This is a genomic window from Arenicella xantha, from assembly GCF_003315245.1.
In the GTDB taxonomy this organism is placed as follows: domain Bacteria; phylum Pseudomonadota; class Gammaproteobacteria; order Arenicellales; family Arenicellaceae; genus Arenicella; species Arenicella xantha.
This window is the reverse complement of record NZ_QNRT01000004.1, coordinates 288,357-346,027: the sequence shown is the minus strand read 5'-3', so window position 1 is coordinate 346,027 and position 57,671 is coordinate 288,357. Positions and strand designations below refer to the sequence as shown.

Annotated in this window: 51 protein-coding genes and 1 pseudogene (2 of these 52 cut by a window edge); 18 read left to right on the top strand and 34 right to left on the bottom strand. The window is 47.2% G+C overall.

Features of this window, described 5'->3' with window-relative positions; all coding sequences use genetic code 11:
• Nucleotides 1-461: the 3' portion of a nitroreductase gene (locus tag DFR28_RS15230; RefSeq protein WP_113955233.1), read on the top strand. The gene continues 205 nt to the left of window position 1, outside the view; only the last 461 of its 666 coding nucleotides appear in the window; its start codon lies beyond the left edge, outside the window; the stop codon is at nucleotides 459-461.
• 92 nt (nucleotides 462-553) lie between these two features.
• On the opposite strand, the gene DFR28_RS15225 is transcribed toward DFR28_RS15230, so the two are convergent.
• From DFR28_RS15225 to DFR28_RS15210, 4 genes are read right to left on the bottom strand one after another with little or no spacing between them, the layout of a single operon-like run.
• On the bottom strand, nucleotides 554-1,543 hold the full coding sequence (locus DFR28_RS15225; protein WP_113955232.1) for an alpha/beta hydrolase: 990 nt from the start codon (nucleotides 1,541-1,543) through the stop codon (nucleotides 554-556).
• 14 nt (nucleotides 1,544-1,557) lie between these two features.
• Entirely contained in the window at nucleotides 1,558-2,340 is a 783-nt protein-coding gene (locus DFR28_RS15220) for an enoyl-CoA hydratase/isomerase family protein (RefSeq protein ID WP_170132124.1), read from the bottom strand.
• A gap of 32 nt (nucleotides 2,341-2,372) precedes the next feature.
• Nucleotides 2,373-4,520, bottom strand: a complete 2,148-nt coding sequence (locus DFR28_RS15215) for a 3-hydroxyacyl-CoA dehydrogenase NAD-binding domain-containing protein (protein WP_113955230.1) — start codon at nucleotides 4,518-4,520, stop codon at nucleotides 2,373-2,375.
• Nucleotides 4,521-4,538: 18 nt separating this feature from the next.
• Nucleotides 4,539-5,747: an acetyl-CoA C-acetyltransferase gene (locus tag DFR28_RS15210; RefSeq protein ID WP_113955229.1), complete on the bottom strand. Its 1,209-nt coding sequence runs from the start codon at nucleotides 5,745-5,747 to the stop codon at nucleotides 4,539-4,541.
• Between the two features lie 135 nt (nucleotides 5,748-5,882).
• On the opposite strand from DFR28_RS15210, the gene DFR28_RS15205 reads away from it, so the two are divergent.
• Nucleotides 5,883-6,896, top strand: a complete 1,014-nt coding sequence (locus DFR28_RS15205; protein ID WP_211317009.1) for an AraC family transcriptional regulator — start codon at nucleotides 5,883-5,885, stop codon at nucleotides 6,894-6,896.
• A gap of 85 nt (nucleotides 6,897-6,981) precedes the next feature.
• Nucleotides 6,982-8,052 carry an alpha/beta hydrolase gene (locus tag DFR28_RS15200; protein ID WP_113955227.1) on the top strand — a complete coding sequence of 357 codons (1,071 nt, stop codon included), beginning with the start codon at nucleotides 6,982-6,984 and terminating at the stop codon, nucleotides 8,050-8,052.
• 87 nt (nucleotides 8,053-8,139) lie between these two features.
• Here DFR28_RS15200 and DFR28_RS15195 read toward each other — a convergent pair whose 3' ends face one another.
• Nucleotides 8,140-8,979 (bottom strand): crotonase/enoyl-CoA hydratase family protein, encoded by an 840-nt coding sequence (locus DFR28_RS15195; protein WP_211317008.1) that lies wholly within the window; start codon nucleotides 8,977-8,979, stop codon nucleotides 8,140-8,142.
• Nucleotides 8,980-9,238: 259 nt separating this feature from the next.
• On the opposite strand from DFR28_RS15195, the gene folE reads away from it, so the two are divergent.
• The gene (gene folE / locus DFR28_RS15190; RefSeq protein WP_113955226.1) at nucleotides 9,239-9,781 is read left to right on the top strand and encodes a GTP cyclohydrolase I FolE; all 543 of its coding nucleotides are present in this window, start codon (nucleotides 9,239-9,241) and stop codon (nucleotides 9,779-9,781) included.
• Nucleotides 9,782-10,163: 382 nt separating this feature from the next.
• On the opposite strand, the gene DFR28_RS15185 is transcribed toward folE, so the two are convergent.
• Nucleotides 10,164-11,837, bottom strand: coding sequence for an esterase/lipase family protein (locus DFR28_RS15185; protein WP_113955225.1), 1,674 nt, complete (start codon nucleotides 11,835-11,837; stop codon nucleotides 10,164-10,166).
• An 80-nt stretch (nucleotides 11,838-11,917) separates the two neighbouring features.
• Between DFR28_RS15185 and DFR28_RS15180 the strand changes: the two genes are divergently transcribed.
• From DFR28_RS15180 to DFR28_RS15160, 5 genes are all read left to right on the top strand, one after another.
• Nucleotides 11,918-12,178 carry a LysR family transcriptional regulator gene (locus DFR28_RS15180; RefSeq protein WP_113955224.1) on the top strand — a complete coding sequence of 87 codons (261 nt, stop codon included), beginning with the start codon at nucleotides 11,918-11,920 and terminating at the stop codon, nucleotides 12,176-12,178.
• A 576-nt stretch (nucleotides 12,179-12,754) separates the two neighbouring features.
• Nucleotides 12,755-14,221 (top strand): zinc-dependent metalloprotease family protein, encoded by a 1,467-nt coding sequence (locus tag DFR28_RS15175; protein ID WP_113955223.1) that lies wholly within the window; start codon nucleotides 12,755-12,757, stop codon nucleotides 14,219-14,221.
• Nucleotides 14,222-14,428: 207 nt separating this feature from the next.
• Nucleotides 14,429-15,781 carry a serine hydrolase domain-containing protein gene (locus DFR28_RS15170; RefSeq protein ID WP_113955222.1) on the top strand — a complete coding sequence of 451 codons (1,353 nt, stop codon included), beginning with the start codon at nucleotides 14,429-14,431 and terminating at the stop codon, nucleotides 15,779-15,781.
• Nucleotides 15,782-16,140: 359 nt separating this feature from the next.
• On the top strand, nucleotides 16,141-16,581 hold the full coding sequence (locus DFR28_RS15165; RefSeq protein WP_113955221.1) for an SRPBCC family protein: 441 nt from the start codon (nucleotides 16,141-16,143) through the stop codon (nucleotides 16,579-16,581).
• Nucleotides 16,582-16,902 (top strand): ArsR/SmtB family transcription factor, encoded by a 321-nt coding sequence (locus DFR28_RS15160; RefSeq protein WP_113955220.1) that lies wholly within the window; start codon nucleotides 16,582-16,584, stop codon nucleotides 16,900-16,902. It begins immediately after the preceding gene.
• Between the two features lie 72 nt (nucleotides 16,903-16,974).
• Here DFR28_RS15160 and DFR28_RS15155 read toward each other — a convergent pair whose 3' ends face one another.
• From DFR28_RS15155 to tsaE, 25 genes and pseudogenes are all read right to left on the bottom strand, one after another.
• Nucleotides 16,975-17,775, bottom strand: a complete 801-nt coding sequence (locus DFR28_RS15155; RefSeq protein WP_113955219.1) for a DUF4349 domain-containing protein — start codon at nucleotides 17,773-17,775, stop codon at nucleotides 16,975-16,977.
• An 88-nt stretch (nucleotides 17,776-17,863) separates the two neighbouring features.
• Nucleotides 17,864-18,520, bottom strand: a complete 657-nt coding sequence (locus DFR28_RS15150; RefSeq protein ID WP_113955218.1) for a suppressor of fused domain protein — start codon at nucleotides 18,518-18,520, stop codon at nucleotides 17,864-17,866.
• Nucleotides 18,521-18,599: 79 nt separating this feature from the next.
• On the bottom strand, nucleotides 18,600-19,013 hold the full coding sequence (locus DFR28_RS15145) for a hypothetical protein (protein WP_113955217.1): 414 nt from the start codon (nucleotides 19,011-19,013) through the stop codon (nucleotides 18,600-18,602).
• Nucleotides 19,014-19,405: 392 nt separating this feature from the next.
• The gene (locus DFR28_RS15140) at nucleotides 19,406-20,425 is read right to left on the bottom strand and encodes a hypothetical protein (protein ID WP_113955216.1); all 1,020 of its coding nucleotides are present in this window, start codon (nucleotides 20,423-20,425) and stop codon (nucleotides 19,406-19,408) included.
• Nucleotides 20,426-20,492: 67 nt separating this feature from the next.
• Nucleotides 20,493-21,239 carry a hypothetical protein gene (locus DFR28_RS15135; protein WP_113955215.1) on the bottom strand — a complete coding sequence of 249 codons (747 nt, stop codon included), beginning with the start codon at nucleotides 21,237-21,239 and terminating at the stop codon, nucleotides 20,493-20,495.
• A gap of 60 nt (nucleotides 21,240-21,299) precedes the next feature.
• The gene (locus DFR28_RS15130; protein WP_113955214.1) at nucleotides 21,300-21,602 is read right to left on the bottom strand and encodes a helix-turn-helix domain-containing protein; all 303 of its coding nucleotides are present in this window, start codon (nucleotides 21,600-21,602) and stop codon (nucleotides 21,300-21,302) included.
• Between the two features lie 5 nt (nucleotides 21,603-21,607).
• Nucleotides 21,608-21,951 (bottom strand): annotated as a pseudogene (locus tag DFR28_RS20095) (type II toxin-antitoxin system RelE/ParE family toxin).
• A 130-nt stretch (nucleotides 21,952-22,081) separates the two neighbouring features.
• Nucleotides 22,082-22,549, bottom strand: a complete 468-nt coding sequence (locus tag DFR28_RS15120; protein ID WP_113955213.1) for a hypothetical protein — start codon at nucleotides 22,547-22,549, stop codon at nucleotides 22,082-22,084.
• 154 nt (nucleotides 22,550-22,703) lie between these two features.
• The gene (locus DFR28_RS15115; protein ID WP_113955212.1) at nucleotides 22,704-23,156 is read right to left on the bottom strand and encodes a hypothetical protein; all 453 of its coding nucleotides are present in this window, start codon (nucleotides 23,154-23,156) and stop codon (nucleotides 22,704-22,706) included.
• Between the two features lie 258 nt (nucleotides 23,157-23,414).
• A complete protein-coding gene (locus tag DFR28_RS15105; protein WP_113955210.1) occupies nucleotides 23,415-23,948 on the bottom strand; it encodes a hypothetical protein in 534 nt (177 codons plus the stop codon).
• 88 nt (nucleotides 23,949-24,036) lie between these two features.
• Nucleotides 24,037-24,972 (bottom strand): hypothetical protein, encoded by a 936-nt coding sequence (locus DFR28_RS15100; RefSeq protein WP_113955209.1) that lies wholly within the window; start codon nucleotides 24,970-24,972, stop codon nucleotides 24,037-24,039.
• Between the two features lie 88 nt (nucleotides 24,973-25,060).
• Entirely contained in the window at nucleotides 25,061-25,507 is a 447-nt protein-coding gene (locus tag DFR28_RS15095) for a hypothetical protein (RefSeq protein WP_113955208.1), read from the bottom strand.
• Between the two features lie 351 nt (nucleotides 25,508-25,858).
• Nucleotides 25,859-26,317: a hypothetical protein gene (locus DFR28_RS15090; RefSeq protein WP_113955207.1), complete on the bottom strand. Its 459-nt coding sequence runs from the start codon at nucleotides 26,315-26,317 to the stop codon at nucleotides 25,859-25,861.
• A 91-nt stretch (nucleotides 26,318-26,408) separates the two neighbouring features.
• Nucleotides 26,409-27,176: a 23S rRNA (guanosine(2251)-2'-O)-methyltransferase RlmB gene (gene rlmB / locus DFR28_RS15085; protein WP_113955206.1), complete on the bottom strand. Its 768-nt coding sequence runs from the start codon at nucleotides 27,174-27,176 to the stop codon at nucleotides 26,409-26,411.
• Nucleotides 27,177-27,191: 15 nt separating this feature from the next.
• Nucleotides 27,192-29,384: a ribonuclease R gene (gene rnr / locus DFR28_RS15080; protein ID WP_170132123.1), complete on the bottom strand. Its 2,193-nt coding sequence runs from the start codon at nucleotides 29,382-29,384 to the stop codon at nucleotides 27,192-27,194.
• A gap of 100 nt (nucleotides 29,385-29,484) precedes the next feature.
• The gene (locus tag DFR28_RS15075) at nucleotides 29,485-30,777 is read right to left on the bottom strand and encodes an adenylosuccinate synthase (protein WP_113955204.1); all 1,293 of its coding nucleotides are present in this window, start codon (nucleotides 30,775-30,777) and stop codon (nucleotides 29,485-29,487) included.
• 149 nt (nucleotides 30,778-30,926) lie between these two features.
• Complete coding sequence (locus DFR28_RS15070; RefSeq protein WP_113955203.1) at nucleotides 30,927-31,892, bottom strand: ATP phosphoribosyltransferase regulatory subunit; 966 nt, start codon at nucleotides 31,890-31,892, stop codon at nucleotides 30,927-30,929.
• 177 nt (nucleotides 31,893-32,069) lie between these two features.
• Nucleotides 32,070-32,939, bottom strand: coding sequence for a protease modulator HflC (hflC, locus tag DFR28_RS15065; protein ID WP_113955202.1), 870 nt, complete (start codon nucleotides 32,937-32,939; stop codon nucleotides 32,070-32,072).
• Entirely contained in the window at nucleotides 32,940-34,160 is a 1,221-nt protein-coding gene (gene hflK / locus DFR28_RS15060; protein WP_113955201.1) for an FtsH protease activity modulator HflK, read from the bottom strand.
• A gap of 65 nt (nucleotides 34,161-34,225) precedes the next feature.
• Nucleotides 34,226-35,509 (bottom strand): ribosome rescue GTPase HflX, encoded by a 1,284-nt coding sequence (hflX, locus tag DFR28_RS15055; protein WP_211317007.1) that lies wholly within the window; start codon nucleotides 35,507-35,509, stop codon nucleotides 34,226-34,228.
• Nucleotides 35,510-35,716: 207 nt separating this feature from the next.
• Nucleotides 35,717-35,953 carry an RNA chaperone Hfq gene (hfq, locus tag DFR28_RS15050; RefSeq protein WP_113955200.1) on the bottom strand — a complete coding sequence of 79 codons (237 nt, stop codon included), beginning with the start codon at nucleotides 35,951-35,953 and terminating at the stop codon, nucleotides 35,717-35,719.
• A gap of 309 nt (nucleotides 35,954-36,262) precedes the next feature.
• Entirely contained in the window at nucleotides 36,263-37,249 is a 987-nt protein-coding gene (gene miaA / locus DFR28_RS15045; protein WP_113955199.1) for a tRNA (adenosine(37)-N6)-dimethylallyltransferase MiaA, read from the bottom strand.
• On the bottom strand, nucleotides 37,224-39,146 hold the full coding sequence (gene mutL, locus DFR28_RS15040; protein WP_113955198.1) for a DNA mismatch repair endonuclease MutL: 1,923 nt from the start codon (nucleotides 39,144-39,146) through the stop codon (nucleotides 37,224-37,226). The genes miaA and mutL overlap by 26 nt, the downstream gene beginning before the upstream one ends.
• Nucleotides 39,147-39,183: 37 nt before the next feature.
• Nucleotides 39,184-41,046, bottom strand: coding sequence for an N-acetylmuramoyl-L-alanine amidase (locus tag DFR28_RS15035; protein WP_113955197.1), 1,863 nt, complete (start codon nucleotides 41,044-41,046; stop codon nucleotides 39,184-39,186).
• Nucleotides 41,047-41,576: 530 nt separating this feature from the next.
• Nucleotides 41,577-42,059, bottom strand: a complete 483-nt coding sequence (tsaE, locus tag DFR28_RS15025; protein ID WP_113955195.1) for a tRNA (adenosine(37)-N6)-threonylcarbamoyltransferase complex ATPase subunit type 1 TsaE — start codon at nucleotides 42,057-42,059, stop codon at nucleotides 41,577-41,579.
• Between the two features lie 58 nt (nucleotides 42,060-42,117).
• On the opposite strand from tsaE, the gene queG reads away from it, so the two are divergent.
• Nucleotides 42,118-43,248 (top strand): tRNA epoxyqueuosine(34) reductase QueG, encoded by a 1,131-nt coding sequence (gene queG, locus DFR28_RS15020; RefSeq protein ID WP_113955194.1) that lies wholly within the window; start codon nucleotides 42,118-42,120, stop codon nucleotides 43,246-43,248.
• Between the two features lie 115 nt (nucleotides 43,249-43,363).
• On the opposite strand, the gene rpmG is transcribed toward queG, so the two are convergent.
• The 3 genes from rpmG to radC all read right to left on the bottom strand — a co-directional run bounded on the left by rpmG (nucleotide 43,364) and on the right by radC (nucleotide 44,729).
• A complete protein-coding gene (rpmG, locus tag DFR28_RS15015; RefSeq protein WP_113955193.1) occupies nucleotides 43,364-43,519 on the bottom strand; it encodes a 50S ribosomal protein L33 in 156 nt (51 codons plus the stop codon).
• Nucleotides 43,520-43,564: 45 nt separating this feature from the next.
• Nucleotides 43,565-43,801 carry a 50S ribosomal protein L28 gene (gene rpmB / locus DFR28_RS15010; RefSeq protein ID WP_113955192.1) on the bottom strand — a complete coding sequence of 79 codons (237 nt, stop codon included), beginning with the start codon at nucleotides 43,799-43,801 and terminating at the stop codon, nucleotides 43,565-43,567.
• A 250-nt stretch (nucleotides 43,802-44,051) separates the two neighbouring features.
• Nucleotides 44,052-44,729 carry a RadC family protein gene (radC, locus tag DFR28_RS15005; RefSeq protein WP_113955262.1) on the bottom strand — a complete coding sequence of 226 codons (678 nt, stop codon included), beginning with the start codon at nucleotides 44,727-44,729 and terminating at the stop codon, nucleotides 44,052-44,054.
• A 525-nt stretch (nucleotides 44,730-45,254) separates the two neighbouring features.
• Between radC and coaBC the strand changes: the two genes are divergently transcribed.
• From coaBC to DFR28_RS14965, 8 genes are all read left to right on the top strand, one after another.
• Entirely contained in the window at nucleotides 45,255-46,529 is a 1,275-nt protein-coding gene (gene coaBC / locus DFR28_RS15000; RefSeq protein WP_113955191.1) for a bifunctional phosphopantothenoylcysteine decarboxylase/phosphopantothenate--cysteine ligase CoaBC, read from the top strand.
• The gene (gene dut / locus DFR28_RS14995) at nucleotides 46,526-46,984 is read left to right on the top strand and encodes a dUTP diphosphatase (protein ID WP_113955190.1); all 459 of its coding nucleotides are present in this window, start codon (nucleotides 46,526-46,528) and stop codon (nucleotides 46,982-46,984) included. Before coaBC ends, dut begins: the two co-directional genes overlap by 4 nt.
• A 278-nt stretch (nucleotides 46,985-47,262) precedes the next feature.
• Nucleotides 47,263-48,546 (top strand): citrate synthase, encoded by a 1,284-nt coding sequence (locus DFR28_RS14990; protein ID WP_113955189.1) that lies wholly within the window; start codon nucleotides 47,263-47,265, stop codon nucleotides 48,544-48,546.
• A gap of 468 nt (nucleotides 48,547-49,014) precedes the next feature.
• A complete protein-coding gene (locus DFR28_RS14985) occupies nucleotides 49,015-51,810 on the top strand; it encodes a 2-oxoglutarate dehydrogenase E1 component (protein WP_113955188.1) in 2,796 nt (931 codons plus the stop codon).
• An 84-nt stretch (nucleotides 51,811-51,894) separates the two neighbouring features.
• Nucleotides 51,895-53,139: a 2-oxoglutarate dehydrogenase complex dihydrolipoyllysine-residue succinyltransferase gene (gene odhB, locus DFR28_RS14980; RefSeq protein WP_113955187.1), complete on the top strand. Its 1,245-nt coding sequence runs from the start codon at nucleotides 51,895-51,897 to the stop codon at nucleotides 53,137-53,139.
• 115 nt (nucleotides 53,140-53,254) lie between these two features.
• On the top strand, nucleotides 53,255-54,679 hold the full coding sequence (gene lpdA / locus DFR28_RS14975) for a dihydrolipoyl dehydrogenase (RefSeq protein ID WP_113955186.1): 1,425 nt from the start codon (nucleotides 53,255-53,257) through the stop codon (nucleotides 54,677-54,679).
• Between the two features lie 252 nt (nucleotides 54,680-54,931).
• Nucleotides 54,932-56,305, top strand: a complete 1,374-nt coding sequence (locus DFR28_RS14970) for a phosphomannomutase/phosphoglucomutase (protein ID WP_113955185.1) — start codon at nucleotides 54,932-54,934, stop codon at nucleotides 56,303-56,305.
• Between the two features lie 51 nt (nucleotides 56,306-56,356).
• Nucleotides 56,357-57,671, top strand: the 5' portion of a protein-coding gene (locus tag DFR28_RS14965) for a chloride channel protein (protein ID WP_113955184.1). 485 nt of this gene lie beyond the right edge of the window; 1,315 of the gene's 1,800 nt are visible here — the first part of the coding sequence; it begins with the start codon at nucleotides 56,357-56,359; its stop codon lies beyond the right edge, outside the window.

Below are 57,671 nucleotides of genomic sequence, written 5' to 3'. Positions count from 1 at the left end.
GCAAGACTCCAACGCCACACTTCACGCCTGGCGATCAGAACCTGAAAGATGAGTACCGTAAACGCCAAATTGCTTGTGCGATTTCCTTGTACGATGCAATGGATATCAAGTACGAAGAAAAAGACAAACGCCAGCAACTTATGCTGCGAAACTGGCAGTTCTTTGGTGCTCCGCATGCGGCTTTTTTCTCAATGCCAAAAACCATGAGCGAGATCAACGCGGTGGATATGGGTATTTACCTGCAAACCGTTATGCTCTTAATGACCGCCAACGGCTTAGGCAGTTGCCCACAAGGCGCTTTAGCCATGTACACAGATAAGGTTCACGAGCTAGCGAACATCCCTGACAATCACGCCATTATGTTTGGCCTGTCATTTGGATACCCAGATGAGTCAGCGCCGATCAACCAATTTGATGTAGGTCGTGCGGAACTAGGTGATTCAGTCGAGTTTTTAACCTAGCTTTTAAACTGGGCTATTAATGTAGACTCAAGCTAATAATTGCCTTACTCAACGAAGCGACGACGAGTGATTTGAACTCGCTTCGTTGACAATTACTTGGCAACAATAAAGCGAGCGATCTCTTGCATCGCTCGCCGTGCATCTTTTAACACCGGCGAGAGCGCCTGAAAGACATGGAACTGTCCGGCAAAATTGCTCAGCGTAACGTCCGCACCAGCTTGTTCGGCTTGCTCAGCAAAGGCTTGTATCTGATCAAAAAATAACTCCCCGTCGCCACACTGAATTAAGGTTGGCGGAAGATGCGTTAAATCAGCATCAAGCACACGAACTCGGGGGCTAATAGTGGTGTCAGACTGCATTAATGCGCCATAACTTTTAGCTAAAAATGGGCCAATCAAAAAATCATTGTCGGCATTAGACTGAATCGTTCCTTCACTGGCCAGCGGATCTACCCATGGCGACAGCAACACTAAGCGATCCGCTCCCTTAACACCAGAACCTCCTGCTCGCGCACTCTGCTCCAACTCAAGGGCCCCCAACTCAAGCGCTGCCATGATAGCCAACGCACCACCAGCGGAATCGCCGGCTAGAATCAGCTGACTCTGCGGATACGCTTTAGCAACCGCTTTGGTCACTGCCAAGCAATCATCTTGCGGCGCTGGAAATGGATGCTCGGGAGCCAAACGATAATCCGGCGCAATCACTAAACAATTAGAGTCCACTGCGAGTTGCGCAATCACTCCATGATGACTTTTGGGCGATCCGAAGACATAGCCACCACCATGAAAATAAATAATGACGCGTTGTTCGCTAGCCGTGGTCAGTGCGCTCGATTTAGGACTGACCATTGCCACATCAACTCCGCCAACATTACGCATCACAGCGTTAACTTTAAACAACGCGGGGCTGGGCACAACGGAGCCATCTATCTGGGCGCGTAGCCAGTGCAGGTCTCGTTGATTGCCTTGCTGCAATAAGCGCCGCAGCATTCGCGCATAAAACTCTGTACCCCAACTTCGAGTCGCCAACCTTTTGGGGGAAACCAACATTGAGCCGAATGAGGAAAAGAGTCGCTTGATCATAATTCTACCGGCGATTAACGCCCTTTAAATTGCGGTTTCTGTTTAGCAAAGAATGCTTTAATAGCTTGAGCGGAGTCTTCACTCACCAATAACTTGCTTTGTTCGCGAGCTTCTTCATCGACCACTTCGGCATAAGTCATGCTCGAGGCTGAGCGCATGATTTTCTTGAGTGCTGTCTGCGCCAATGGTGCGCCAGCTGCCAACTGCTCAGCCCATGCTTGCGTTTGTTCCCGCAATTGCTCGGCAGGCACAATTTTATTGGCAATACCTAGTTCAAGACATTGTTGCGCGGTTAAACGACCCGCGTCAACTGCCATTTCCATGGCTCGCTGATAACCCATTTTTTGCAGTAACAACCAGCTAGCACCGCCATCTGGAATGAGTCCAATCGCTGAAAAGGCTTGATACAAAAACGCATTGTCGGCCATGACAATCAGATCACAGTTCATAACCGCTGCGCTACCGACACCAGCCGCTGCACCATTAACCGCAGCGATATATAACTTGCTGGAATTATGAATAGCCATTAGCCAAGGAGTGTATTCAGCTGCGCACTGATCAACAAAATTATCGTGACCAGGCATGCCCTCGGTGAGGTCGGCACCGGCGCAAAAGCCCTCGCCTTCACCGGTCAAGACGACGACGCGAACCTCGTCGTCTTGCTCGATGCGTTGCACTAACTCAATCAGTTCCAAACGCAGTTTTTGATGCAATGCGTTTAGTGACTTCGGCGTATTGAGTGCGATGGTCGCCACCCGATTGCTTATCGTGTAATTGATATACTGATATTCAGACATAGGGGCGACCATTTGGTTAGTGATAATAAGCCTTAGGCGAACTGCTTACCTTCTTTGGCATGCTGCTTGACGATTTCAGGACACGCAAATCGCTCACCGAAAGCTTGTTCCAGCTCGGCGCAGCGCGTAATGAAATTATCCAAACCATAGGTATTAACAAACTGGATAAATCCGCCGGTATGCGCTGGCGCACCTATTCCGAAGATTGACCCAATATTGCCATCGGCAACAGAACGTAATACGCCGGTTTCCAAGCACTTTAAGGTTTCGATAACCTGACGGAACATTAGGCGGTCTTTGATATCGTCATCGCTGATTTGGTAATCCGCGTTGTAATACAGATCGTACAATGGCGGCCAGATATTCTTAGAACCGTCTTCGTGATATTCATAATATCCACCACCGTGGTAGCGGCCACCGCGACCGTTATCGGTAATCAAGTCTTTGATCACGCGACGGATCACGTCACCATTGCCCCATTTATCGGTTACGCCCATCTCAGCCCAGGTTTCTTGGGCTTTACGACTCAGCTCGAGACTGGTTTCATCTTGAATTTGTAGCGGTCCAACCGGCATGCCGATTGCTTTACCAAGATTGTCGATGCGCTTTGGATGCGTGCCTTCAGTTAGTAAATGTGCGGCTTCGTCTAAGTAAGTACCAAAAGTACGTGACGTGAAAAAGCCCAGTGAATCATTAACCACGATCGGCGTTTTGCGAATCTGCATTGTGTAGTCAAAGGCTTTAGCCAATGCTTCGTCGCTGGTCTTTTCACCGCAAATAATCTCAACCAATGGCATTTTATCAACTGGCGAGAAGAAGTGAATTCCAATAAAGTTCTCAGGCTTAGCACTGGCTTCTGCGAGTTGCGTGATTGGCAACGTCGACGTATTCGAACCCCAAAACCCGTCTTCAGACAAGCATGGCTCGATCTCTTTGGTAATTTTGTGTTTCAAACCAATGTTCTCGAACACCGCTTCAATGATTAAGTCGCAACCGTTTAAGTCTTCGTTCTTGTCGGTTGGCAAAATCAAATCCATTACCGATTGCGCTTTTTCCTCAGTCATTTGGCCGCGAGTCACACGCTTGTCCAACAATTTCTGTGAGTAAGCCTTACCTTTTTCGGCAGCTTCCAAGGAAATGTCTTTAAGCACAACTTCAATACCAGCCATGGCAGACACATAGGCAACGCCTTGCCCCATCATGCCCGCGCCTAAAATACCAACTTTGCGAGTAACTTGTTTCTCGATATTTTTAGGTCGGCTAGCGCCACCGTTGATTTGGTTCAGCTGAAAGAAGAACGTAGAAATCATGTTCTTGGCAACTGGCCCAGTCGCCACTCTGGCAAACTCACGCCCTTCGATTCGCAACGCGGTATCCACATCAAGCATCGACGACTGAAAAGCGACATCCATCGCGGCAGTCATCTGTGGCATTAAGCCACGCGTTTTCTGATGCAACATGGTCGGCGCCATAACCGCTAACTGTGCATTACGCGGCGAGTTAATCGCCCCACCTGGAATTCGATAAGCTTTGCGATCCCACGGCTGTACTGCCGCTTCATCATCACCTTTGCTGGCTAAGATGAATGCCTTGGCGGCCGGAATAAGTTCATCTAATGAATCGACAGTAGCGTCAATCAAGCCAGCAGCCAATGCTTTCTCTGGCTCTAAACGCTTGCTTTCTAGGATATACGGTAAGGCTTTTTCAACCCCAATTAGCTTGGTCAACCGAACCACACCACCACCACCTGGATACAAACCGAGCGAACATTCTGGCAAACCGATTTGCACCGATTTATGGTTGAATGCAATTCGATGATTACACGCCAAGCAAATCTCATAACCACCGCCCAATGCAGCACCATTGATGGCGGCAACAACAGGAACCGCTAGTTTTTCGAGACGGCGTAAATCACCTTTCATTGCTTCACCAGCATTGAAAAACTCTTCCGCGTCTTCGCGCTTAGCCGCCAATAGGTCGTTCAAATCGCCACCGGCGAAGAATACCTTTTTAGCCGATGCAATAACCACACCAGTCAAACCTTGCTCGGCTTCTAGTTTAGCCATAGTTTCGTTCATCGCGGTATGGTACTCGGCATTCATCGCATTAACCGGGCCACTCATATCCATCGTTACTAACACGATGCCGTCTTGATCTTTTTCGTACTTAAATACACTCATTGCTCTGATCCTGTCCGTTTAAACACGTTCGATGATGGTTGAAATACCCATGCCGCCACCGACACAGAGAGATAACATGCCACGACGTAAGTCGCGACGCTCTAGTTCGTCAAGCATGGAGCTCAGAATACAACCGCCGGTTGCGCCCAACGGATGTCCCATCGCAATCGAACCACCGACCACATTGGTAATAGAGTGATCGATACCTAAATCACGCATATAGCGCAACGCCACCGAGGCAAACGCTTCATTGATTTCCCAAAGGTCGATATCCGCAACGGTCAACCCAGCTGTTTTCAACGCTTTGTGTGCCGACGGGCCTGGGCCGGTCAACATGATGATTGGATCCGTTGAGATAATCGAGGTAGCGACTACCTTGCCGCGTGCAGTTAGACCTAAGTCTTTGCCAGCTTGCTGACTACCGATTAGAACAGCACTCGCACCATCCACAATACCCGACGAGTTGCCTGGTGTGTGTACGTGATTCACGCGCTCTAACTCGTTGTACTTCTTGATAATAATATCGTCAAAGCCGTACTTACCCATCTCGGCAAACGACGCACGTAAACCGCCCAAACCCTGCATAGTCGAATCTGGTTTGATAAAGTCATCGCGCTGCAAAATAGTCACGCCGTTTTTATCTTTAACTGGAATAACCGAGCCATCGAACCAACCGCTATCGCGCGCATGTGCTGCACGCTTTTGCGATTCCAAAGCGTAGGCATCAACGTCTTCGCGTGAGTAGCCATCAATGGTTGCAATGGTGTCAGCACCTATACCTTGCGGCACGAAACTTTCTTGAACAGCAAACGCTGCGTCCATTCCCATTGCGCCACCATCGGAACCCATTGGCACGCGTGACATACACTCAATACCACCGGCTACCACTAACTGTTCCCAGCCCGCCGCGACCTTGGCCGCGGCCATATTAATTGCCTCTAAGCCAGAAGCGCAAAAACGATTAAGTTGAACACCGGAAACTGACTCATCCCAGCCCGCATTTTGCACAATCATTTTGGCAATATCACTGCCCTGCTCGCCAACCGGAGACACACACCCCATAACCACATCGTCCACCTGAGAGGTATCTAAGTCGTTGCGTGACTGTAACTCTCTCAGCAGGCCTGCGCCCAAATCGATAGGTTTAACTTCATGCAAACTGCCATCCTTTTTGCCTTTACTGCGCGGTGTCCGCACGGCATCGTAAATGTATGCTGTGTTACTCATTGGTGTCCTCGAGGATTGGGTTAAAACATCTTAAAAATATTCTACGTGGTGAGCGTCAAGGCACAATGACAGAAGCTATCGAATAAATGGGCAGTTTTTATTAAACAGTCGCTATAAATGTGCTTTAATTGTCAAATGAAGGACGTGACGATTGATGCTTGTTTTGTTGCCATGTTGCTAGAGGGCGCTCAGCAGCAGGGGCTTGAGTGCGACCCCATCTTGCTGCGCAACGGAATCTCTCGCCTCGCTTTGTCGAAGCGCGGCACGCGCGTGCCACTGAAATCGTTCGCCGCTTTTGCTATCGAAATCATGAAAACTCTGGACGACGAATGCCTCGGCTTAACGCACCGCAAGCAACGCTTGGGTAGCTTTAATATGATGTGCCGCAGCTGCATTAGTGCGCGCAACATTCGCCGTTCGCTCAAACGTGCCGCGAAATTTTGGAACTTATTCCAGAACGGCTACCAGCACGATGTGCTTATCGACGGTGAACAAATTAGCTACACGCTGTCACCAATTGATGGCCAGCGCCCACTCAATAACTATTTAGCGGAAGCCATATTGTCGTCGATCCACCGCTTCCATTGCTGGCTTGGCGGGCAGTTTATTCCGTTAGACCACGTGGCCTTTGAACACGCCGAACCAGAATACGCTGACCAATACCGCCCGTTGTTTTACGGCGCGCCGATTAGCTACGACGACGAAGTCTGCAGCATGACCTTCCCATTGCGCTTTTTGGATCTCGAAATCGTGCAAACACCCGAAACGCTTGACCAATACCTACGTGGCACAAACTTATCATTACTGTATCAACCGAAAAATTATCGCGTAATCGGTGACCAAGTCAGGCAGTGGTTAGAACGCAATATTAAGCAAGGCAACTACAAGGCGACTTTAAGAGAAGCCGCCACACACTTTCAAATGAGCCAGCAAGTGTTGCACCGCAGATTACAAGCCGAGGAGTTGAGTTTCAAAGAAATCAAAATGCAAACTCGACGCGACTTAGCGGTGAACTTATTGTTCCAAAATAAATACAAGATCGAGGAAATCGCCACGCTAGTCGGGTTTTCTGAACCCAGCGCCTTCATCCGAGCCTTCAAAGCATGGACCGGCTCTACCCCACTAGCCTATCGACAGACACGTCGATAACATACTGACACAGCATCAAGTTGGTTATAATCAAAGGTCGACAATGGTTTGGATGCTCAAGCCACATCAATAGACGGAAAACATTATGAGTTGGTTATTATTTTTTGCAGTTATCGCGATCATTTGTCTGGTCGCGCTGTATATCCTTTCAGGACAAGATTTACGACAGTTTGACAGCCAGATCGACGATATCTTCGACGCTCACCCAGATGACAGCGCCGCCTTAAAGCGCTTAATTCCAATTCTGCAAACCGTGCGCAAAGACGCCAGTAGAACCAAGTCGCTGAAAAAAGGCTTGGCCGTGGTGCGTGACTTTGCCGACAACATCTCAGCCGATCTCGAAACTGACAGCGAGTTCCGCCCAGTAATCGCAAACGGCGTGAAAGCTGAATGGGCTATTGCCAAGGGCGCAGATCCGCAGCGTCGTATTCTGTTCATGCACGGTGGCGCATTTATTTTTGGTAGCCCGAAAGGTCATCGTAAAATGGCCGACCAACTGTCTAAATTAGCAAACGCCGCGGTGCTATCAGTCGACTACCGAATGTTGCCTGAACACGGTCGACGCGCCAGCATTTTAGATACCCAAGCCGCGTATCACTATATTTTGGTCAACGGCCCAGACGGTGCTTGCCCGTTATCATATCTATTGGTGTCTGGTGACTCGGCTGGCGGTAATCTCTGCCTAATGATTTCGAGCTGGAGCAAAAAGCATGCGGCCCGACGACCCGATGCCGTGGTTGCGTTCTCACCGTCTACCGACATGACAATGACCTCACCAACCGTCAAAGCCAACATTAAAACTGACTTAATGCTGGGCGAAGGTTTAGGTCTGCTTACACGGTTTCCTAATATTCTGCGTGCTTGGATCGGCTTTGCCAGTTTGAGAATGAATCCGGCTAACGAACTGGCCTCACCGCTATTCGGCGACTTAGCTGAGTTACCGCCAACATTGATTCATGCCAGTAGCAACGAGATGCTGCTCGGCGAGTCGATTCGCTACGTTAACCGCGCGAAATCGATGGGATCAAACGTAACCTTGCAAGTATGGAAAGACCAAATCCACGATTGGCATCTGTTCAATATGGGTCACGGATCAGCCAACGTTGCGTGGCAAGAAATCAAGAAGTTTATTGATCAGCACGATCCGGCAAAATAGCAATCCACCGGCCTACGGTGCTCAATCAGCAAAACGCTGAGCACCGTAGGTATTTTTAGACAGACTAAGCCCTGTTAGTCCTTAAAGTTAGTCCTTAAAGTTAGGCTCACGACCCTGTAGCGTCGCCATAACCGCTTCAATTTGATTTGGCTGCCCCATAATCTGGTCTTGCTCCTCTGACTCCATCAGCAAGCCTTGAGCTTGATCAAGATAATAACTCTGATCGATAATTCGCTTGGCTGACCGAATTGCGTGCGGATTCTTAGCCACAATATCAGCGGCGGTTTGCATGGCGTGTGCCAGCGGGTCTGCCACTATGTCAGTAATAAATCCCCACTCCTTAGCTTGTTCAGCGGTGAATATCTTGGCCGTATAAGTCAACTCTCGAATAACATCGTCGCGCACCAAATGACGCATTATTTGCGTGCTACTCATGTCCGGCACGATGCCCCACTTCAATTCCAAAATCGAGTAACGACTGTCAGCCGAGCCATAACGAAAATCCGCACCAAGCGCTATCTGTAAGCCGCCACCGAGCGCCACACCTTGCACCGCCGCAATCACCGGCATTGGCAGTTCACGCCACATCCAAGCGGCATACTGCGGCGCATTGGCGATACCATGTGTTCGTTTGGCTAAGTTGGTTACCAGATTGTCGCTGTCGGAACTCTCAGGCTCTGAGCTTTTAGATGAACCCGCTTTTTCTAAAATCGAGGTGAAGTTTGATTTATCTAATCCAGCACAAAAATTGCCACCATCACCCGACAGCACCACTACACGCACGCTGCGATCAGACTTCAATTGCTCGCCAACCATGGTAATAGCCTCAAACATTTTAACGTCCAGTGCGTTCATTTTTTCTGGGCGAGCTAAGCGCACATGCGCAATATGGTTGTCTACGGTCAGTTCAATTCGGTCGTTTATCATGATCAAGTAAGCAGCAGCAATTATTTAAAGTCGTCAGTGTAGGGTCGCGCTGCAACAACATCAAGATCAAGCAAATAAAAGTTGTGCGATACCGGCTATCACCGAACCCGATGGCCTTACCAGCTACAAACTGCAAACTAATTTGATATTCGCCCCTAACATTTACTTCACCGCAACGCCTTTTACGGCATAATTCAAACCATTAAAGTTAAGCCACTCCGATCAAACTAGACCGAGAGAAACACAAGCGAGAGAGACAATGGAAGAAGCCTACCGAAAGATTATCGAAGAATGCGGGGAAGATTTAACTCGACCTGGATTAGTAGATACGCCCAAACGGGCGGCCAGTGCAATGAAGTTTTTAACCCGAGGCTATGATCAAAAGCTAGACGACGTTATCAACAACGCACTATTCCCATCTGATTCTCGAGAAATGGTGATTGTTAAAGACATCGAACTCTACTCAATGTGTGAGCATCATTTGCTGCCCTTTATTGGTCGTGCGCACGTGGCCTACATACCCAACGGCAAAGTGTTAGGTCTGTCAAAGATTGCCCGCATTGTCGATATGTATGCACGCCGTATGCAAATTCAGGAACAACTCACCACCGAGATCGCTGAAACAATTCGCGAAGTCACTGGCGCAGAAGGCGTTGGTGTAATCATTGAAGCCAAGCATATGTGCATGATGATGCGCGGCGTCGAAAAACAAAACTCGTCAATGAAAACATCGTCGATGCTGGGTATTTTTCGCAGCAACCAGTCGACTCGTTCCGAGTTCTTGTCACTGGTTAGTAACTAGCATTATTCAACGCACCGCGCACCGAAAGCCAAAAATGAGTAAATCTCACCCGTCAGGGTGACGTTTACTCAGCTTGAGTCGATTATTCTACACACCAGTAGAGCACACCTGGACGTGGCCCGAAACGAGTAGTCAACTAAGGCTTTCAAGGAGATCAGCTCTATTGCGATCGCTACCAACGTAATAAATGCATTATGACGGTAGCGATTTTTATTAGGGGAAAGATCAGGGGTTCTGCGGTAGATGTATAAGAGTTTACACGGCCCAAAATATCTTCGTTAAACTATTCAAGTACCACTCAAAATTTATATAAAAGTGAAGCCGCGGCTAATGTGAAACTCACAAAGCACGGTGTCTATAGCCGCACTGAAACATCCTTCAATCAATCCAGAGTGCGTGGCTCAATGGGGTTAGAGGTAGCATGCGACTGTAATACTTGATCGACAATCTCTGGGTATTCCGCTAGAAAGCGAATGAATTCTCGTTGCACATGAGTAGTGGGCGTCACTTTGCCCTGCACCGCTTGGATAAAGTCCTGCTGTTGCAATAGCGGTGCAATACGATCATGTACCAGTAACACTAAATATTTGCCTGCATAGCCAATCAAATGCTGCGTGTCTGGACTGTAGGTGTCCGCGAGTGGCACATCTAAACCACCGTCTGCCAGAACTGCCATGCTTTCAGCCGAAAAAAGGCCGTCCACTTTATCCATCTCATCGAATAAACGGCTGATCATCCGCTCGTCAGATAAGATATCAACGTGGCCATTATCAAACCCAAACATTTGACTTGCTTGTTGTTGCGCCTCCGGACGAAGTTGGCTGGATAACGGCACCACACCGTCGCTGTTTTCCCCATATTTTAGGGTTTCAGAGTTCCGATAAGCATAGAAGAGCTGATGGTTCACAAAACTCGGCAACGGCTTGCGATACAGCTCCCGTATAAATTGACTGTTTGGGTTCAGGTCACGCCACGCCGGCAACACCAACGCGCCGCCACCGTCGCCGCTGGGCGCCGAGGGATGCCCCCCTAACGGGCTGGCGATACTGACAAATAGCTCGACTCGATTTTCACCACGTTTGTCTTGGTAGGAATTTAGCGCTTCACGCACAACGATCCCCCCCATACTGTGCGCCACCACAATCATCGGCATATCATCTAAGGGTATAACTTCGCCAGACAGAAACAGGCTATAAAAAAAGCCCGCCAACTGATGCAAATCACCACCAGAGGGATAGTAGAAAAACCATGGCCGATAACGGTCTCGATCTAAGCGATCCACAATTGGCTTAAACGATCGCGCACTGCCGCCGATGCCGTGCACAAATACCACTGGGATTTTATGCACTTCATCTTCCTCAAGCGCGTAGAACATAGTTGGTGCGTGCTCAAAAAACGATGCTGGATCATACATCCCGAGTGTTGACATATTCGAATCAAACACAGGGTCAGCGAGTTGGCGAATCGTGCCCGAAGGAAAGTACAGTGACTGCTGCGACTTCTCGCTCTCCAAGATAGGTAAACGATCCATTCTGTTCGAGGTCCTTGGTTCGCCAACGTCAATCTCGACCTGACCTACGACCAAATCTGGATACCGTGCCAGACTCAATTCAATCACGGTTTCTCCAACCACCTCCGCACTGTCAAACGTGGCGTCCCCATTGACATCAGCATACACTTGTAACACGAACTGGCCGGCTGGCAGATTGAGGCCGAAGTGGCGGCCGGTGCCGTGCGCGAACATCGTGTCCACACGCTCGTTCGGAGTAAATCGATCCGAGAACGCCGCAACAGCCGTTGCAACATTTGCGTAAGCGCCGTCGGCATCAACCGTCTGTCCGATCACAAAAAACGTATCGCGATCCAACATGTGCTTAAGGTTTTTTTGACTCGGGTCAGTGCTCTGAATTCGCGCATACTTAGCCTGAACAGAGGAATACTTAAGGTAGGTGCAGGCCGACAACTGGGTAGATAGCAGTACGATCAAGCCAATCGACCTCACGCCTATCAACGACAAGCGAGTGGTGATCTTATGTTTCGAGTTAACATTCAGCATGCTGAGGAATTATAGCTTTGCGCAGCTTGCCATGCACATAACCGTGTTGGAAATTTTGGAGGCTGTTCTGCGCGCCCACCATGAAACTCAATACCGATCGCCTCAACACGTTTTATCAAGTCGCTCTCGATAAGAATTTTTGCAAAGCCGCTGAGACTTTTTGGATCACGCAGTCCGGGCTGTCCCAAAGAGTGCTCAAGCTTGAACAAGAAATTGGTACTCATTTGTTTATTCGAAGCCCCGACGGCGTGGCAATGACCCACCAGGGGCGCGTGTTATTTGATTATGTATCTAATTTACAGGCACGCGAACAAGACGTATTGAATGAGGTGCCGGTTTAATGCCTTTGGGTAGCCCTGCACAACCCGAGATAAGAAGAGAAAAGAGGATGATGCAGATTGATTTCACAGAGCATCTTTAGCACAGAAACATCGAAGTTGGAAAGTTGATTGATCCATGCATATACCGATATTCGATATTTTCTCGCAGGCACTTTGCCCAAAACAGGTACGTTACGTAATCCTAGCGATCACAAAAAACCGACTCACGACAATGGCCACTGTTGAACAATAAGAAACGGCACACCCGACAAATAAAACCTCGGATTCCTCGGCATGCAATCCTCCTTGATTCTTCTCCCCTGCTCCCCTGCTCCACTTATCAGCGTATCACTTAATAAGTGATTGTGTACTGCGGCCGTCAGCCGATAGTTTCGTTCCAAAGCATTCTCTCTTGAAGTAACCGCTGCTCAAAAATGAGGCGGCCAAATGGCCAGTTGCGACCGTTCTAAGGCTACCCCTACACTAGACCGCTAAGGATTAAAGGCAGTTCGACTCAAAGGAGATGGCCGCAATGATGCGCCCATTATTGACAAATATTGGCGCACTTAGCGCCAAGAAACTAAGGAGAACCAGGTAATGAAACCGTTAACTTTTTATCGAAACCTCGTGGTATTGACCACCGTCATTGTGGCCAGCCTGTGTTTTGGCATGGCACAGGCTAAGAAGAGCGATTATCGCGATTGGAATCTAGACGTGGTGTTTTACAACGCCTCGAATGATAAAACAGAAGCCGACATAGCCGCCGCGGTAGCGCGCTGGGTTAGTAAGGCAGAGGACATCTATCAGCGCAGACCTTCGCTTAAAATCAACTATGAAATCAAACGAATTCAAACCAGAGGTGGCCGCAATGTCTCCGAGATGCTATTCGAATCGCAAGGCGAATATGCCAAGTTTATGGATGATCACTTTGACAACGTAGCCGTCACGAAAACCGAGGGAAACCTCACTGTACTCATTACCGACCGCCTGTGTAGTAGTCGATATAAAACTGGCGCGAAGAAAGGTGACCGAAAGTGTTGGGGCGGCTACGCGCATTTTCCGCATGACGTGAACCCGTTTAGTAAAAAGCGCGGCATCACCTTGGTGTCAAATATAGATGAGTTCACATTCACTCATGAGCTTGGTCATGTTTTCGGTCTTAAGCACACCTTTGAACCCTATATTGGGTTTAACCTGCAATGCAATAAAAGCTATAAACCGAAGGGGCGCCCTGAAGGCGAGTGTAATTCCTGTGCCGAAGGCAATGTGGTCTATGATGCCGAAGGCTTGCCATCAAGTTGTAAGCAGCGTTCAAATTTGATGGACTATTGCACCAGTAATATTGACGAAGAATACTTGAATACTTGTCAGGAAGAGCGAGCCGCCAATCAACGCCTGCAGTACATGACCACGAAAGGCGATACTAACTATTTCAAATTGAAAGGGCTTGTCGGTGAGCCGATTTGCAAGCAAGACAGCGACTGTGAAAGCGGGCGTTACTGCGCGACCGGTGTGGCGACCGTTGGGCGGAATCAATGTAAAGAGCTTAAGCCGATTGGCGCGAGTTGTACTGCGGCTAAGCAATGTGCGTCAGATCGTTGTAATACGGGCAAATGTAAAACGGCTGATGAATGTCAGAATGACAATGATTGCGGCCCCAACTCTATTTGTAAGCTTGGTCCCTTAGGTCTGGGTCAGAATCAGTGTATGGACCTCAAGTCACCAACTTGCCCGTCTGGCTGGAGCTACGAAATCCGTAATCCGCTCAACAAAGATCGGTGTAATAAAACGACTACGCAAACGGCTTCGTTGAAATGCAAATTATTGGTTACGGATAAAGCCAAAAACTGGACTGGACCACACGGCCAAAAAGGCGCAGACGAATGTCGCTCTAAAAAAGGTAAAAAGCCCAAAGGCGTAAAATGCCCAAGTGGCTATAAGCACAATATCAAGGCCGGCAGTGATACCTGCACAAAATCCAATACTGATCACCAAACACCGACTTGTCCCAGCGGTTGGGATTACAAGAGTCAGTCTGGTAAGGATGTCTGTCAAGACAAGTAGTCAGCTATGCCAACTATGTAGGTAAAAAAGGTATGGCCCAGCGGGTAGTGAGCTGGGTCATGTCTTCCTTCTGTGTGGCTGCCCTTGTTTCACTTCTTCCGTGTTTCACTCTCCCTTACTAGCTATTGATTTCCCTTTTTATCTGCGTGACTATAAACCACCACGAAACACACCGTCCAAGCCATACTGGCAGGAAGTCCGCACACAATGAATGACTCGAAATTTTTGCTAAAAATCGCTTTTTGCACTTTTTTGATTGGAATCAGCACCATCGCTCAGTCTAAGGATCTCACCACCGGTATGGTCGCCCACTTCCCAGACTTCAACAATCCCAAACTCAGTGCCAATTTCGACCCCGAAAAAATTAAGGCATTAGAAAACCGGATGCAACGTTTTGTTGCCGAAGGAGACACCATGGGTATCGCTACGTTGCTGGTTCACAATGGCGAGGTTATCAGTCATTCACAAGCAGGCGTACGTAATATCTTAGCTGGCAAACCGATTACACACGACACAATCTATCGAATTTACTCGATGACCAAACCGATTACCGGTGTGGCAATGATGATGCTTTACGAGGAGGGTAAGTTCTCGTTAGACGACCCTGTGTCAAAATTCATCCCTGAATTTTCTAATCTAGAGGTGGTAAAAAGTTACGATAAAGATGGAAACGTGGAGCTCGAGCCACTAGAACGTCAACCCACCATGCGCGAGCTTATGAGCCACACCGCCGGTTTTGCTTACGGTCTTTATGGCGATGACCCAGCTAACCGAGCATTCATGAGCAAAGGCGTGTTAGCCTCGCCAGATCTGCAAACCTTTATCGACCGAGTTGCCAGCATTCCATTGATGCATCAACCGGGTACAGATTGGTTTTATTCTGCTTCCGTGGACATTCAAGGAGCCATCATCGAGCGCATTACTGGGCAAACTTTAGGCAGCTATTTCAACTCAAAGATATTTACCCCTCTTGGTATGAAAGACACAGCATTCTATGTACCAGAAGAAAAATCTGACCGCCTGTCTGATGTTTTCGCATACCACCCAGTGTCGAAGAAATTTCAAGCAATGCCCTTTACTGAACCCGAGTACAACTTTTTCGGTGATATGTCGTTCAAAAAAGAAACACGCGCTATGGAGTCTGGCGGTGGAGGCTTAGTATCAACCCTGGCTGACTATGCTCGGTTCTGCCAGATGTTGGCCAACAACGGCGAATTCCAGGGCGTTCGCATATTAAATCCTGAGAGCATCACGCTCATGCGCAGCAATGTGTTGCGCGATGACCAAACGGTCAATATCGCCGGCAACCTAACTGAATCTCAAATCAAGACACTTGGCTTTGGTCTAAACGTGGGCACGTTCCGCAATATCGCTGAACAATCACAAACGAAAGTCAACAGCAGCTACTACTGGGGCGGCGCGGCCGGAACTTGGTTTTGGATCGACCCTGATAACAATCTCTATTTCATCGGCATGATCCAACGCTTCGATCAAGGCGGCCCACATGTGGACTTCAGGGCAGAATCACGAAAACTGGTTTATGACGCCCTACGGGAATAGCCAAACATCACTGAAACTTGGGTTCGTCTTATCTAGAGCGGCGCGGTCACTGATCTACCATTGCGTAAAGGAATGAAAATAAACTGAGTTTCATCCTTGATGTCTTTTGGCAACAACTCGATCGCGCCGGTATCACAAGCAGTATCAACCCCAACCTCTTCTCATGGATCATTAAAGGGGCAATCAATCGCTGTCACGCATCCACCACCGGTGAGTTTTTGGTCAGTAATGCGGACACCTAGACATCACCCACTAAACTCTTGTTAGCTTCCCCACAACATGCAACCATTTGGTTGCATATAGTTAAAGAGTATGTTCTACTCCATCCACTTACTCCCATCCTTCCTCGAGAGGTCAACATGCAAAACACCATTGAACGCGAAATTACGATGAAAGCTTCAAAAGAACGCATTTATGAAGCCATAGCCAATCCTGAATATGTAACACAGTGGTTTCCTGAGACACTTGAAGGCAGCTATACCGTGGGAGAGCAACCTATTTTTGGGTTCGGTGATCATGGTAAGAATCAGATCTGCGTCATTGCCGCACAACCCCATGAATATTTTGCATATCGATGGGTACCAGGAGCCAGTAACTTTCTGGGAGATGTATTAACAGTTCCCAATACTTTGATTGAATTCCGCATTGCTGAACTGGCTGATGGAACGTGCAAAGTAACTCTCACAGAATCTGGCTTTGCAGACCTTCCAACAGAACTGATGGAGGCCGCCTACAAGCAAAACTCTGGTGGTTGGGATTTCATGCTTGACCGACTAGAAAAGTACATTGAGACCGTATAAGTGATTGAAGCAACGATATACAAGGCGCTGGGCGATCCAATTCGATTAGAAATCGTGAAAAGGCTTTCTATAACTTCAACCAGCACTATTGGCGATATTTCAACCGATTTGGGGATATCAAGACAAGGAGCCAGAAAACAACTTCAGGTTTTAGTAAACGCGAACGTTGTGCATCTTATGCAGAAAGGAAGGCAAACACACGTGATACTAGACACCAAAACCCTTCAAATCGCTAGCTCGTTTATTTCACAATTAGAACGCCAATGGGATAACCGCCTTGAAGCATTGAAAGATTTCGTAGAAGAGTCAAACTCAGATTGAAGGCGCTTCGGGGATACCTAACGCATAGTGCAGGAGCGTTTTAAAATATGCTGCTTGCACATTTTGTTATGCCTATTCTTTAGCTCTGGTTTTCCGCCATACAATACGTAAAACATAGAGCAAAAATAAAACAATAAGGACCCAAGGTAGAAGATACGCCACAGTAATAATTGCTTGAGATATACCTTCTGATAGATTTTCGCCAAAATCTGCTAGCGAGCCTGAAATTGGCCCCCAGAACGACACATATGAGCGTGAGCGTAATGATATGTGAACAATGTCCATTTGGGTACGCTGGAGTAATTTTGCTTTTTCTCCTTGCGCGTACTCGATATTGGATTGAACCTTTGAGAGTTCTTGTGCGATTTTTATCAGGGACTCAATATCGCTAGTCGATTCTTTCTCTAATTCAATTAACCTAGATTGATACTGAAGGAGCATTTCAAGCCGCTTGCTGCCGTTGACGATAGCATCTTGGAGATCTTCAACATCTGTAGATTTATTTAAAATATTTCCTTGCCCGGAAGCTAAACTGAGAAGAGGTTCAACTCCAGCAGGCAAAACCCTAGCCTGAATATTGCTAGATGAATAATCTCCAGTATTGATGCTGGAATGAATAATTGTGCATTTATTCGTCGTATCATCAGCGCAGAAAGAAATTATTTCTTCGAATATTTTCCCTATATCATCTTTAGGTAGATCAATCGTTATTCTGTGTTCGTAAGCTAAGTATTCCGATCTATTTCGTTGCTCAGCTTCTACTGAAGCCTCTTTGCGCTTACTCAACGATGCAGCATCATAAGAAGATTCGCTAGAACAACCAATAATGTTTAGGAGTATCAGGCTTGATAGTATGTACTTAATATAATTCATATATCGTGGTCTTGTTTTTAAACATAACGCCTCTCGAACGGGCGCGTGGTAAACGCGTATGAGCCGCAGGCGGCAGTTTGGATGCTTGTTAACTGTCTTTTCGACATAAATCCGTGACCAGCATAGTCGTTTCTTTTTGTAGTTCTATTACTAAATCTTTAATTTCCACTTCTTCGCTTTTTATGCTTTGAAATTCTTGTTCAGTAATCCCAACAATTTGTAAAAATTTAACTTCACCATGAACGGTGTTGATGGTTTTGAGTTCACTATCCTCGATAAAAAAGAGAGCTACTAAATCTGTTTCACAATCTAGTCTAAGCGGTCCATTTGCAGGAAAGTAATGATATTGATCAAACCAATTTCCTGTCTTAAATACATAACGCGCTAAGTTTTGAAGTAAGTTAATAGCCCAATAGGGATATTCCTTGTCTTCAGCGAATGGACGAACTCTAAAGGTAAGCTCGAAGCCAAATTTACTGTAATCCTCCCCCAATGATTCTTCGTCATAGTAAAGCTGAGAAAACCCGTAAGTGACTATGTGAAAATATTCTCCGTGATCGTCATTAGCCTTATAAAGGCTAATGCCATCGAGCGGATCATTTCCACCTACAGAATAATGAGGGACTGCCGCAAAGTGCTTCGGTTCTTGATTTGGATAAATTTTCAATAACTCCGAATCAATTGCATCCCACCCTGGAGAACACTCGTTGTCGGCGTAAGTAGTTTTATATTCTTCGATATTCATGTCTGTGCCGTTAACGCCAAAAGCAGCGGCGCCGCAGCCGTCCCTGCCCGCAGGGCAGACTGACTTTTCTTGTTAGGTTTCATGAATTCCATATTATTCCCAAACCTATAACTGCAGCGATAAGCGTAGTCACCCAAACTACCGACTTTTTATAAGCATGAACAAGACTAAATCGCTCTGGATTGTTTGGATGGTATCTCAATTCAAACTCCCACGGGACGACAGGAAAATAATTCTTCCTAAAGCCAGAGACTTGCGTATAGGCCTCAATGTGAGGATTTTTCGCGTACTTTCGAGAATCAACTATGTATTCTATACCGTAATCTGTGTCAACGAACGGATCCAAAAGCCACCCCGAAACTCCCTTTTTCTTGTTTGAAGTTAATTCGACAACCTGCGCTCGAGTGGTGGGCCATTTTTTAGTGAACATCGGTACAATAAAAAAATACAGTGGTGCCAAAAATATGATTATTCCAATCAACTTTAAAATCATACTCTAACCTCTCCTAGAAACGCCCCGATAAACCGCACTCGCTTGCGAGCGTCGGGCGACTGCAAGGAGCGAATTTCATTGACTTATTATGAGTTTTTGACAAAGTGCTTTTCTGCGAACAATTTTATTACATTTAAACCATACGTGGATCGATGATTATATTTACAACTTTCTTTGTATGATATTTTTTTCAACATAATCAAAGCCACCTATTAGATAACCCGCTTCAAATTGGAGTAAAGGTTTCAGGCCATCTTCTTCAAGTGACTTATTATTTTGTGGAATAGCTGTTTTGATGTTTTGCTCTTTGACGACTTATTATTTATTTTAGTTATTAACATTCAAGTTTTTAGACGCTCAAATTTCACTTACGCTACCGATTTACCACCTTCCTATAGCCATGCACTTTTACTAAAGAACTTCACAGTAGATTTCTTTCCGTTGCCCGTGACTAATTTTATCAACGAGTCTTGGATAAATGTCACGATCCAATCATCCTGCTTCAATTCTAAAAGCGAGTACTTTAAAGTACGTAGTTTCACTTCATTAGCATCAATCGAATCAATCACGTACTTGTAGTCGGTGTAATGCGAAATACCATCTTGCGTGATCTTAAGTGTGTGATCAATTGATTTAGACCTTATTGATTCGGATGCCCATTCGATCATATTGTCTTTACATCCTTTCCAGAATTGTCGATCGGCATTTGACGAATTTTGCCATCTCTCATCTGCCGTGTTTAAAAATTCAGTCAATGTCAATTTAACATCTAATTCCCACGTTCCATAAAGACGCGGGCATATTTGAGCTGAATTGGAGACCATTTCATCAATTTGTTTTTCCACCTCATCCGCTGTCGGTCGTTGAACTTCATATTCATCGTCATACTCGTCTTCTGAGAATGAGTCGTGGTTAAGGTCCTCGATACCTAAACTCTCACTAAGCTTAGCTTTCAAAATACTGTTTTCGCGCTGCCACCAATCAACGAAATCCCGATCCACCTCTGTTGGGAAATGACGAAAAATAAGCTCGCCAGCTTTTATCGCGCTGATTATCTCAGCCTCGTCTTGTTTCAGAAACGCCCTAATCGTCAAAACACCGCAGTTTTTGAATAGTTTTAGCAGATCTAAAAGAATTAATTGCGATGCATTACCACCTATGAAGACAGCACCAAGAACCTCTTCATCTTCTATGTAGCCTTCGAAGCTAAAATCGTCGCTGATATTCGGGTTCTTTGAAATAAAGTGATCTACTGCCGACGAACCGGAATCTGAACAATTCACTTCTAGTCCTTTGAGTTCACCAATTCCACAACCCCCAATGGTTACACCTTCCAAAACTGACGCAAGCTTTTTGAAAAACTCACGATGCTCAGACCTCTTCTCTATATATATACTTATCTGTGCTTCCATTTTCTCTCAGAACAATATGAGTAATGTGACTTGATTTTCTGTAGGAACAGAACAGCCCGTCCATGTTTTATTCGGTTTCTTTAGTGTCTGTAGCAGTCCAGCTTTCATCAAATAGATTTTCTAGCCTTTCAAAACTAGAAGATAAATTATCTAGAACTGAATCGATAGTACCAATATCCAGTGAAATTGGTCGTCCATTTATAACTGCGTTTTTCTTTCTACTGGCAGCGAGCTCTATAATTTTATTTGCCGAGACTGAAGAAGATCTAATTTGACTTCGACGCTGTTCAATTGCCCTAATATACATATCAGAACCTTTAGGATAAGCGAGAGCTTTTTTAAAGCGAGATAATAGTTCAGATTCCAACACTGGCAATCTCTCGGACCTAACTATTTTCTGTTGTTCATAGGATAACTTAACACTGGTCCAAATTTCTTTCTGATACTCCTGCGCCCCTATCATTTTTGCTGAAAGGTTTTTCTTGAGCACTTCTATCTCGTAATCAGATTCTATTTTACGAATTTCCGACCAAAAGAGTTCATGAGTTTCGGCAGTGAGGTCACCTTCTGGCTGCATCACATACCGGAATATTTCTTGAATTACATCTATATCTTGGGCAAGAGCTTTAACAGGGCCCAATAGATACAAAACTAATAGCAGTATTTTTATCGCATTCATTTTTATTATATTTTTAACAGTGAAAAAGAAATGCAAAGAATTAAAGCCCGTGGGGATAGCAAGGGCGCAATCATCAGACTTGGATACACGTCGTACTTCATTAAAAAACCTGACCTCCAAGGTATTGGCGCGCACAAAGTGCGCGTCCAGCCCGCAGGGCAAAATACCCTTTCTTGTTATGTGACAATTTTCAAACTACACGGGAAATCCATAATTTTTCCCATCTGGAGCTTCTATATTGATATTGAGTTTGCCACCGAGCGCTTCGATATACTTTTTAAGTGAGGAGAGCTTCATATCATTTCCAAGTTTTTCTATACCCGCTATTGTGGGTTGAGTTACTCCCATAGCCTCCGCTATTTCACTTTGCGTTTTTTCTAAAAGTTGACGTAGCTCAGCAAGATGAATTTCAAGCAACATTTGAGTTGCCATTGATTCTGCTCTATTTACCACTTCAGCTTTTTCGTTTTCTAATACACTTTGTAAAGATCTAGCCATAACTACTACCTCAATTTATCTAGATGCTGCTGATATTCAACTTCAGCTATAGGAATCATTTTTTGTAAAACTGCTTCTCATCGCCGACCTTATTACCAGCACACAAAATTACCCCAGCTCTTTTAGGGTCAAATGCAAAAAAGGCTCTCAAGGGTTACCCTTTACTTTGGATCCTAAGTTCCTTCATATTGGAAAACTTTGATCCAGCTAACGTATCTGCATAAGGTCTTGATAATTGTGGACCTTTTTCTTTAAGAAGTAGCATACAAGCAAGTACATCAGCTCTCTGAGTATCATCTAAGCTCTTATACCAATCACTAAAAGTATCGGTTAGTTCTATGTTCCACATTACTCACCTCCTTGTATTATAGGTTTAATCCTATATAGGTTCAATGTTATATTTTGTTCACACCCTTTAAAACGGGCGCGCGTCTTCTGCGCGTCCGAGCACACGCAGTGTGCGGCAGTTTTGTGACTTGTTAAGTCCCAGAGTACGCATCTATTTGAAGATCGAAAAACTCTTTAGTTGCAGGGTCGTATATAGCACCCCAGCAATAGTTGCCGCAATGTAATGGGAATATTTCATTTTCGTGTCCTCGTTCCCTAGCCCATTTGAGGGACTCTCCCAGTTCGTCACTTCCTCTCACTGAATTTATGTAGATATATTTCTTTGTTTTTATCTTGATTCCAATATATTGACGATAGTATTCGATGGCAGGCAATGCGAGGTGGCCTTGGTCCCAAATTGAACTAAATATTTGATCGTCTAGAATCGATAGATTTGACTCAAGAATAGCAATTTCTTTTTGAGTCGGTATCCAGAATTTTGTACTCTCAGGCCTACTGCGATCTCCGTTATTCCTTAATAACGCGGTCATTGTCTTTTCGTCTATTATGATCTGGTGAGTGTTTTCCTCAAATAGCCATTTTTTTTCAACCTTGATCACAAAGAGTGGGTAGATGAACAGGCTAATTAACAATAAAGTCGAGACACTCGCCGTCAACGTTTGTAAAAAACGTATGTTCAAAATGTAATTAACGCCTTAAACAGCGGCGAACATAGTGAGTCCGGCAGCTTTAGCTGCGAACTGGTTTAACTTGTTATGAATTTTCTGCACATTCTATCGCTAGTCGAGAAAGCATTAGTGTCATCGCTAATGACCTATCTGCATATTTCGGAAGATACGTCTTAAAATTCTGGTCTACCCAGTCGGCGAAATTAAGTATTTCCTGTTTTGAATCCAGGTCAGCCTCATTTTCAGCCGCTTGGCGCCAAAGGGAAGTTTCTACATAAGCTTTCTCGGATAGAGCTCTATCAATTAATTCTCGCTTATTTTCGACTATGAAGATTCCCGCATTTACGACTGCATTTAACTCTGCAAGATTTGCTCCTTTTTCTAGATCAGAATAATCCAGAGCGTTCGCCATCGTATCCACTTCATATTCTATTTGAGCAGGTATGAAAGTATTGAGTGAACACTCAACGGCTGATTTTGTTGGCTTTAAACCTGTAACGCTAATCGATTTTTCCGCAAGATTTTGATACGTATTCATGCTTCGATTCGTAAATTGCATAGTATTTATAATGATTGATGCCAATTCCGAATTAGATTCATTAGCTAGAATCTTAGAGGAAAAGCCTAGGATTAAAAATATGATGATTGTGAAGAGTGATTTAGTCATTTTTCATAACAGTTTTAATATCCGTCACGATGACTGGATATTTCTAAGATATCGGGGTCACCCATTAGCCACGCGGAGTGAACTTGTTGGCGGAGTGAACTTGTTGGCGGAGTGAACTTTGACACCTTGTTAGCAGCCATGCCGACACATAGACAAGGCCGCCAACACGACAGTAATAAGCGTATCAGTTACATTATCACCAAATTTCGACCTTAACGATTGAACGGCAACAGATTCTAATATACCTGAATTATCTAAGCCTAAGTCTTCTTCGAGGCCTTTTTGAATTGATGATAGAGCCTCCTTTTCATATCCCGTTGGTGAAGAAGTGTCTATAAAACTTTGAATTTTATTGAGAGCGATGTTTTTACCGTTTTTTGCATACTCGGAATATATGTCTGCATACCAACCCCAGACTCTAGAGCCAAGATAAGAATCGAGAACGGTAGACTTTTCTTTAATTATCTTTAGATCTTTGGACTCTAAACCTTCTTTGAAAGATTCGAATTCATGTTGCAATTCGATTAGAGATTGCTGATCAATCTTTTCCTTTAATTCTTCTGCTTTCTCATTAATTGAGTTCGCAACGGAGCTGAGTCTTTCAGAATTCTGATCTGAACAACCAACGATACTAAAGATTAGTAAAAAAGCTATGATCCGCATGCCTGCTAATGCCTTTAAAACGGGCGAGCGCGAAGTGCGCGTCCGAGTGAGCGTAGCGAATGTAAGTTTTTGAACTTGTTAGGTATTTTTACCATATTCTGCGAATTTCAGTTTTCATAAGAGCTTCTTCTATTTTAGATGCCGCTTCACTAAATCCTGTGCTTTTACAGGCGATCGCGGCTTCAATCATTAAAGCTCTTAATTTTTCATAGTATGCGATATAAAGCTGATCATCGAGATCAGTTGTAGATTCATAAATCGTAAATGTATGAGTTTCTAAACCTTCAATCCAATCTTTGAAGTCTGTTGGGTTTTCACTCATCTCTTTCAAAAATGCTTCAGGTGAAAGCACAAACGCTTTAGATAATTCAGTTCCTACTTCTTGAAATGCCGCACCGTCACGCATTTTCCAATCTGCAACCAATTGAGGAACAGTCGATTCACCTATCCGATCTTCCAATGCTCCTAAGACACGGGGCCCGAAATCCATTGCCCACCCAAAAGCAGAATCATCAACCTCGGCACCATGTGCAGCTTGGTTTAACAGAGGCAAGAGATCACGTATTGCCGCAGCTTCTTTTTGATCGAGCACGCCTACCTTTTCTAGAGTTCGAGTAAGATTGTTTGCTCCGTACCCCTGTACTTCGATTTTTCGTCGTTTCGCTAAATCCTTTAAACGCGACTCTATTTCTATTCTCAACCCAGAAAGCGCAAGATTTGAATCTGCTCCCGATACAGACTGAAAGGAATACTCGTGCCTTTGCATAGGTTTTAAATTTTTCTCTTGTGTGATGAGCCCTGACTCTTCAACCTTTCTAGCAGCTTGCTCCAATTCTTGATACTCAACCTTAACACCCCCAGGCAATTCAACGCTCTTGAATAGTGGGCCTAGCCATGGAATCACGGCTATACCCAAGAGTGTTACTGTGATGGCGTCGACTGTGATCGATGGAAACCATGAATGCACAATTGCTATAGCAACAGCGGCTAAAGTGATGACTATTTGTATGGCACGAACTCTCATATATACCTAACGCCTTTGCAAGGGGCGGCGCGCTTTATCGCCGTCCCGCGAAGTGAGCACAGCGAACGTAGCAAACTTTGCAAACTTGTTATGCATCATTTTCGTACGTGATTTTATTAAACTCTGAGATTGCATTTCTCAGATCATTTAGAAGGTATTTTTCTTCTATTTCAACTTTGTCTTTTCTAAGACGAAGAATCATGATTTCCACAGCTTCTATGACTTTTTCAGACAAATAAACCTTTAGCTCATCAGTCGTTTTCTTCGTCCAAACTGACTTAGGAATGTCAATATCGATTCCTATGTATCTATCTTTTTTATGACGTCGCAACTTCCATATTTTTTCTTCATCATAATCAGTATGCCTTCCACCAACTCGCAATACGAGTGCGTAGTGATCGACTTCTGAACAATAAGTAGAGGTGCAAAATTTATATATTAATTTATAAAGATCTACTTTGATTTTACCAATACCATTGTTCGGACCACTACTCTGGCAGCCAATAGATAGTATTCCCTTATCTTCGAACCACATTAGATATCTCCAGAGTATGCATAACAGTTTTAATATCCGTCACGATGACTGGATATTTCTTGCATAGATATTTTTTCTGTTGCCATTGGCTAATCCTTTAAAATCAATGATTTAGGTTCGTTCAAAATAAATATCCAGTCATTCTGCCGTGATATTTTTTTCGCGCTATTTTTCATAAAGCATTGAAAAACATAGCTTTAATCGAAAAATATCTTGTCTGCATGGATATTTCGCAAATGCTAAACAATCGCCGTTAGTATGCAACAGGCTTAGCACGGCGTCATCCGACCAACGTCCCATCATTGGTAACAGTCGTTGTTTGTACTGTGGCCGAAATAATCAGCCAATGACTTACTTTAAGTTTGGGTCTGGTGTGCCGGACTCTAGTAAATTGCTGGGGCTAGTAATAACGCAACGTTGCTCAATGCATGCAGCTACGGCTGGCGGTAGCATTTGGCAAGTCGACATCATTTGGTTGCGCTGATTAGTTTGCTGCGCCAGCTCAGCGGATTGTTTGGCTAGATTCTCCAGCGCCACAATTGCTTGCGTGCCGATTTGTTTTGAGTACACCATGTGCGCACTTGGTCCGCCGCAAGCGCGTTGGCCGATTGGCATGGTGGCGCAATCGGAATCGACATCGCAATAGCGGTTTTCTGCTATCGCCTCCATTTCTTGATGCACAACCTCAATGGTTGGTGGCAATTCTGTGCCGACTGATTCGACTTCAAAAGCCTCGTCAGATGATGCCGAGCTGCAAGCAAGCAGTGACCACGCAAGCGCAAAAACAATGCAAATTCGAAATAAGTTCATGGTGAACCTCCGCCCTAAATTAGATGGATTAGTGTGAGCAATGAAGCGCCAAACGCGCGCGCTTATGGACTAACGGTAACATACTCAAGCCTTAGCTTGCGGTAGCGACTGAACGTTGGCGAACCACTTCATACAGGCAAACGCCGGTCGCCACGGACACATTCAAGCTCGACACAATCGTGCTAGCCATTGGCAAACTCACCAAGCTGTCGCACTTTGATTCGGTTAACTGACGTAAGCCCTTGCCTTCGGCGCCCATCACCAGTCCAACTGGGCCAGTGAAGTCTTGTTGATACAGCGAATGCGTGGCTTTGTCTGAGGTGCCGATCATCCAAACCCCTTGGCGCTTCAAACCTTCAATGGCTCGCGCTAGGTTCGCCACCCGAAAAATTGGCATGGTTTCAGCCGCGCCACTGGCAACCTTTTGCACCACGGCGGTGAGCGGGCTGGCGTTGTCTTTTGCAACGATTACCGCATCTACCCCAGCAGCATCGGCGGTGCGTAAACACGCGCCGAAATTATGCGGGTCTTGCACTTGATCTAATATCAGCATCAAGGCTGGTTTATTCTCGGACAACGACGCAACAAAGCGTTCAAGCTCTTTGTCGCTGCCTAACTGACGCGGCCTTGCGGTTAGCGCCACACCTTGATGTTGGCTATTCTTACAACGCTTTTCGAGCTCTTGTTTGTCTACCGGATGAATCGACAAACCAATTGCTTCAGCGCGATCTAAAATATCGCGCTGAGCAGCGTGCTTGGGATTAATCACCACCCATAATTGTAACGCGCGCTCTGGATTAACGCGTAACACCGCATCCACAGCATGGTTGCCGAGTACCCACGACTCTTGTTGTGCCATCTTGCTATTTACTCACTATTTGCGTTTTGGTTTTCGGCTTGGTGTCTTGCTTGACGACCGCTTTTGACCTGAATTCGGTTTTGACCGGCCTGATTTTCCGCGACTGAATTTTTCATTTTTAACGTCGGTCAACGCGAAATCAATACGGCCCTGCTCCATATCAACACGCGCTACTTGCACTTCAAGTCGATCGCCAGTGGTGTAAGTGCGGCCACTGTTTTCACCAATGAGTCGGCGTGTTTCACTGTCGTAGCGATAATAGTCTTGCCCGAGTGATGTGATGTGCACTAAGCCATCAACATAGAACTCTTCTAGCTCAACGAAAAGACCAAAATCAGTCACACTCGAAACCACGCCATGCAAATTCTCACCAATTTTATGGCTCATAAATTCGCACTTCAGCCACTGCACCGCTTCGCGGGTTGCGGACTCAGCTCGACGCTCAGTAAACGAAGCTTGTTCTGCGGTTTTCTCAACCGCCAAAAACATTTCGTCAGTGTCTTGCAGCGTTGGGTTTTCCAGTAAACGTCGAATTTGGCGATGCACCAACAGGTCGGGGTATCGTCGTATCGGCGAGGTGAAATGCGTGTACGAGTCAAAATTGAGCGCAAAGTGCCCATTATTTTCAACGTCATAACGCGCTTGTTTCATACTGCGCAACAGTGCTGTTTGCACTATTTTGGCGGTAATCGGGTCATCGACTTGCTTAATGACTTGCGAGAAGTGCTCTGGCCCTGGTGTATCACCACCGGGTAACAGCAGTTTAAATTGTCGCAAAAAGGTTCGCGCATCCGCTATTTTGTCTTCGTCTGGTGCATCGTGAACACGGTAGATACCGGCGGCATCAGAATCGTCTAACATCAACGCAGCACAGATATTGGCGGCCAACATACACTCTTCAATTAAACGATGTGCCTCGTTGCGTTCACGCGCCTCGACTCGTTCGATTTTCCGTTCGTCATCAAAAATAATGATCGGCTCGGGTATCTCAAATTCAATGGTGCCAGACTGTCTGCGGCGCGCACCAAGTTTGGTAGACAACGTATAAAGGTCGTGAATTGCCGGCTGCAACGACTCAGGAATACCGGATGCCTCGACATTGCCGTCAATCAACTCTGAGACTTGCGTATAGGTTAACCGAGCGTGTGAATGCATCACTGCTTGATAGAACGTGTAACTGGCTATTTCGCCATCTGGCTCCACATGCATGTCGCACACAAAACACAAACGATCCACATGTGGATTCAATGAGCACAGTCCATTCGACAGCACTTCGGGCAACATGGGAATCACGTTATTCGGAAAATACACCGACGTGCCACGATGCCAAGCTTCTTGATCTAACGGGCTTTGTTCGCGCACATACGACGACACATCGGCAATGGCGACCAATAAACGGTAGCGCCCATTCTCGAGTGGTTCGCAGTACACGGCGTCATCAAAATCTCGCGCGTCTTCGCCATCGATAGTCACGAGTGGCAGATCGCGTATATCCGTACGCCCTTCCATTTCGCTCTCGCTCACCGTCTCCGACAAGCCTTCAATCTGGCGTTCCACCGCATCAGGCCACTCGTGTGGCAACTGGTGCTTACGAATTGCGATTTCGATTTCCATGCCCGGCGACAAATAATCACCAATTACTTCTACAATCTCGCCCACTGGTTGCAAGTGCTTGGTTGGATGCTTGGTGATTTTCACCGACACAACCTGACCCGAGGTAGCACCAGCCACGTGTTCTGGCAGTACAAAAATGTCTTGCCCAATACGCTGATCGTCCGGCACCACAAAGTGCAGCCCGTTCTCATTGAAATAGCGACCAACCACGACCAAATTGCCGCGTTCGACTACGTCAATGATTTGGCCAAATAACTTTTGCCGACGGTCGCGTCCAACCACTCGTACATTGACGATGTCGTTGTGCAGTACTTCGTGCATTTCGTGTGAGCGAAGAAAAACCTTTTCTTTAGTGTCATCGGTCAACACGTAACCGTGACCGTCTACATGGCCAATTACTCGGCCTCGATGTTCTTGAATGGCGTGCTTCATCGCCCAGCGATGCTTGCTAAGTTGCGAGACTTTTCCTTCATCTCGCAACTGCTCCAAAATCTCAAATGTTTCCTGTCGGCCTTCCTTGCCGATGCGTCCCAAGGTTTCAGCGATGGCTTTGGTATTGGCCGGTTCGCTGCGTTGAGACAAATATTTCAACACGATGCTTGTGCTTAAACGTTTATGCTTTCGTGATGATTTTTTATTTTGTTTACTTTTCTTATTCAAATTCCTAATCTAATCCTAACCTCTTACTCTTAATTTATGCGTAGAGGTCTCTTAATACAATTGTTTCTGCACGGTCTGGACCGGTGGAAACAATATCAATGGGCACGCCAACTAATTCAGCTAAACGTGCTACGTAATTTTGCGCAGCGACTGGCAATTCGGCCATGCTCTGCGCGCCCTGAGTGGTTTCTGTCCAGCCAGGCATCGTTTCATATATTGGCTCACATTCAGTCAGGGCTTCTGCACCTAACGGTGATACCGCAATCTCCTTACCTTTATAACGATAAGCAGTACATATTTTCAACTCCGATAAGCCATCAAGCACATCGAGTTTGGTTAAACACAACGAGGTTAACCCGTTTACTTGGCGTGAACGCTGTAGTAATACCGCGTCAAACCAACCGCAACGTCGTGAACGCCCAGTAGTTGCGCCAAATTCGTGGCCTTTTTCACCGAGGTGTTGGCCCACGTCGCAATCCAGCTCAGTTGGGAACGGTCCGGCGCCGACACGCGTGGTGTATGCCTTAACAATGCCAAGCACGTCGTCAAACACAGTCGGTCCAACGCCAGTACCCGGCGAGGCGTAACCAGCGGAAGTATTGGATGACGTTACATAAGGGTATGTACCGTGATCAATATCTAACATCATACCTTGAGCGCCTTCAAACATCATAGGCCGCCCTTCACGCGTGTAATCATCCAATAATTGGGTTACATCAACGGTCAGCGGTGCTAATCGTTCTTTATAAACTAAGCATTGCTCCAGCACCTCATTAAAATCAAGCGGAGCCACTTTATAATAATGCTCTAAAGCAAAATTATGATATTCCATGACGCTTTCAAGCTTTTCAGCAAACTGATAGTCATAAACTAAATCACCAAGCCGAATGCCACGTCGTGCAACTTTGTCTTCATAGGCCGGGCCAATACCGCGACCAGTTGTGCCAATTGCATCTTTGCCGCGCTTTATTTCACGCGCTTGATCCAACGCCACATGATGCGGCAGGATCAATGGACACGCTTCGCTGATACCAAGACGTTGACTAACAGGCACGCCATTGCGCTCCAGTTCGTCGACCTCGTGGAACAACGCATCCGGTGCGAGCACAACACCATTACCGATCAAACAATGAACACCTTCGCGCAATACGCCAGAAGGAATCAAATGCAGCACGGTTTTCTTGCCGTCGATTACGAGCGTATGTCCGGCATTATGGCCGCCTTGAAAACGCACCACAACATTAGCAACATCGGTCAATAGATCGACCACTTTACCTTTGCCTTCATCGCCCCATTGGGTACCGACTACAATTACTTTTTTGCTCATTCTAAATTCAATTATTTCGATAATATTTAAAACGTTGCCACATCAATCGAGCGACATCATTCGATAAAAACACACAGCCCTTTACTACGGTCAACGGGTCTTACGCCGCAACGTATTACCCTAAAGCCCGCGCTAGGCCTGGCGCTCGACTAACCTAGTTTAACCAAGGTTTTGAGGTCAGCACTGAAACCTGTTGCGGCGCGTCCTCGGCCAAACAATCGACCAATTCGATCATAGCGACCACCTTGTGCAACGGCACTTCCGCGGCCACTAACGAACGCCTCGTACTTCAAGCCGGTGTGGTACCGATACCCAGCCACATCAGCTAGGTCGATATGCACTTTAATCGCACTTTTGTTAGCCTTTAACTCGCTCACAACAGTCTCTAGTTGCGCTAACGAATCAGCTAATTCTTGATTATGGCCAAACGCCTTGTGAGCATTCGCCAATACATCGGTTGAGCCTTGTAACGACAATAAAACCTTAAACGGTGCGATATCGATTTGCTCGCTTAAGGCATCTAAATCCGGCGTTGACTTACGCAGCAAGACATCGCGTAAACGCTGCTCAAGCAATCCGTCTACTGACTGTTCGTTTAGCAATGCACGGTAAATACCAACATGGCCTAAGCTAAGGGTAACATCCGCCGCGCGACTTAACGACAAGGCTTGCAGCATGGCTTGAATAATCTCAAGATCAGCGCTTTCGTCATCGACGCCAAATATCTCAGCACCAATTTGCAATAATTCTCGCTGACCGCCCATATGGGCAGGCTGAGTTCGCAACACCGTGCCGGCATAACATAATTTATTTACGTCAAGATCAGCTAAGTAATGGGAATCAATTCTGGCGATCTGCGGTGTGATATCCGCACGAATTCCCAGCATTCTGTGAGTATGCTGGTCCATAAATTTATAAGTCTGGGTATCCAGCTCTTCACCGGTTCCGGTGAGTAATGCATCGACAAACTCCATGACTGGTGGCATCACCAAGTTAAAACCACGCGATGCAAGATCATCCAAGACCGAGCGGCGGAGCATTTCTAACTTGATGGCCTCGTCAGGCAGGATTTCTTCAACACCTTCTGGAAGTAGCCAGTTAGCGTCATTGACCATGGCGAGTCGCCTTCTTTTACTAAGAGTCCGGTTAATTACGGGCAGATTATACTTGGATCAAGTACCTGAACATAGCCCCTTGCGACAAGAAAGCGCAGAGTATTCTGACGCTTAGCTAAAGCCTCCGCAGTGACCAACAAAAACGGTCACTGGAAGGCTTAGAGTGTTCGCAACGATTTATCGCGTTGCTGAATTAAAGTGCTTAAAGAAATCCGATTCTGGATCAAGAATAATCAAATCACCAGATGAATTAAACGTTGCCTTGTACGCGTTCAGACTTCGGAAAAAGTCATAAAACTCAACGTCAGCACCAAAGGCATCGGCGTAGATTTTGGTGGCCGAAGCGTCCGCATCACCGCGTGTTAGCTGCGCTTTCTTTTCAGCTTCTGAGACTAGCTCAACTTTGGTACGGTCAGCGTTTGCGCGAATTTCAATCGCCGCCTCATTACCCGTTGCACGATACTCATTGGCGATTCTTTCACGTTCAGAGCGCATTCTCTCGAATACATTTGCCTGAATTTGGTCTGCCAAATCAACTCGTTTCAGACGCACATCCACCACCTCGACACCAATTGCCGCGGCTTCGGAATCAATCGCTTGCTGAACCACACTCATGATTTCACCGCGATCACCGGCGACCACGTCATTAATGTTGCGTCTAGCAATCTGCGCCTTAAGACTGTTGTTGATTTTTTGTTCCAAGCGATTCTCAGCATTGGCGCGAAATTTCACTGTCTTAAAGTACTTCTGCAGATCGTTGATGCGCCATTTAACAAAACTATCAACCAACAATTCTTCTTTGTCGACAGTAATAAATCGCTCAGGTGGCCGATCCATTGTTTGAATTCGAATATCATATTTCTCAATGGTATTCACAAACGGAATCTTAAAATTAATACCCGGTTGAATTTCTTCACCGGAGAACTCACCAAATTGAAACTTAAGCGCACGTTCCCACTGATTCACGGTGAACAGCGAACTCGAGAACACCACAACGGCAAGTGCAATAACAATGGCAATGCCCATAAAAAGGTTTTCAGATTTCATTTATCGACCTCCTCGGCTTGAGCTTTGGCTTTTAATCATAGACTCAGACTGCGTCTGCGGCTGGGGAATCAAATTGCCATCACTTTGATCAATTCGGGCCCCTTTACGCTGACTTTGATTTTCAATAATTTTATCGATTGGCAAATACATCAAGCTATTCCCGCTACCAGATTTCTGGTCGATCATCACCTTGCTGCTTTCAGACAACACTTGCTCCATCGTTTCGATATAAAGACGCTTGCGAGTGATTTCAGGTGCTTTTTGGTATTCCGTTAGAATTTTACTAAAACGCTCGGCTTCACCGGTGGCTTCCGCAACAATCTTAGCTTTATAAGCTTCGGCTTCTTGCAGAATACGGGCGGCTTCACCACGCGCGTTCGGAATAATTTGTTTCGAATAAGCTTCAGCTTGGTTTTTCAACTTTTCACGGTCTTGGTCAGCCTTCACTACATCGTCGAATGCATCACGCACTTGAACCGGTGGTTTGGCATCCTGAATCTCGATCGACTCAATTTGGATACCTGAATTGTAACGATCCAAAATAACCTGTAATAGCGATTCAGTTTCCGAATCGACCACGGCCCGCTCGGTGGTTAGCAGCTCGTCCATCTGGGTTCGACCGACGACTTCTCGCAAGGCACTTTCGGTAGCGCTACGCACCACAAAATCAATGCCAACCGCACCGCGATTATTCAATTGCAGATCGCCGACATTGAACACAAGGTCTTCAATCGACTTAATGGTGTATTGAACCGCCATGGTAACGTCAACAATGTTCTGATCTTCAGTCAGCATCAACGCTTCTTTAAGCTCAGCAGAATTGTTGCGATAACCAACCTCAACCGTTCTCACTTGTTGCGTATCAATAATGATTTTTTGCTCTAACGGCCAAGCGATAAATTTCAGACCTGCGCCAACGGTTTGCTTGAACTTGCCGAATCGCAGCTCAATGCTTTGATGACCCTCGTCAACTTGGTAGAAAGACTGCGTTAGCCAGTAGCCAATAGCCACGACGACAATCAGCAAATATGGTGAAAATAGACCTCGGCCTCCGCCAGTTTTTCCACCATTGCTACCGCCGCCACCACCGCCGAAGCGTTTGCGAACATTGTCTATAATTTGGTCAATATCGGGGCCTTGATTGCCACGATTCTTATTGCCGTTATTCCCCCAAGGGTCACGGTCTCCTGAGTTACCTGAGCCAGGTTCATTCCAAGGCATCTTATATTTCTCCAGTAAGCGGGTTAACGCGGATAATTCTATCAAAGATAGGATGATTGCGATGACTACAATGTTTCAATTTCTTGTATCTTGTTCTGTTTCCGCAGCCAACCTAAATCGGCGGGCGAAAGTTCAAGCTCTAACTCAAACGATCCGTCGTCTGCGACAACTTCTTGTTTGACGATATGTTTTTCGTACAATGCGGCTCGCAGTCTACCTTCACTTGCAGCAAATGTGACCCGACAGCGGGTATGTAGAACCGACAAATATTCTTCGATTGCCGTCAATAAAAGATCGACCCCAGCCCCGGTATGGGCAGACAACCAGACGGCTTTTACTCGTCCATCTGGATCTCGCTTGATCTTGGGGGCGGTTCCAGATAAATCAATTTTGTTGTATACCATGATTGTTGGTATCGATGATGCTTCAATCTCGCTCAGCACGCTATTTACTTCAGAAATGCATTCTTCGCGATGATTACTAACCACATCCACCACGTGCAATAGAAGATGGGCATTACTCACCTCTTCCAGCGTTGAATGAAATGCTTCAACCAATGAGTGCGGCAGGTCTCGAATAAAGCCTACCGTGTCTGACAATATAGCCGCACCAAACTCAGGCAACTCGACCCGTCGCATAGTGGTGTCCAATGTCGCAAACAATTGGTCCTGGACGTATAAATCCGAATCCGTAATTCTATTAAATAACGAAGACTTGCCAGCGTTGGTGTAACCCACTAATGACACCGTCGGCACTGGTACTTTGGCGCGTGACTTGCGTCGTAATTGGCGCTGAGCCGATACAGTATCTAAACGTTTATTAAGCGCCTTAATTCGATGCCCGATTAGCCGCCGATCGGTTTCCAATTGAGTTTCACCTGGACCACGTAGGCCAATACCACCTTTCTGGCGTTCCAAGTGAGTCCAGCCGCGTACTAGGCGAGTGGCAATATGTTGTAGCTGAGCCAGTTCGACTTGCAGCTTACCCTCATGACTGGTGGCGCGCTGCGCAAAGATATCTAAAATCAACCCAGTTCGATCCAGTACTCGCACCTTAAGTTCTTTTTCAAGGTTACGCTCTTGGATCGGACTCACGGAATGATTCAAGATCACTAAATCGATCGACTCTGGCTCAATCCGCTCACTGATTTCAGCAACTTTGCCTTTACCAATATAAGTAGAAGGGTCAGGACTGCGACGAAAAGCCGTAATAGTATCAATAACAACCGCTCCAGCTGACTCAGCAAGCAATTGTATTTCTTCAAGAATTTCACTATCTTCTTGAGCCGAGTCGCGCTGATACAAAATCAGCGCATTAGGTTTAGCTTTCGCTTCAGCGAGTTCAAACACAGGTAATTATAAAGTCCTACAGACGTTCAAAATGGGGCTTGCGCGGTATTAATACCGCGCTCGGGTTTTGCAAATGACTCGAGTTTTACTAATAACTCGAAACAATGCGCATCGCTTAAGTCTCTACCTGATCACTCAGGTTTGCTGTTAGCGTTAGCAATACACTATTTATTGGGGCGCGAACAGCTAAATACAAGCTCGTTACGACTACTCTGCCTCATCAAACTCAATCCGTACCGCTTTAGACGGCACCACGGTCGAGACCGCATGCTTGTAAATCATCTGATTCACAGTATTTCGTAACACAATGACAAATTGATCAAACGATTCAACTTGCCCCTGCAATTTGATACCGTTAACTAAATAGATTGATACCGGAATTCGTTCCTTTCGTAGCGCGTTAAGGAAGGGATCTTGAAGCGCTGTTCCTTTATTCTGTGCCATTTTTATTATTCTCGTTTTACTAATTATTAGACCATTTCTCTAACCGCCAAAGGGTACTCGGCGGCAGATATGGGACTCGCGCGACCCCTAAAGAAGAATCGAACAAGTTAGACGCCTGGGTAAGCCTTGTGCAGCGATTTAAGCACCGGGCATGGTAAGTACAGCAACGTGAACGCGGAAGTTTAGTAGGAAGAAAGCCCAAACCTAGAGTTCTGCCTAGCAAAACTCACAATTAATTGGACTCCCCCGCGAATCAAATCACTCGACAAGTATAATCTACTTAAATGAGGATTTGCTCAAATTAGGTGACTAAACCCTAATAATAGAGCGAACTAGTTGGACAAGCGGTTGAAATTGCTTATCTTTTAAACCAGAGTCCATCCACCACAGCACATTACGTTGATTTCTCAGCCAAGTAAGCTGTCGCTTAGCCAGCTGGCGTGTCGCAGCAACACCTTTGTCACGCATCACTGTCTTAGTGAGGCCGTCTTCTAAAAATTCAAGCATTTGTCGATACCCAATCATGCGCATTGCCGGAGTATCTCGATTAACGCCCGACTGCAACAACGCTTCGACCTCAGACTGCAATCCCTGCTCCAACATAATATCGAAACGGAGCGCGATACGCTCATGCAATACCGAACGATCAGAAAACGCCAATGCAATTTTAACCAACGGATTAGCGATACCCGGTTTGCGCTTGGCATTGTGCGCCTGCACGGTCATGCCACTACTCATAACGATTTCCAACGCTCGCTGCACACGCTGCGTATCTTGAGGGTCAATTCGGGCAGCACTTTCAGAGTCTAACTGCGCCAATTTTTGGTGCATCGCCGTCCAACCTAATGCTTTAGCTTGAGAGTCGATCTCGGCCCGCAAAGCAGGATTCGCTTGCGGCAAGTCGGTCAACCCTTGTTCCAAGGCGTTATAGTAGAACATCGTGCCACCAGCCAGAATTGGCACTCGCCCGCGTGCCGTGATCTGCTCGATTAAACGGGTGCAGTCTTGGTAAAAGTCGGCAACTGAGTAAGTGTCGTTGGGGTCGCGAATATCGACTAAGTGATGCGGGTAACGCCGCAAAAATTCAGCATCGGGTTTGGCGGTGCCAATGTCCATGCCGCGATACACCAACGACGAATCGACACTAATAATTTCCGCGTCGAGCGACTCAGTGAGCTGAGCCGCCGCGTCGGTTTTACCGGTCGCAGTAGGCCCCATTAAACACACCACTGGCAACAACTCGCCAGTGTGCTCGACACTCACTTGGCCGTTACTGGCCACGCTTGAACCAACCATCTAATTGCGACAAAGACATTTGCACCCAGGTCGGACGCCCGTGATTACACTGTCCACTGCGCTCAGTAGCTTCCATATCACGCAGCAGTGCATTCATTTCAGCGATCGATAACAAGCGATTTGCGCGCACCGAACCATGACAAGCCATTGATGACAATATCTCATGAATGGTGTCGGTAATGCGGCTACTGTGCTCGTCGGCCACCAAATCTGACAACACATCGCGTACCAACTGCGACACATCAGCATTGACCAATATATCCGGCACACTGCGAATAACCAATACTTTAGTATCAAGCTGCTCAACTTCAAGGCCTAGCTGGTCGAACAACTCACGCTGCTCCTGCCATGCTTGAATCTCACTATCACTCACTTGAATAGTAACCGGCACCAGCAAGGGCTGCTGCCTAACGGCGGCCGCTTCAACCGCGGACTTTAGTCGTTCATAGGTAATACGTTCATGAGCCGCGTGCATATCAACCAGAATAAGGCCTTGCGTATTCTCAGCCAAAATATACACACCCTTGAGCTGCGCTAGCGCATAACCCAAAGGAGGAATTTCCGACTCGGCATCACTAGCATGCTCAGCAACACTAGTGGTCGCATTCAAAGTGGTCGCGTTCAAAGTGATCGCATTCAAAGTTGATGAAATCACAGCCGGCTCAACCATACCTTGGCTCGGACTAGCTCGAAACACGCCCTGCGAAATCGTTTGATAACCCGTTATTTGGTCTCGAACCTGCTGTGGCGTCAACGGCTCAGACTCACGGTAACGCAATGGGTTTTGTTGAGTTATTTGCGGGGCGAGCTCATTCGCGCTGAGCGGCTTAGGCGCCGCCGCACCAGTCTCTGCATCAACCTGTAAGCTACCCACTTCGCCAGCACTGCGGCTCATTACCGCCTGCAACGTACGAAACACAAAGCTATGCACTTGGCCACTCTCACGAAAGCGTACCTCATGCTTGGTTGGATGCACATTAACGTCAACGCGCGCTGGATCCATTTCGAGATACAACACATAAACCGGATGCCGCCCGTGAAACAGTACGTCTTGATAACCCAATCGAATCGCGTGAACCACTGTTTTGTCGCGGATCAATCGACCATTGAGAAAGAAGTACTGCATATCCGCTTGGCTGCGAGAGAAGCTAGGCAAGCCAGCCCACCCAGATAAGCGCATATCCTCACGCTGCTCATCAAAATACACACTATTTTCGGGCACATTGTCACCACACACCATTTTCAAACGACGCGGATCATCAGCTGGCACGGCCGGCAAATGCATGACAACACGACCATTGTGCGACAATTTAAAAGCCACATCGAAGCGCGACAAGGCCATGCGCCGGACGACTTGATCTAAATGTTTGAACTCGGTGGTATCGGTGCGCAAGAACTTACGTCGCGCTGGCGTATTGTAAAATAGGTCGCGCGTTTCAATGGTGGTGCCAACCGGATGAGCAATCGGCTGAGGGTCGGTGGTTATATTATTACCGTCACTCGACACCAGCCATGCTTGATCTGCATCTTGCTCGCGAGACTGAATCGACATGCGCGTTACCGACGCGATACTCGGCAATGCTTCGCCGCGAAACCCGAGCGTAGCGATCTGCTCGAGGTCATCTAAATCATGAATTTTACTCGTTGCATGACGCGACAAAGCCATCGCCAAATCTTGGCGCAAGATCCCGTGGCCATTATCGGTAATTTTAAGGCGCTTTACGCCAGCATTGTCGACCTCAATATCAATCGACGTAGCACCAGCATCCAGTGCATTTTCCACCAGCTCTTTTAGCATCGACGCCGGGCGTTCGATGATTTCGCCGGCCGCAATCTGATTAATCAGACGCGGGTCCAGGGCTTGTATTCGATGAGACTCGTGAAGCGATTCAGGCATAATATTACAGCTAGTCGAAACGTGGCGACAAAACAAATTAAGGGATTTTTAAGGTCTGTCCAAGCATAACAGTTCGACTACGCATTTGATTGGCATGCATTATTTTTTTCTCAGTCGAACCGTATTTTAACGCTATTTCCGAGAGCGTATCACCACGCCGCACTCGGTGAGTTCGGGGCACTCGGGGCGTATTGCTACCTGCTGGTAATTTTAGACGCTGCCCCAAATACAAAGTGTCCTTACTTAAGTTATTTAGCGACTTAATCGCGCGGATTGTAATATTGTATTGCGCCGAAATCTTGGACAGCGAATCGCCGTTTACCACCACGTGTTCAACTGGTGATCTCGCCGCATTACCAGCTGACGAGCTTAACTGACCGGCCGGTGCAGGAACTCTTAGGCGAGTGCCAAGCATCACTGTGTTGCTACGCATATTGTTAAGGCGCTTCAACTCTCGCATTGTGGTGCCGTAACGAGCGGCAATCACCGACAAGCTATCACCTCGAACAACACGATGATAGGCGGTAGCACCGCTAGTCGACGCCGAACCATTGCTTATGCGTGGTGCCGCATAGCTAGCCGCGCTGTAATATGGAGTTTGTTCGTAATACTGAGTGATCGCAGTATAAACTGCATCCGCAATTTTCTGTTGGTAACGCGATGAACGAAGATTTCGCTCCTCGTCGGGGTTAGTAATAAAGCCAGTTTCAATCAATATTGATGGCATATCTGGCGACTTTAAAACCGCAAACCCCGCTTGCTCCACGCGTTTGCTGTGTAACCGCCCTACTTTGCTCAATTCTTTGAGTACCCGCCCACCTAGATTGACGCTTTCACTAATGGTATTGGTCATCGACAAATCAACCAGGACTTGAGCTAACACCTGATCTTTATTGGCTAGACTAACCCCACCAATTAAATCCGATGCGTTTTCCTTGGCCGCTAATGCTTTGGCCATGGCGCTAGTCGCGCCGCTCTGAGATAAGGCAAACACCGACAAACCATTGGCAGACTTGCGCCCAAAGGCATCGGCATGAATAGAAACAAACAAATCAGCACCTTTGGTTCGCGCCATTTGTCGCCGCTGATTTAGGTCAATGTAGTAGTCACCAGTTCGAATTAACACCGCCTCCATGCGACCATCGGAGTCCACCGCACGCTTCAAGCGCTTAGCAATTTCTAGTGTTATCACTTTCTCACGACTGCCTCGGTGACCAAGCGCACCAGGGTCTTCACCGCCGTGTCCAGCGTCAATCGCCACCACTAGTTTTTTAACTGGTGCCACTTCCATTATTACCGGCTCAAGCGTCGGAGCGGTCGCCTCAACAGCCTCAGTAGCTGGAATCGACGCGTCGATAGTTGGCGTTGTAGTTGGTGGCGCGTCGCTACTTGAGCTTTGATTAGGGTCTAAACTAGCCGGCACTGTTGCGCCACTATTTGATTGCTCAGCGTCGCTTAGCACTGCGGCGTCTGGATCAATTAAGTCGACCACCAAACGATACCCATACAACTCGTTGGGCGTAAGCACAAAACTGGTTTGCTGCAACTGCTTTTTTAAATCGAGAACCAAGCGCAATACATTGTCTCGAGGTCGCCCCGAACGAATTGCACTGATATGCGCATTCGCGGCGTCTAGCTTCGGCAACACCATTTTCAGATTAGCATTTTGAATATCGATAACCACGCGGTGTGGCGAATCTAAATCAAACACCTGATGAATCACATCTTCTGAAACATCAAATACCAAACGGGTTTTGTCCGGCGCATGCCAAATGCGTAAATTATTGACCTGCCTCTTAGCATTAGACTGGGCCTGAACGGTCACCGCCAAACACAAACAAATTGCCATCAACGCAGCCAGCACCAGTCGCATAGACTGGCGGACAGTAACAGGGAGCATGTGATGGATATTGACGATCACGTCTTGGCGACTTGAGTAAAAAATATTGTTGTTTTAATGGTTCAATTACAACAGCTTTTGGGCTCAGAATCGAGCACTATAACAGGAGTGTCATTTCACATCCCAAGCAAGACCAGTGTAAGCGCCTTCAGCGCAATCGCCTGCACACAACTTACGCACTGCTCGCGCATGAAATCATATTAAGGAATGTAGACTGGGCCTCAAGCTTGCTGGCGACTCGGAACATCAGACAAATTAGACTAGAGCTAAAAGTGAGCTGGGTCAACGAAAGGGTTGGGATGGGAGTGTCAACCCAGCTCGGGGTAGCATCGGATTGGTTGGGAGACCAAACCGAATCAAAGAAATTAATCTTTGAAGTCACTAAGCCGACCGGCCTCCAAAAGAGACGAATTCGGACTAGCAACGCGCGAATGTTCGCACAAAATTAAATAAAAATCTGCAAACTTTTGTAAAACAGCAATCGATTACATTGCCACTCGAACGCAATATATTCAGTCGCCGCGTATTACTTAGGTCTTGAGCGAAGCACCCGTTTTGAAAACTATATTGCGATAGGTCGACGGCGCATCCAGCGGCAACTCGATTTCGACTCGATGCGTCGCTGGCGGCAGCCAGCCAACTCCACGCTCCGACCACTCAACTAGAAATATACTTTGCTCTCCCCACAAATCATCAAGGGCTAAAAACTCAAGCTCCTCAGGTGCTTCGAGTCGATATAAATCCATGTGATATACCGTACCACCGCGCACCGGATATTCCTGCACCAAGTTATAGGTTGGGCTGGTAACGTCGCCGACATAGCCCAAACCATGGATAATTGATTTAGCTAAGGTTGTTTTGCCCGCCGCCATCGCGCCATCCAGATACACACAACTCGGGAATGTAAGCTGTGCCGCGATAGCCCGGCCTGCCGCCTCAGTATCATCAAGACTTTGACATTGAGCCAAGCCTTCAGAATTTTCTAGGTTTTTGGATTCAAAAAGTGATTGCATAATCAATTATCGTTCAACACGAACGTCACAACGCAACTTAGGTTAGAATTCGTCAATTATGACATCTCCAACCAGCAATTCACATGAAAGCTTGAGCACTGAACAGCTCAACGCACTCGCCAAGCAAATAAAAGACTGGGGGCTAGACCTCGGCTTTGACGCCGTCGGCATTTCCGACACCGACCTCAGCGAACATGAAGCACACTTAGAAAACTGGGTTGCGGCTGGCATGCATGGCGAAATGGACTACATGCACAAACATGGTGTAAAACGCACACAACCAAGCAAGTTGGTCGAAGGCACACGGAGAGTGATTTCAGTACGCATGGATTATGCTCCCGCTGACATTCGGAATGCCGAGACAATGCTCGCGCAAGACTCCATTGGCTATATCTCGCGTTACGCTCTGGGCCGTGATTACCACAAGGTACTGCGCGCGCGCCTTAAAAAGTTGGCACAACGGATTCAAGAAAAGATTGGCGATTTCGGCTATCGCGTTTTTACTGACAGCGCCCCCGTTATGGAAAAAGCGATTGCCGAGAAAGCTGGTTTAGGCTGGATCGGCAAACACAGCAACCTGCTTGATTCAAAAACCGGATCGTGGTTCTTCTTAGGCGAACTCTATGTTGACTTACCGCTACCTACCGACCAAACGGCCACCAATCATTGCGGAAGCTGCCAACGCTGTATTGATGTATGCCCAACGCAAGCGATCATTGGCCCTTATCAAGTTGACGCTCGGCTATGCATCTCGTACTTAACCATCGAATTAAAAGGCGCTATTCCTACCGAGCTGCGCGCCAAAATGGGTAACCGAATCTACGGTTGTGACGATTGTCAATTCGTTTGCCCGTGGAATAAGTTTGCGCAGACCACGAAAGAACCCGATTTCACACCCAGAGCTGAGTTAACCGATCAAAAATTAGTCGATTTATTCGGATGGACCGAGGAGCAGTTTTTGCGTAACACCGAGGGCACCGCAATTCGTCGAATAGGCTATGAAAGCTGGTTAAGAAATATAGCGATCGCACTCGGCAACGCCTCACCAACAGCAGCGTCAATTAAGGCACTTAAAGCACGTCGCGAGAGCGCTACAGAGCTTGTTAAAGAACACATCGACTGGGCATTAACGCAGCATCAAGCAGCGAACTTACCAACATCAGCGGAAGAACTTAGCACGCACAAATAACCGCGTAGGCCAGCTAAGACTCGCCTTCAGCGATCACCAGCCTTGCTTAAAATTGACACAAAAAAGCCAGCTAAGAAGCTGGCTTTTTACGTCGCATTGCGAGAAGCAAGTAAATCTACTTGATTTTAGCTTCCTTGTATTCGACGTGCTTACGAACCACTGGATCATACTTCTTTATGACCATTTTTTCAGTCATAGTACGCTTGTTCTTAGTGGTCGTGTAGTAATGCCCAGTTTTAGCCGTGGACACCAACTTAATTTTATCTCTCATGCTACTTAGCTCCTTTTTCCAATATTGGTTCGAGTGTCGACGTGCTTATACCTTTACGCCACTAGTGCGCAAGTCTTTCAAGACTGTATCAATGCCTTTTTTGTCGATAATACGAATGCCTTTAGAAGACACGCGCAATCGAACCCAACGGCTCTCACTTTCAACCCAAAATTTGCGGTAGTGCAAATTCGGCATAAATGTGCGACGCGTGCGATTGTTCGCGTGTGACACGTTGTTACCAAACGTTGTACCTTTACCGGTCACCTGACATATTCTAGCCATCGTACTAAACCTTCTCTTATTAAATGCGAGCCCTAGCCCAACCTCAATCAATTGACGAATTCAACCGAGCCATGATCGTGCTAAGTGTTTGTTTTTTCTAGGTAGCGCAGCAAATCGTTACCCGCTAGCCAATCTAGGGGGCGATTTATACCAGAAACCTCTTGAAAATAAAACCAATTCTTACAACTAAAGCGTGTCTTTTTTGGCTTTTCAAAAATGACCAACTCTCTCAGCAGAATTTCAAGCGGTGTCACGGCAGCGCGCCCATCTCAGCAAACGAAACAACTTGAGAGTCACCAACGACAAAATGATCAAGAAGCTTGACCCCCACCATCGCCAGCGCCAACGACAAAGTTTCGGTAAGCGCTCTGTCGGCCGCACTTGGTTCAGCCACGCCAGAAGGATGATTATGCGCTACTATCATGGCGGCTGCATTATGTTTTAGCGCCTCTTTGACTACCTCTCTAACCGGCACCGAGGCGTTATCGATAGTGCCCCGAAACAACTCTTGATGCTGAATAACTCGATGCTTGCTGTCGAGATACATCACAAAAAATGCCTCGTAAGGCTTGTCTCTCAACTGCAACGTTAAATAGTCGCGACTCGCTTGCGGGCTGGTAATCGCTTCGCCGCGCTCTAACCGCTCCATCAAATATCGTCGCCCCAACTCAAGCGCCGCACTAAATTGAACATATTTAGCATCACCAATTCCCTTAAATTGTTTAATTTCAGTGCGCGACATATTTAACAACGCACGCAATCCGCCCGCCTCCAACAGCGCTTCGCGAGCCATATCAATGGCCGTCTTACCAGGAATGCCGGTGCGAATAAACAAAGCCAATAGCTCTGCATCACTCAGCGATTGCGCACCATTGGACAGCAACTTCTCGCGCGGTCGCTCAGCCTCTGGCCAATCTTTAATTGGCAACCGCTGCGATGCTCCAGACTCGGTTGAGCGAGGACGGCTAACCGCACCTAATAATCGCTGATAAATTGGTTTTTGTTCAAACTCGCTAGTCATGCTCACTCTCCTTGTTAAATTTAACTATCTTGAAATCGACATGCGCCCCAATGCGGCATTCGATGCATTACTCTCAACAATCCGATGTCAAGAATATGGACGCCTTTTACGCGACGTGCTGGCTTGTGCTTCGCTCTTTGTTAAATTGACCCTAAAGCAAATTCCGAAAGCCTAAAAGACTTGGCAATTAACTTTCGAAGCAATTTAACAACCACCGCAAACCTATGTTCGGCTTATTAAAGCATAAGCCATCAGAATGAACCAGCGCTCGCCTGACTCTTTACCTTCAGTGAGGCATGCCACGCATCAATCTGAAGCTACAAACCCTTAACGCCCAACAAAGCCAAATACCCAACTATGCAGGTGTGTTCGATTAAAGTTGGCATGTACTCTCTGGTTCGGGGATAATTAGTGCCCATATGCGATCTAACAATGATTCGAGTGGCGCCCAATATCGGCGACAATCGAGTAATTCCAACCGAGAGCCTCAATTTGAAAACCCTCACCAATAAACGTGTTTTACTTGGCGTCAGCGCTGGCATTGCCGCGTATAAGACTCCCGACTTAGTTCGGAAGCTCACGGAGCTAGGGGCCGAGGTGCAAGTAATCATGAGCCGCAATTCTGAGCAGTTCGTTGCACCACTTGCACTGCAAGCGGTCAGCGGCCATGCAGTACACAATTACGCCATGACCGCCGAAAGTGAATCCGGCATGGGTCATATTGACTTAGCGCGCTGGGCCGACATCGTGCTAATTGCCCCAGCCACCGCGAACATTATTGCTCGCCTATGCCAAGGCAATGCCGACGAGCTACTCACTACCGTGTGCGTGGCCACTGAGGCACCGATAGCGGTAGCGCCAGCAATGAATCAACAAATGTGGCAAAACCACGCCACGCTGAGCAATATAGACCTTCTAACACAACGCCAGATTCATGTGCTAGGCCCCGATTCTGGCGAGCAAGCATGCGGCGAAGTCGGGCCAGGCCGCATGTTACAGCCGGCCGAGATTGCCCAACGCGTTGCCGAGCTATTTACCTCAACGGCGCTAACTGGCCGCCGCATTATGCTCACCGCAGGCCCCACATGGGAAGCAATCGACCCGGTCAGAGGCATCACCAATCACAGCTCAGGCATGATGGGTTACGCGCTCGCACAAGCCGCCGCTGAAGCCGGTGCACAAGTAACGTTAATAAGCGGCCCTACCTCGCTCACTAAACCCGAGCGAGTAACAAGCGTCGATGTGGTGTCAGCTTGTGACATGCACAACGCAGTAATGGAACGCATCGCTGAACAAGACATCTTTATTGGCGTGGCCGCGGTAGCCGATTATCGGCCGGTCGACTCTGCGGATCAAAAAATCAAGAAGAACGCTGACGAAATGACTATCACCATGGTCAAAAACCCCGATATCTTAGCCGACGTCGCCAACTTAGAGCACGCGCCGTTTTGTGTTGGATTTGCCGCCGAAACCCACGATGTTGTTGACTATGCGCGCGGTAAATTAGAACGCAAGAAGCTCGACCTAATCGCCGCCAATCATGTCGGTGGTAGCGAAACCGGTTTTGGCGTTCCAGACAACGCTATTTCGCTGATTAGCCGCGACCGCGTCCTTGATCTTCCCAAACAAAGCAAACATGCGCTGGCTCGCCGCCTGATTATCGAAATCGCCGACAGCTACCAAAAAAAGAATGAGAAACAAACATGAAACAATCAATCCAGTTAAAGATTCTTGACCCACGCCTCGGCAACGAATTTGAACTTCCTGACTACGCTACCAGTGGCTCGGCCGGCATGGACTTACGCGCCTGTGTTGAACAAGACACCAGCATCGCACCTGGCGAAACGATTTTGATTCCGACCGGCATGTCGATTTACGTCGCCGATCCATCCTTAGCTGCCGTACTATTGCCGCGATCAGGACTTGGCCATAAGCACGGCATCGTACTGGGCAACCTCACCGGCTTGATTGATTCTGACTACCAAGGGCCGTTAATGGTGTCACTCTGGAATCGCGGGCAAACAGCGTTCACGATCGCTCCGGGAGACCGAATTGCACAAATGGTGATCGTGCCAATCGTTCAGGTTGCATTCGAAGTGGTCGAAGAATTTAGCGTGTCGGACCGCGCCAGCGGCGGTTTTGGCCATACAGGCGTCAAGTAAAAGGCTTTTTAGCCGTATTTTTTCGCCAGATACCTGCCATTTACTAGATAGATTGCCGTGCATATTATTTTTTGAGCGCGGTTTTGTTATACTGCGCGTCGCACTTCCGGCAACTTGCTGTGCTGAAGCTTCAAATCGGCAGCAATCATCGCCAGCTAGGCTAATCCAAATCTCGAAACGGGCGTTGCCCGCTCGCCATGACAGGATGCTCCGAACAGGAGCCCAAATTGGCAGCGCGGCACATTAGCAGTCCACAACGTTTTACAAATGAGGAAATCATGTCAGATACCCTGTCCATCAAAGACAATCGCACTGGAAAAGAGTACGAGATCGATATCGTAGACGGCAATATTAGTGCCACACAACTGCGCCAAATCAAGATTCAAGCCGATGATTTTGGCATGATGAGCTACGACCCTGGGTTTTTGAATACGGCCAATTGCACTAGCCGCATCACAGATTTAGACGGCGGCAAGGGCATTCTGCGTTACCGCGGCTACCCTATTGAGCAACTTGCAGAACGAAGCACCTTTTTAGACGTCGTCTATTTATTGTTCAACGGCGAACTGCCAGATGCACAACAGTCTTCTGACTGGGAAGAGCGCATCACGCATCACACCATGTTGCATGAAAAGACTAAGCGCTTAATGGGCGGCTTTAATTACGACGCACATCCAATGGGCGTATTTATCTCGACGGTTGCGGCTTTATCGACGTTCTATCCAGATGCTAAGGATGTTAACGATCCTGAAACACGCATGCTGCAGGCTTGCCGCTTGATTGGCAAAACACCAACGATTGCGTCTTATGCGTATCGTAACAGCCGCGGTCTACCATACATCTACCCAGATAATGAGTTGAGCTATACCGGCAACTTTTTGAACATGATGTACCGCATGGTGGAACCTCGTTATCAAGCACATCCAGCGCTTGAGCGAGCACTAGACGTGCTATTCATTTTACACGCCGACCACGAACAAAATTGCTCGACTAGCGCGATGCGAAACATCGCAAGCTCTAAAGCTGACCCGTTTGTGTCAGTTGCTGGCGCCGCCGCTGCATTGTATGGCCCATCGCATGGTGGTGCTAACGAAGCCGTATTGAACATGTTGCGCGAAATCGGCACTAAAGACAAAGTAGCTGATTACGTTAAACGTTGTAAGAATGGTGATTTGCGACTAATGGGCTTTGGTCATCGCGTATACAAAAATTATGATCCGCGAGCACGCATTGTTAAAAACATAGCCGATGAAGTATTTGAAGTGACAGGCCGTAATCCATTAATCGATGTGGCGATGGAACTTGAGCGTATTGCGCTAGAGGACGATTACTTCGTGTCTCGCAACTTGTATCCAAATGTCGACTTCTATTCTGGCTTAATTTACGAAGCAATGGGCTTTCCAATGGAAGCGTTCACGGTATTATTTGCTATTCCACGTACCGCCGGCTGGCTGGCACAATGGATGGAATTAATGTCCGACCCAGAGTTTCGTATCACGCGTCCACGACAAAACTACCAAGGTTATGGCGAACGTCATATTCCAGCGGACTATCGAAGCTAGACTCTAGGGCTAAAACCAGCTTAGAGAACTACTTAAAAAGCCACCTACGGGTGGCTTTTTTTGTGCCCGTTAAATCAAACCGCAATCAAGCGGCATTTATGACCAAATGTGCACAGTAAAGTGGCATACTTAGAAGCACTGAAATAATTATTGTGCAAAGTGTCAGTTATACGAATTTTATGCCGCCGATCCACGTAAAAAACAATGAGTTTTGCTCCCGTGCTGCGTTAGATTTAGTTATCATCCATACCCGTGTTACGCCACCCTGTTCATCCTAAACAAAAGGTTGACGTCTGACGCCACTTTGCAAGTACGTTTATTACTATTTTGATAGCCATTTTGATAAAGAGTCTAGCCAACACTAACAAGTTAACTAAGACCAATTCATGCTGATGAATGAATTGCATTAATGCTTATCAACACCATAAATTAGTCTGATCACAAACCAAATAGATAGCCACATATATAATGAGCTCCCACTCTGATCCACTCAGCCTGCTCAACGGGCAGAATATCGCTTTTCTGGAAGATGTTTACGAACAATACCAGGAAGACCCAAACTCGGTTTCCCCCGAGTGGCAACAATACTTTTCACAATTGGGCGCAGTCGAAACCGATAGAGCACCGTCTACGGCTAGCACCATGCTCAACTTGGATGCCGACATGGCGACCAAGCAAGGTTCAGTATCACGCTTAATCAGTACCTACCGGGCGATGGGGCACAAGCTTGCCAATATTGATCCGATCAATGAGATGGAGCCGCAAGACGCCTCCGAGCTAGAGCTGGAATACCACGGTTTGTCAGATGCTGACCTGGACACCGTGTTTGACACTGGGCCTTTACGTGCCGCAGATCGTCTTCCACTGCGTGACATTGTGGCGATTCTTAAAGCCAATTATTGTGGTTCGATCGGCTATGAATATGGCCATATGTCGAGCGCGCAGCAGCGCCGATGGTTACGTACACGCTTAGAGCAGCCGATTGGTCACGACCCATTCTCTGATCAACAAAAGAAACATATTCTCAACCGCCTCACTGCAGCCGAAGGCATGGAACGCTACCTCCATACCAAATACGTCGGCCAAAAACGCTTCTCATTAGAAGGCGGCGAAAGTCTGATCCCGATGCTCGACCATATCATTCAGCAAGGTGGCGCCGACGGTATCAAAGAAGTGGTGATCGGGATGGCGCACCGAGGCCGATTGAATGTGTTGGTAAACATTCTAGGTAAGGCGCCACGTAACTTATTCTCCGAATTCGAGGGCAAGCACGACATTAATGAGCTTGCGGCGAGTGGCGATGTGAAATACCACCAAGGTTTCTCATCGGATATTCAAACTAAGGGCGGTCCAGTTCATTTGTCCTTGGCATTTAACCCATCTCACTTAGAAATTGTTAGCCCTGTTGTAGAAGGCTCGGTACGTGCTCGTCAACAACGACGCGACGATCATCAAGGTGAATCAGTCTTACCCATTTCCATACACGGGGATGCCGCGTTCGCTGGTCAAGGCGTGGTTATGGAGACGTTCCAGATGTCAGGTTGTCGCGGCTACCGAACCGGCGGCACCCTGCATATTGTGATCAATAACCAGATTGGCTTTACCACCAGTCACCCGAAAGACACACGTTCAACGCCTTACTGTACCGAAATTGCCAAAATGGTTGGTGCGCCAATTTTCCACGTCAATGGCGATGATCCGCAAGCGGTGATATTCGCGACGCAGATTGCCATGGACTTCCGTATGAAGTTCCATAAAGACGTGGTGATCGACCTCGTTTGCTATCGTCGTCATGGTCACAATGAGTCCGATGAGCCATCGGTAACACAGCCAGTGATGTACAAAAACATCAAAGCGTTACCAACCACTCGCCGAATTTTTGCACAACGTTTAATTGATGCTGGCGTAATCACTGAGGCTGATGAAAAACAATACAACAAGGACTATCGCGCATCGATGATCGCTGGTGAACGCGTAGTTCCTGAGTTTGTCGAAGTCCAACAAGGTGACCACACAGTCGATTGGACACCGTATATCAATATTCCGTGGGACTACAAAACTGATACCAGTTTTAATGCCAAGCGCTTAGACTTTTTGGCCGAACGCATCTTAGACGTGCCAGAAGACTTTGAGCTGCATGCACGCACCAAAAAGATTATGCAAGACCGCGCCAAAATGAAAAATGGCGAACTCGCATTAGATTGGGGCATGGCTGAAAACCTAGCGTATGCCACATTAATAGACGACAATTTCGCAGTTCGCCTTTCGGGCCAAGATAGCGGACGCGGCACGTTTTTCCATCGCCACGCAACACTGCACAATACGCGCAACAAAGACGTACATATTCCGCTGCGCAACATCAAAGATAAGCAGCCTGATTTCTTGGTTATCGACTCACTACTATCTGAAGAAGCAGTGCTGGCATTTGAATACGGCTATTCCTGTTCTGACCCTAAGACAATGGTAATTTGGGAAGCTCAGTTCGGAGACTTTGCCAATGGCGCGCAGGTTGTATTAGATCAATTCATATCCAGTGGCGAAGCTAAATGGGGTCGCTTAAGCGGGCTAACCATGTTCTTGCCACATGGCTACGAAGGTCAGGGCCCAGAGCACTCATCTGCACGCTTAGAGCGTTACTTGCAGCTTTGTGCGCAGCATAATATGCAAGTGTGCTACCCAAGCACGCCAGCACAAATGTTCCATATGATCCGTCGGCAAATGGTGCGCCCATACCGTAAGCCACTCATTGTCATGACGCCAAAAAGCTTGTTGCGACACAAATTGTCTACTTCAACGCTAGAAGAATTACACAGTGGTGAATTCCAAAATGTGATTCCTGAAATCGACAAATTGGTCGATAAAAAAGTCCAGCGCGTGGTGTTTTGTACCGGTAAAGTCTACTTTGACTTGCTAGAACAGCGACGCGCTGACGAAATTGACGACATCGCATTAGTGCGGGTTGAACAGTTGTATCCATTCCCACGCGATGCCGTAGTGCAAGAATTAAAGCGCTACCCCAACGCAGACGAAGTGGTATGGTGCCAAGAAGAGCCCAAAAACCAAGGCGCTTGGTATCAAATCATGCATCACTTTAAAGCCTGTGTTGAAGACCGCCACACGGTTTTGTATGCTGGACGCGAAGCATCGGCCTCCCCTGCTGCGGGCTATTTAGCAGTACATCGCGAGCAACAAACTCGCCTAGTACACGCAGCATTGGCACCGATTGATGAAGAAGACACTTACCGAGTTGAGGCAACTGATTAGTCCGCCTCTACTCATATTGAAAATACAGTTCCACGAAACGTTTGAAAAAACAGCTGAACCCAACCCATTGCAGGAGCAAGCACCATGTCAGTTGAAATAAAAGTACCCATTCTTCCTGAATCAGTCTCTGAAGCCACAGTCGCAACTTGGCATAAACAAGTTGGGGATGCGGTGAAAGTGGACGAAAATATTGTCGACATTGAAACCGAAAAAGTCGTTTTGGAAGTCCCCAGCACGGTTGATGGGGTTATCACAGAGATTCGCGTTGAAGAAGGCGCTACAGTCGGTGAGCAAGATATTATCGCGATCATTGAGGAAGGCGCAGCAGCAAGCGCTGCCCCAGCAAGCACCGCCCCAGCAAGCGCCGAAAGTGCAAGCACTCAAGCTCCAGCGGTCGACAGCTCAAACGATGATGCCGCCGCTAATGATGACGATGCCGATAAATTGAGCCCTGCGGTTCGAAAAATGTTAGCTGAAAGCAACCTGAGCGCAGAAGCGGTCAAGGGAACTGGCAAAAATGGTCGCATCCTCAAAGAAGACGTGCAAAATCATTTGAAGACGGCAACCTCTGATAGCAAAGCTAGTGCCACTCCAAGTAGTCCGACAGCGAAAACCGCACAAGCTGGTGAACGCGGCGAACGTCGAGTGCCAATGACTCGATTGCGAGCCACTATTGCGCGACGTTTAAAAGAAGCGCAAGACACTCAAGCCATGCTTACTACGTTTAATGACGTTAATTTGCAGGCCGTCATCAATTTGCGTAGCCAATACAAAGAACTGTTTGAGAAAAAGCACGGCACACGCCTAGGCTTTATGTCGTTCTTCGTTAAAGCAGCGATTGAAGCATTAAAACGCTTCCCTGCGGTTAATGCGTCAATCGACGGCAACGACATTGTGTATCACGACTTCTACGATGTTGGCATCGCGGCATCGTCACCTCGAGGGCTTGTTGTTCCCGTTATGCGTGACGTAGACCAAATGAGCTTTGCCGATGTTGAGAAAAGCATTGGTGCGTATGGCCAAAAAGCGAAAGATGGCAAACTGACCATGGATGACTTGGTTGGTGGCACGTTTACAGTCTCAAATGGCGGCGTATTCGGCTCAATGCTTTCTACACCGATCGTCAATCCTCCGCAAAGCGCGATTCTTGGCATGCACCGCATCGAAGAACGGCCAATTGCAGAAAACGGCGAAGTCGTCATCCGCCCAATGATGTATCTGGCTTTGACCTATGATCACCGCATCATTGATGGCAAAGAGTCGGTTCTATTCTTGCGCACCATCAAAGAGTGCCTTGAAGATCCTGCTCGACTTTTGCTCGAACTTTAATCCTGCAAAGCATCGCCCGACCACCGCATTGTCAGTGGTCGGAGCGACGAAAACCGGCTTAGCGCTTACTGCGTAAGCCGGCCTGAATACTTTAATTATTTGAATAGAGAATAGAATGTCTGACAAATTTGATGTGATCGTAGTTGGCGCTGGCCCAGCCGGATACGTGGCTGCAATTCGATGCGCTCAATTAGGAATGAATACCGCATGCGTTGATGACTGGAAAGACGCCGACGGCAAACCATCGCTCGGCGGCACCTGTCTTAACGTAGGCTGCATTCCATCTAAAGCTTTATTAGATTCAGCTGAAAAAGTCGCGCAAGCCAACCATGACTTTGCTGACCACGGCATTTCAGTCGGCAAAGTAAGCGTTGATGTCCCCAAAATGATTGCTCGGAAAAACGATATCGTTAGCAATCTAACCAAAGGCATCGCTGGCTTATTTAAGGCCAATAAAATCACGTCAATTCACGGGCGCGGCCGACTACTCGCCAACAAGCAAGTAGAAGTCACCAACGGTAGCGATAAAAGTACTTATAGCGCTGACAACATCATTATCGCCGTTGGTTCGCTGCCCATCGCAATACCAGTGGCTGAAGTGGATAACGATTTGATTCTCGACAATGCTGGCGCGCTAGACATCAATGATGTGCCTAAAAAACTGGGCGTAATCGGTGCTGGTGTCATCGGCCTCGAGCTTGGCAGTGTCTGGAACAGATTAGGTTCAGAGGTTACCTTGTTCGAAGCAATGGATGAATTCCTTGCACCGGTCGATAAGCAAATCTCACGCGAAGCACAGCGGGTATTCACCAAGGGCCAAGGCCTTGACATTAAACTAGGCGCTAAAGTGACCGCGACCAAAGTAAATAAAAAGTCGGTCAAAGTAACCTACAGCCTGAAAGGCGAAGAACACAGCGAAACGTTTGACAAACTAATTGTGGCTGTTGGCCGACGAGCTAATACCAGCAACATTGTCGATGACGCTGTTGGCCTCAAACTCGACGAACGTGGACGCGTCGATGTTAATGATCGCTGTCAAACTAATATCGATGGTGTCTATGCCATCGGTGATGCAGTTAAAGGTCCGATGTTAGCCCACAAAGGCTCAGAAGAAGGCGTGTTTGTCGCCGAATCCATCGCCGGACAGAAACCGCACTTAAATCACGACACGGTGCCTTGGGTTATTTATACGCACCCAGAAATTGCTTGGGTAGGCATTACCGAAGAGCAAGCCAAAAAGCAAAAAATTAACTACAAAACCGGTTTCTTCCCATTTGCAGCGAATGGCCGCTCGTTGGCAATGAACGAGAAAGGCGGACGCGTGAAAATGATTGCCGACGCTGATACCGACCGCGTGCTCGGCGTGCATATTCTAGGCCCTAACGCCTCCGAGCTGATCTCCGAAGCAGTACTCGCAATGGAGTACTCGGCATCGTCAGAAGATATTGCTCGGACTGTGCATGCGCATCCAACGCTATCAGAAGCACTGCACGAGGCGGCCTTGTCAGTCGATGGTCGAGCCTTACATAAAGTCAATTAATTCGAAGCACTACCGAATAACACAAAGGGGCGCTAACAGCGCCCCTTTGTGTTTAATATCGAGTGTTAATACCAAATACCTAAAAATCGCCGCACATTTAATCAGCCTATTTGCACTCAGCGGCTTTTACCGTGCCTGCCTTTTGACCCAAAAAAACAATAAGATAAAGGTACACTTAGAAACATAAAGTTCATTCAGAATTAAATCGAGACTCCAACAAACTAACCTGCTAGCTAAACTACACATAACAATATGACCTTTCCACACTCTATATTCAAAGCCTACGACATTCGTGGCATTGTCGACGACACACTCACTGAAGAAATAGCCCACCAAATCGGCCAAGCGGTCGGTTCAGAAGTGCTCGCGCAAGGTGGAACCAGCATTGTCATTGGTCGTGATGGCCGCTTGTCTGGCCCTCGACTCAGCAACGCGCTGTCTAATGGGTTACGCGCATCTGGGGTTAACGTGGTCGACGTCGGTGTGGCACCATCTCCGGTTGTCTACTATTCGAGTTACGCTAAAGATATACCATCGTGTATTGCGATTACCGGCAGCCATAACCCGCCTAACTACAATGGTTTCAAAATGGTAGTCGAAGGCGTTACCTTGTCGGCCGAACGAATCCAAGACCTCAAACGACGCATTATCGAGCAAGACCTCGAACATGGCGCTGGCGACTACCAAGAACAAGAGGTTATTCCGCAGTACATCGCTCGCATTGTCGATGATGTGAAACCAGCACGTCGCATGAAAATCGTAATCGATTGCGGAAATGGCGTGGCGGGGGCCACCGCACCGGCAGTGTTTAACGGATTAGGATGTGAGGTAATTGAACTTTTCAGCGAGATAGACGGCAACTTCCCGAACCACCATCCAGATCCGAGCCAAATCGAAAATCTGCAAGATTTAATCAAAGCCGTGCAACAACATAACGCCGAGTTTGGCTTAGCCTTTGATGGTGACGGCGACAGATTAGGCATTGTGACATCCCAAGGCGAAATCGTTTGGCCTGATCGACAGATGATTCTGTTCGCCCGCGACATCTTAGCTCGCCAACCAGGCAGTGAAATTATTTACGACGTTAAGTGCTCGCGCAACCTGCCAATCGAGATAGAGGCTGCCGGTGGCGCCGCCACAATGTGGCGCACTGGCCACTCGTTTGTTAAAGCAAAATTAAAAGAAACCGGTGCCGCACTTGCAGGTGAAATGAGTGGTCATATCTTCTTCAAAGAACGCTGGTTTGGGTTCGACGATGGGGTTTACGCCGGCGCTAGACTGATCGAAATTTTATCAAAAATGGAGCAAACACCACTTGAGGTATTTAACAGCCTACCGAACAGCATTAACACACCGGAACTACGCATCGAATTTGCCGAAGGCGAGCACTACGCCTTTATGGATAAATTAGCCGCATCAGCGGACTTTGATGACGCCGTGGTTAGTAAAATTGATGGTCTAAGAGTCGACTATAACGATGGTTTCGGACTCATCAGGCCGTCCAATACAACACCAATATTAGTATTACGCTTTGAAGCCGACAGCAACCAGGCTCTCGACAGAATCCAGCAACAATTTAAATCCATGATCCATCAGATCGATCCGACCATCGCCACACCGTTCTAGATAATTCCCGGTATTGTTTTAATAACTCCCTAATATACGCTACGTCAATACATGCCTATTCAAGACCGATTCAATACATTCACCGCGTTTGTTAAACGCGGTTATGATCGGTTGCTCGAGGCACAACAGGTACGATTGGCCGGTCACGTAGAGGGCCTGCCCATGTTAGCCCTGCTCGGCTTGGTCAGTGGGTTTGTCTGTGGTGGCATCATAATTTTGTTTAGGCTGGTAGTCGAACACGGAACCGCTGCGGTGGTACCGAATGGATCAATTGAAGGGTTTGACTCACTAAGCCCAATCGCTCGCCTAGCACTCTGCATCGCGGGCGGCCTCAGCGTCGGCTTATTACTACAACTCCTTAAGTCTCGCGCCCGTGACGTGGGCGTTGTGCATGTGTTAGAGCGCCTTGACTACCATCAAGGTCACCTACCTTTACGCAATACCGTAGTGCAATTTATCGTAGCGTCGATTGCGCTCATCTCCGGCCAATCGGTCGGCCGTGAAGGACCTAGCGTGCACTTAGGCGCAGCTGGTGGCAGTTTACTCGGTCGCTTACTTAGAGTTCCCAACAATGGCGTTCGCATCCTCGTAGGCTGTGGGGTTGCTGCAGCAATTTCAGCCGCATTCAATACGCCCCTTGCTGGCGTTATCTTTGCGATGGAAGTGGTGATCATGGAATACACTGTGATTGGGTTCACGCCAGTGATATTAGCCGCTGTGAGTTCCGCCACATTAACCCGCATGCTGTTCGGCGACGATTCGGCCTTTACGGTGCCGCCAATGGCCAGCGGCGCGCTGATCGAACTTCCAGTAATTGCAATGTTAGGCGCCTTAGTAGGTTGTTTAGCGGCCGCATTTATTCAGCTCACCTTACTCACCAACAGCATATTCGGTAGTAAACCTATCTGGCTCCGAACGTTGAGCGCCGGTATATTTACAGGACTAATCGCATTCTTTCTTCCAGCGATCATGGGGCTCGGGTATGAAACTATTAATGGCCTGATAGCCGCACAATTTGGTCTCGGACTAGTATTAATCTTGGTCGCGGCCAAACTGATAGCCACGTCGGTTTCAATCGGCTTAGGCATGCCAGCAGGCATCATTGGGCCAACTCTGTTTATTGGCGCCGCCGCTGGCGCCGCAATTGGTGTTGCCATGGGCGCGTTTGGCTGGAGCACTTCATCGATCGGCTTCTATGTGATTTTAGGCATGGCCTCAATGATGGCCGCAACCCTGCAAGCCCCACTCGCCGCATTGATCTACTTATTAGAACTGACCAGTAGCCAAACGGTCATTTTACCGGGTATGACAGCGGTAATTACGGCATCGCTGGTCACAAGAATCGTATTTGGTCGTTCGTCAATAT

Excerpts from the sequence above, each read along its gene's own strand:
- DFR28_RS15225 (WP_113955232.1), bottom strand. The coding sequence starts at position 1,543 with ATGATCAAGCGACTCTTTTCCTCATTCGGCTCAATGTTGGTTTCCCCC.
- DFR28_RS15220 (WP_170132124.1), bottom strand. The coding sequence starts at position 2,340 with ATGTCTGAATATCAGTATATCAATTACACGATAAGCAATCGGGTGGCG.
- DFR28_RS15215 (WP_113955230.1), bottom strand. The coding sequence starts at position 4,520 with ATGAGTGTATTTAAGTACGAAAAAGATCAAGACGGCATCGTGTTAGTA.
- DFR28_RS15210 (WP_113955229.1), bottom strand. The coding sequence starts at position 5,747 with ATGAGTAACACAGCATACATTTACGATGCCGTGCGGACACCGCGCAGT.
- DFR28_RS15205 (WP_211317009.1), top strand. The coding sequence starts at position 5,883 with ATGAAGGACGTGACGATTGATGCTTGTTTTGTTGCCATGTTGCTAGAG.
- DFR28_RS15200 (WP_113955227.1), top strand. The coding sequence starts at position 6,982 with ATGAGTTGGTTATTATTTTTTGCAGTTATCGCGATCATTTGTCTGGTC.
- DFR28_RS15195 (WP_211317008.1), bottom strand. The coding sequence starts at position 8,979 with ATGATAAACGACCGAATTGAACTGACCGTAGACAACCATATTGCGCAT.
- folE (WP_113955226.1), top strand. The coding sequence starts at position 9,239 with ATGGAAGAAGCCTACCGAAAGATTATCGAAGAATGCGGGGAAGATTTA.
- DFR28_RS15185 (WP_113955225.1), bottom strand. The coding sequence starts at position 11,837 with ATGCTGAATGTTAACTCGAAACATAAGATCACCACTCGCTTGTCGTTG.
- DFR28_RS15180 (WP_113955224.1), top strand. The coding sequence starts at position 11,918 with ATGAAACTCAATACCGATCGCCTCAACACGTTTTATCAAGTCGCTCTC.
- DFR28_RS15175 (WP_113955223.1), top strand. The coding sequence starts at position 12,755 with ATGAAACCGTTAACTTTTTATCGAAACCTCGTGGTATTGACCACCGTC.
- DFR28_RS15170 (WP_113955222.1), top strand. The coding sequence starts at position 14,429 with ATGAATGACTCGAAATTTTTGCTAAAAATCGCTTTTTGCACTTTTTTG.
- DFR28_RS15165 (WP_113955221.1), top strand. The coding sequence starts at position 16,141 with ATGCAAAACACCATTGAACGCGAAATTACGATGAAAGCTTCAAAAGAA.
- DFR28_RS15155 (WP_113955219.1), bottom strand. The coding sequence starts at position 17,775 with ATGAATTATATTAAGTACATACTATCAAGCCTGATACTCCTAAACATT.
- DFR28_RS15150 (WP_113955218.1), bottom strand. The coding sequence starts at position 18,520 with ATGAATATCGAAGAATATAAAACTACTTACGCCGACAACGAGTGTTCT.
- DFR28_RS15145 (WP_113955217.1), bottom strand. The coding sequence starts at position 19,013 with ATGATTTTAAAGTTGATTGGAATAATCATATTTTTGGCACCACTGTAT.
- DFR28_RS15140 (WP_113955216.1), bottom strand. The coding sequence starts at position 20,425 with ATGGAAGCACAGATAAGTATATATATAGAGAAGAGGTCTGAGCATCGT.
- DFR28_RS15130 (WP_113955214.1), bottom strand. The coding sequence starts at position 21,602 with ATGGCTAGATCTTTACAAAGTGTATTAGAAAACGAAAAAGCTGAAGTG.
- DFR28_RS15115 (WP_113955212.1), bottom strand. The coding sequence starts at position 23,156 with ATGAATACGTATCAAAATCTTGCGGAAAAATCGATTAGCGTTACAGGT.
- DFR28_RS15105 (WP_113955210.1), bottom strand. The coding sequence starts at position 23,948 with ATGCGGATCATAGCTTTTTTACTAATCTTTAGTATCGTTGGTTGTTCA.
- DFR28_RS15100 (WP_113955209.1), bottom strand. The coding sequence starts at position 24,972 with ATGAGAGTTCGTGCCATACAAATAGTCATCACTTTAGCCGCTGTTGCT.
- DFR28_RS15095 (WP_113955208.1), bottom strand. The coding sequence starts at position 25,507 with ATGTGGTTCGAAGATAAGGGAATACTATCTATTGGCTGCCAGAGTAGT.
- DFR28_RS15090 (WP_113955207.1), bottom strand. The coding sequence starts at position 26,317 with ATGAACTTATTTCGAATTTGCATTGTTTTTGCGCTTGCGTGGTCACTG.
- rlmB (WP_113955206.1), bottom strand. The coding sequence starts at position 27,176 with ATGGCACAACAAGAGTCGTGGGTACTCGGCAACCATGCTGTGGATGCG.
- DFR28_RS15075 (WP_113955204.1), bottom strand. The coding sequence starts at position 30,777 with ATGAGCAAAAAAGTAATTGTAGTCGGTACCCAATGGGGCGATGAAGGC.
- DFR28_RS15070 (WP_113955203.1), bottom strand. The coding sequence starts at position 31,892 with ATGGTCAATGACGCTAACTGGCTACTTCCAGAAGGTGTTGAAGAAATC.
- hflC (WP_113955202.1), bottom strand. The coding sequence starts at position 32,939 with ATGAAATCTGAAAACCTTTTTATGGGCATTGCCATTGTTATTGCACTT.
- hflK (WP_113955201.1), bottom strand. The coding sequence starts at position 34,160 with ATGCCTTGGAATGAACCTGGCTCAGGTAACTCAGGAGACCGTGACCCT.
- hfq (WP_113955200.1), bottom strand. The coding sequence starts at position 35,953 with ATGGCACAGAATAAAGGAACAGCGCTTCAAGATCCCTTCCTTAACGCG.
- miaA (WP_113955199.1), bottom strand. The coding sequence starts at position 37,249 with ATGGTTGGTTCAAGCGTGGCCAGTAACGGCCAAGTGAGTGTCGAGCAC.
- mutL (WP_113955198.1), bottom strand. The coding sequence starts at position 39,146 with ATGCCTGAATCGCTTCACGAGTCTCATCGAATACAAGCCCTGGACCCG.
- DFR28_RS15035 (WP_113955197.1), bottom strand. The coding sequence starts at position 41,046 with ATGCTCCCTGTTACTGTCCGCCAGTCTATGCGACTGGTGCTGGCTGCG.
- tsaE (WP_113955195.1), bottom strand. The coding sequence starts at position 42,059 with ATGCAATCACTTTTTGAATCCAAAAACCTAGAAAATTCTGAAGGCTTG.
- queG (WP_113955194.1), top strand. The coding sequence starts at position 42,118 with ATGACATCTCCAACCAGCAATTCACATGAAAGCTTGAGCACTGAACAG.
- rpmG (WP_113955193.1), bottom strand. The coding sequence starts at position 43,519 with ATGAGAGATAAAATTAAGTTGGTGTCCACGGCTAAAACTGGGCATTAC.
- rpmB (WP_113955192.1), bottom strand. The coding sequence starts at position 43,801 with ATGGCTAGAATATGTCAGGTGACCGGTAAAGGTACAACGTTTGGTAAC.
- coaBC (WP_113955191.1), top strand. The coding sequence starts at position 45,255 with ATGATTCGAGTGGCGCCCAATATCGGCGACAATCGAGTAATTCCAACC.
- dut (WP_113955190.1), top strand. The coding sequence starts at position 46,526 with ATGAAACAATCAATCCAGTTAAAGATTCTTGACCCACGCCTCGGCAAC.
- DFR28_RS14990 (WP_113955189.1), top strand. The coding sequence starts at position 47,263 with ATGTCAGATACCCTGTCCATCAAAGACAATCGCACTGGAAAAGAGTAC.
- DFR28_RS14985 (WP_113955188.1), top strand. The coding sequence starts at position 49,015 with ATGAGCTCCCACTCTGATCCACTCAGCCTGCTCAACGGGCAGAATATC.
- odhB (WP_113955187.1), top strand. The coding sequence starts at position 51,895 with ATGTCAGTTGAAATAAAAGTACCCATTCTTCCTGAATCAGTCTCTGAA.
- lpdA (WP_113955186.1), top strand. The coding sequence starts at position 53,255 with ATGTCTGACAAATTTGATGTGATCGTAGTTGGCGCTGGCCCAGCCGGA.
- DFR28_RS14970 (WP_113955185.1), top strand. The coding sequence starts at position 54,932 with ATGACCTTTCCACACTCTATATTCAAAGCCTACGACATTCGTGGCATT.